At 69.1% G+C, this 54,418-nt stretch carries 49 protein-coding genes; 37 read left to right on the forward strand and 12 right to left on the reverse strand.

Annotated features, from left to right (window positions below; translation table 11 throughout):
- Positions 1–410: 410 nt before the first annotated feature.
- Positions 411–1,037, forward strand: a complete 627-nt coding sequence (locus E4N62_RS12830; protein ID WP_230213996.1) for a hypothetical protein — start codon at positions 411–413, stop codon at positions 1,035–1,037.
- Positions 1,038–1,466: 429 nt separating this feature from the next.
- Here the strand turns inward: E4N62_RS12830 and E4N62_RS12835 are convergent, their stop codons facing one another.
- On the reverse strand, positions 1,467–2,702 hold the full coding sequence (locus E4N62_RS12835) for an IS701 family transposase (RefSeq protein WP_374116982.1): 1,236 nt from the start codon (positions 2,700–2,702) through the stop codon (positions 1,467–1,469).
- Positions 2,703–2,930: 228 nt separating this feature from the next.
- On the opposite strand from E4N62_RS12835, the gene E4N62_RS12840 reads away from it, so the two are divergent.
- A complete protein-coding gene (locus tag E4N62_RS12840; protein WP_230213997.1) occupies positions 2,931–3,569 on the forward strand; it encodes a nucleotidyltransferase domain-containing protein in 639 nt (212 codons plus the stop codon).
- Between the two features lie 149 nt (positions 3,570–3,718).
- Here E4N62_RS12840 and E4N62_RS12845 read toward each other — a convergent pair whose 3' ends face one another.
- The 9 genes from E4N62_RS12845 to E4N62_RS12890 form a co-directional block, all read right to left on the reverse strand.
- Entirely contained in the window at positions 3,719–4,258 is a 540-nt protein-coding gene (locus E4N62_RS12845; protein WP_230213998.1) for an HAD-IIIA family hydrolase, read from the reverse strand.
- Positions 4,259–4,310: 52 nt separating this feature from the next.
- Complete coding sequence (locus E4N62_RS12850; protein WP_230213999.1) at positions 4,311–5,288, reverse strand: NAD(P)-dependent oxidoreductase; 978 nt, start codon at positions 5,286–5,288, stop codon at positions 4,311–4,313.
- Positions 5,285–7,246: a PfkB family carbohydrate kinase gene (locus tag E4N62_RS12855; RefSeq protein WP_374116974.1), complete on the reverse strand. Its 1,962-nt coding sequence runs from the start codon at positions 7,244–7,246 to the stop codon at positions 5,285–5,287. The genes E4N62_RS12850 and E4N62_RS12855 overlap by 4 nt, the downstream gene beginning before the upstream one ends.
- Before the next feature lie 89 nt (positions 7,247–7,335).
- Positions 7,336–8,718, reverse strand: coding sequence for a GDSL-type esterase/lipase family protein (locus E4N62_RS12865; RefSeq protein ID WP_230214000.1), 1,383 nt, complete (start codon positions 8,716–8,718; stop codon positions 7,336–7,338).
- An 87-nt stretch (positions 8,719–8,805) separates the two neighbouring features.
- The gene (locus E4N62_RS12870; protein ID WP_230214115.1) at positions 8,806–10,521 is read right to left on the reverse strand and encodes a carbamoyltransferase C-terminal domain-containing protein; all 1,716 of its coding nucleotides are present in this window, start codon (positions 10,519–10,521) and stop codon (positions 8,806–8,808) included.
- Between the two features lie 69 nt (positions 10,522–10,590).
- On the reverse strand, positions 10,591–11,715 hold the full coding sequence (locus E4N62_RS12875) for a glycosyltransferase family 9 protein (RefSeq protein ID WP_230214001.1): 1,125 nt from the start codon (positions 11,713–11,715) through the stop codon (positions 10,591–10,593).
- 41 nt (positions 11,716–11,756) lie between these two features.
- Positions 11,757–13,040 (reverse strand): hypothetical protein, encoded by a 1,284-nt coding sequence (locus E4N62_RS12880; protein WP_230214002.1) that lies wholly within the window; start codon positions 13,038–13,040, stop codon positions 11,757–11,759.
- Positions 13,037–14,344, reverse strand: coding sequence for a cytochrome P450 (locus E4N62_RS48660; protein WP_230214003.1), 1,308 nt, complete (start codon positions 14,342–14,344; stop codon positions 13,037–13,039). Before E4N62_RS48660 ends, E4N62_RS12880 begins: the two co-directional genes overlap by 4 nt.
- Positions 14,337–15,449: a hypothetical protein gene (locus tag E4N62_RS12890; protein WP_230214004.1), complete on the reverse strand. Its 1,113-nt coding sequence runs from the start codon at positions 15,447–15,449 to the stop codon at positions 14,337–14,339. Before E4N62_RS12890 ends, E4N62_RS48660 begins: the two co-directional genes overlap by 8 nt.
- An 826-nt stretch (positions 15,450–16,275) precedes the next feature.
- On the opposite strand from E4N62_RS12890, the gene E4N62_RS12895 reads away from it, so the two are divergent.
- Positions 16,276–16,434: a hypothetical protein gene (locus E4N62_RS12895; RefSeq protein WP_230214005.1), complete on the forward strand. Its 159-nt coding sequence runs from the start codon at positions 16,276–16,278 to the stop codon at positions 16,432–16,434.
- A 184-nt stretch (positions 16,435–16,618) separates the two neighbouring features.
- Here E4N62_RS12895 and E4N62_RS12900 read toward each other — a convergent pair whose 3' ends face one another.
- On the reverse strand, positions 16,619–17,500 hold the full coding sequence (locus E4N62_RS12900) for an aminoglycoside phosphotransferase family protein (RefSeq protein WP_230214006.1): 882 nt from the start codon (positions 17,498–17,500) through the stop codon (positions 16,619–16,621).
- Positions 17,497–18,897, reverse strand: a complete 1,401-nt coding sequence (locus E4N62_RS12905; protein ID WP_230214007.1) for a helix-turn-helix transcriptional regulator — start codon at positions 18,895–18,897, stop codon at positions 17,497–17,499. The genes E4N62_RS12900 and E4N62_RS12905 overlap by 4 nt, the downstream gene beginning before the upstream one ends.
- 162 nt (positions 18,898–19,059) lie before the next feature.
- Between E4N62_RS12905 and E4N62_RS12910 the strand changes: the two genes are divergently transcribed.
- The 34 genes from E4N62_RS12910 to E4N62_RS13075 all read left to right on the forward strand — a co-directional run bounded on the left by E4N62_RS12910 (position 19,060) and on the right by E4N62_RS13075 (position 54,331).
- The gene (locus tag E4N62_RS12910) at positions 19,060–19,560 is read left to right on the forward strand and encodes an ATP-binding protein (protein WP_230214008.1); all 501 of its coding nucleotides are present in this window, start codon (positions 19,060–19,062) and stop codon (positions 19,558–19,560) included.
- Between the two features lie 632 nt (positions 19,561–20,192).
- Positions 20,193–20,882: a DUF6415 family natural product biosynthesis protein gene (locus tag E4N62_RS12915; protein WP_230214009.1), complete on the forward strand. Its 690-nt coding sequence runs from the start codon at positions 20,193–20,195 to the stop codon at positions 20,880–20,882.
- A 313-nt stretch (positions 20,883–21,195) separates the two neighbouring features.
- Positions 21,196–21,687: a LuxR C-terminal-related transcriptional regulator gene (locus tag E4N62_RS12920; protein WP_230214010.1), complete on the forward strand. Its 492-nt coding sequence runs from the start codon at positions 21,196–21,198 to the stop codon at positions 21,685–21,687.
- Complete coding sequence (locus tag E4N62_RS12925; protein WP_230214011.1) at positions 21,684–22,853, forward strand: protein-L-isoaspartate O-methyltransferase; 1,170 nt, start codon at positions 21,684–21,686, stop codon at positions 22,851–22,853. Before E4N62_RS12920 ends, E4N62_RS12925 begins: the two co-directional genes overlap by 4 nt.
- Positions 22,843–23,685 (forward strand): SAM-dependent methyltransferase, encoded by an 843-nt coding sequence (locus E4N62_RS12930; RefSeq protein ID WP_230214012.1) that lies wholly within the window; start codon positions 22,843–22,845, stop codon positions 23,683–23,685. The genes E4N62_RS12925 and E4N62_RS12930 overlap by 11 nt, the downstream gene beginning before the upstream one ends.
- Positions 23,669–23,953: a hypothetical protein gene (locus tag E4N62_RS12935; protein ID WP_230214013.1), complete on the forward strand. Its 285-nt coding sequence runs from the start codon at positions 23,669–23,671 to the stop codon at positions 23,951–23,953. The genes E4N62_RS12930 and E4N62_RS12935 overlap by 17 nt, the downstream gene beginning before the upstream one ends.
- Positions 23,954–23,988: 35 nt before the next feature.
- Positions 23,989–25,356, forward strand: coding sequence for a phosphotransferase (locus E4N62_RS12940; protein WP_230214014.1), 1,368 nt, complete (start codon positions 23,989–23,991; stop codon positions 25,354–25,356).
- Positions 25,353–26,438, forward strand: a complete 1,086-nt coding sequence (locus E4N62_RS12945) for a class I SAM-dependent methyltransferase (protein WP_230214015.1) — start codon at positions 25,353–25,355, stop codon at positions 26,436–26,438. The genes E4N62_RS12940 and E4N62_RS12945 overlap by 4 nt, the downstream gene beginning before the upstream one ends.
- On the forward strand, positions 26,435–27,100 hold the full coding sequence (locus E4N62_RS12950) for a hypothetical protein (protein ID WP_230214016.1): 666 nt from the start codon (positions 26,435–26,437) through the stop codon (positions 27,098–27,100). Before E4N62_RS12945 ends, E4N62_RS12950 begins: the two co-directional genes overlap by 4 nt.
- A gap of 103 nt (positions 27,101–27,203) precedes the next feature.
- Entirely contained in the window at positions 27,204–28,427 is a 1,224-nt protein-coding gene (fxlM, locus tag E4N62_RS12955) for a methyltransferase, FxLD system (protein ID WP_230214017.1), read from the forward strand.
- A 58-nt stretch (positions 28,428–28,485) separates the two neighbouring features.
- Positions 28,486–28,692, forward strand: coding sequence for an FxLD family lanthipeptide (locus E4N62_RS12960; RefSeq protein WP_230214018.1), 207 nt, complete (start codon positions 28,486–28,488; stop codon positions 28,690–28,692).
- Positions 28,693–28,820: 128 nt separating this feature from the next.
- On the forward strand, positions 28,821–31,088 hold the full coding sequence (locus tag E4N62_RS12965; protein ID WP_230214019.1) for a lantibiotic dehydratase family protein: 2,268 nt from the start codon (positions 28,821–28,823) through the stop codon (positions 31,086–31,088).
- Between the two features lie 8 nt (positions 31,089–31,096).
- Positions 31,097–31,828: a thiopeptide-type bacteriocin biosynthesis protein gene (locus E4N62_RS12970; protein ID WP_230214116.1), complete on the forward strand. Its 732-nt coding sequence runs from the start codon at positions 31,097–31,099 to the stop codon at positions 31,826–31,828.
- A complete protein-coding gene (locus tag E4N62_RS12975) occupies positions 31,825–33,051 on the forward strand; it encodes a lanthionine synthetase C family protein (RefSeq protein WP_230214020.1) in 1,227 nt (408 codons plus the stop codon). Before E4N62_RS12970 ends, E4N62_RS12975 begins: the two co-directional genes overlap by 4 nt.
- Positions 33,033–34,034, forward strand: a complete 1,002-nt coding sequence (locus tag E4N62_RS12980; RefSeq protein WP_230214021.1) for a thiopeptide-type bacteriocin biosynthesis protein — start codon at positions 33,033–33,035, stop codon at positions 34,032–34,034. The genes E4N62_RS12975 and E4N62_RS12980 overlap by 19 nt, the downstream gene beginning before the upstream one ends.
- Positions 34,031–35,206, forward strand: coding sequence for a hypothetical protein (locus E4N62_RS12985; RefSeq protein ID WP_230214022.1), 1,176 nt, complete (start codon positions 34,031–34,033; stop codon positions 35,204–35,206). Before E4N62_RS12980 ends, E4N62_RS12985 begins: the two co-directional genes overlap by 4 nt.
- A gap of 203 nt (positions 35,207–35,409) precedes the next feature.
- Positions 35,410–36,648 (forward strand): methyltransferase, FxLD system, encoded by a 1,239-nt coding sequence (gene fxlM / locus E4N62_RS12990; RefSeq protein ID WP_230214023.1) that lies wholly within the window; start codon positions 35,410–35,412, stop codon positions 36,646–36,648.
- A 453-nt stretch (positions 36,649–37,101) separates the two neighbouring features.
- Entirely contained in the window at positions 37,102–37,296 is a 195-nt protein-coding gene (locus tag E4N62_RS12995; protein WP_230214024.1) for a hypothetical protein, read from the forward strand.
- 300 nt (positions 37,297–37,596) lie between these two features.
- Complete coding sequence (locus E4N62_RS13000) at positions 37,597–39,078, forward strand: ATP-binding protein (protein WP_230214025.1); 1,482 nt, start codon at positions 37,597–37,599, stop codon at positions 39,076–39,078.
- A gap of 89 nt (positions 39,079–39,167) precedes the next feature.
- Positions 39,168–39,644, forward strand: coding sequence for a roadblock/LC7 domain-containing protein (locus E4N62_RS13005; protein ID WP_230214026.1), 477 nt, complete (start codon positions 39,168–39,170; stop codon positions 39,642–39,644).
- Position 39,645: 1 nt separating this feature from the next.
- On the forward strand, positions 39,646–40,011 hold the full coding sequence (locus tag E4N62_RS13010) for a DUF742 domain-containing protein (protein ID WP_230214027.1): 366 nt from the start codon (positions 39,646–39,648) through the stop codon (positions 40,009–40,011).
- Entirely contained in the window at positions 39,992–40,621 is a 630-nt protein-coding gene (locus tag E4N62_RS13015) for an ATP/GTP-binding protein (protein WP_230214028.1), read from the forward strand. The genes E4N62_RS13010 and E4N62_RS13015 overlap by 20 nt, the downstream gene beginning before the upstream one ends.
- A complete protein-coding gene (locus E4N62_RS13020) occupies positions 40,618–41,151 on the forward strand; it encodes a GAF domain-containing protein (RefSeq protein WP_230214029.1) in 534 nt (177 codons plus the stop codon). Before E4N62_RS13015 ends, E4N62_RS13020 begins: the two co-directional genes overlap by 4 nt.
- A gap of 66 nt (positions 41,152–41,217) precedes the next feature.
- Complete coding sequence (locus E4N62_RS13025) at positions 41,218–42,447, forward strand: acyl-CoA dehydrogenase family protein (protein WP_230214030.1); 1,230 nt, start codon at positions 41,218–41,220, stop codon at positions 42,445–42,447.
- Between the two features lie 203 nt (positions 42,448–42,650).
- Positions 42,651–43,085: a hypothetical protein gene (locus tag E4N62_RS13030; protein ID WP_230214031.1), complete on the forward strand. Its 435-nt coding sequence runs from the start codon at positions 42,651–42,653 to the stop codon at positions 43,083–43,085.
- Between the two features lie 61 nt (positions 43,086–43,146).
- Complete coding sequence (locus tag E4N62_RS13035; RefSeq protein ID WP_230214032.1) at positions 43,147–44,082, forward strand: hypothetical protein; 936 nt, start codon at positions 43,147–43,149, stop codon at positions 44,080–44,082.
- A gap of 259 nt (positions 44,083–44,341) precedes the next feature.
- Complete coding sequence (locus tag E4N62_RS13040) at positions 44,342–45,355, forward strand: hypothetical protein (RefSeq protein WP_230214033.1); 1,014 nt, start codon at positions 44,342–44,344, stop codon at positions 45,353–45,355.
- Between the two features lie 70 nt (positions 45,356–45,425).
- The gene (locus E4N62_RS13045) at positions 45,426–46,433 is read left to right on the forward strand and encodes an endonuclease/exonuclease/phosphatase family protein (protein ID WP_230214034.1); all 1,008 of its coding nucleotides are present in this window, start codon (positions 45,426–45,428) and stop codon (positions 46,431–46,433) included.
- Positions 46,434–46,774: 341 nt separating this feature from the next.
- Positions 46,775–49,117: a DEAD/DEAH box helicase gene (locus tag E4N62_RS13050; RefSeq protein ID WP_230214035.1), complete on the forward strand. Its 2,343-nt coding sequence runs from the start codon at positions 46,775–46,777 to the stop codon at positions 49,115–49,117.
- A gap of 159 nt (positions 49,118–49,276) precedes the next feature.
- Positions 49,277–49,960: a hypothetical protein gene (locus tag E4N62_RS13055; RefSeq protein ID WP_230214036.1), complete on the forward strand. Its 684-nt coding sequence runs from the start codon at positions 49,277–49,279 to the stop codon at positions 49,958–49,960.
- Positions 49,961–50,240: 280 nt separating this feature from the next.
- Complete coding sequence (locus E4N62_RS13060) at positions 50,241–52,193, forward strand: ATP-binding cassette domain-containing protein (RefSeq protein ID WP_230214037.1); 1,953 nt, start codon at positions 50,241–50,243, stop codon at positions 52,191–52,193.
- 78 nt (positions 52,194–52,271) lie between these two features.
- Entirely contained in the window at positions 52,272–53,186 is a 915-nt protein-coding gene (locus E4N62_RS13065) for an NUDIX hydrolase (RefSeq protein WP_230214038.1), read from the forward strand.
- Positions 53,187–53,474: 288 nt separating this feature from the next.
- Positions 53,475–54,107: a hypothetical protein gene (locus tag E4N62_RS13070; protein WP_230214039.1), complete on the forward strand. Its 633-nt coding sequence runs from the start codon at positions 53,475–53,477 to the stop codon at positions 54,105–54,107.
- Positions 54,074–54,331: a hypothetical protein gene (locus tag E4N62_RS13075; RefSeq protein WP_230214040.1), complete on the forward strand. Its 258-nt coding sequence runs from the start codon at positions 54,074–54,076 to the stop codon at positions 54,329–54,331. The genes E4N62_RS13070 and E4N62_RS13075 overlap by 34 nt, the downstream gene beginning before the upstream one ends.
- The last annotated feature ends 87 nt before the right edge of the window (positions 54,332–54,418 follow it).

Genomic DNA, 54,418 nt, shown 5'->3' on the forward strand with positions numbered 1-54,418 from the left:
ACGAGTCTATCTAGCCTGCGCAGTAAGGGCGTTGGGCGAGGCCGTCTTGTCGCAGCTTCCACTCGTTGTAGTAGTTCTTCGGAGTCTTCGGCGCGTCCCATCAATCCAGCAAGAGGTGCCACGACCGCAGTTCTGGCCAGGGCGTGCGTTCCCTGCTGTCCGAAACAAGCTGCTCCTCAACACCGTCCAGCACACCAACGTCTTGGTCCCTTCCGGGTCTTGCCTGGCCCTCGCCTCCGGTACCGCAGCTCGCCGCGTTGTAGAGGCCCCTAGGTACGCCCAGTGATCGGGAGTGCGGGCTCCCGGAGACCCCCCATCCACGAAAGGTTGAGCAACGACGTCCGTGCGCGGTCCCGCTGTTCGGCAGCTGCGCCCAGGTCGTTGTCAGTGCCCGGGCGGAGAATCAGCGGATGGCCCTCGAACTGACGGCGGCCGGCGAGTCCGAGATCCTCGCCGCTGCCTTACGCGCGTACCTGTCCGAGAACCGCTTCGCCTTCACCGGTCTGACGGGAAAGGAGGCAACCCTGTGCATCACCCGCGCAGTGGCAGAGTGGGCGAAGGCGTCAGGCTGGCGGAGCAGATGGGAAGCGCCAATGCGCTACATCGACCCGCCTCGCAAGATGAACGGGGGCTGCCGCATCTACTGGTCGCCGCCCTGGTCCGCCTACCTGGATCTCCGCCTGGTTCGCAAGGAGGGCCCTCCGGTCGCCGTGGAGATCGACCGCGAGGACGACAGCACCGCCGTGGACAAGCTCCGCGACGAGGCCCTCCGGGGACGCCCCGCCCTGTGGATCCGCTGGCACGGTGCCCTGCGTGCCGAACTCCCGGCCGGTGTCGCCCGCCTGCACCTACCCACGCGGTCCAGCCGCTCTCCCGCCCGGTACTCGCTGACACCCGTCACCAGCGCGGCGATCGCCCTCGGCGAGGCCGTCACCCCCGAGGCCCGAGCGGACGCCCTGCACCGGGACCAGCAGCGGATAGCGGAGGAGAAGCATGCTGCCGCCCTCCCCGGGGATCTCGGTCCCATTCGGTGCTAGGGGCTTCGGCACAATAGTCCGAAGGAAATGACCACAGTGCGCGTAGAGGAAAGCGCCGACGCCGGGGCTCGACACGGCGACTTAATTGCACAGAACGTCGGTCTGGTGGCGCCACAACGTGCTCTGGCCTTCCGCGTACGCGACAGTTCTCCGAGCAACGCCTCCGGGCGTGGCCAGCGCGGGAAGTCACAGGATAGGGATCGGTTCTTCCAAAGTGACCAAGGAGATCAAGGGTGCAGCCGTATCCGTCCTAGTACTCCAGCAGTACTTCGTGGCTTGACCTGGGGAAACGTCGAGCGGTGGGAGTGTAGCGGGCAGGATGCCGTCACGGACGGCTTCTGCCCGCACGCCCCTCGAAGGAGTGCCCCCGACGTCGGTAGTGGCAGCGGCGCGCCACCGCTTGGCGTCGTCGGCGCCAGTGCGACCAGCTCAACGCGTGGGTGCGGGCACGGGGATCTCGGGGTGCGTGAGCTGCCAGGAGTCGCCGCACTTCTGCCACAGTGAGCGCGATGGCCTCGGCATCCTCACTGATGGATCCCCCTTTTCGACTGCTTGCGCGCTCATCGCGGCGAGGAAGGCGTGGGCGAGCATGGCCAGGGTGATGTGCCGGTACCAGCCGACGTAGCGGCGGACCTCGTACTGGTCCAGGCCGCACTCGTTCTTCGCCGCCTGGAAACACTCCTCGATCGCCCACCGGGTGCCGGCCACGCGCACCAGCTCGTCCGCGCCGACATCCAGCGGCGCGTAGCCGAGGTAGTAGGCGATCTCGTGCGGGCGGCTCAGGCTGCGCCGCGCCAGTGCCCACCGTCGCCGGATCAGCACACCGTCCTGGTGGTCGTACTCGGTAACCGGTCGCAACTGCACGGCCGCCCAGTCGTACTCGCGCTGTCCCTTCGCGCCCGCGCCGCAGGAACGGCGTTCCCACGCCTGGTCGGGGGCCTGCTCGAAGGCCATGTCAATGCGCGGGCCGGCCAGGGAGAACTGGGACTTCGGGACGGCCAGGACGTAGCCGACGCCGGATGTTTCCAGCATCCGGCGGAAGCGGTTGTCCTGTCCGTAGGCGGCGTCCGCCGTCACCCAGGCGACCGGCAGCGGCGAGGCCAGAGCTCTGCGGACGATCGTTGCCGCGAGGGTGTTCTTGGTGGCGAACTCCCGCTCGTCGGGGATCTTGGCGGCGCGGCATCGGTCACGGTCGTCCGTCCAGGACTTGGGCAGGTAGAGCTCCCGGTCCACCAGGGCGCGGCCGGCCGCGCTGGCGTAGGCGGCGAAGACGCCGATCTGGCAGTTCTCGGTGCGGCCAGCGGTGCCGGAGTACTGCCGTTGGACTCCGGCGGAGGTGGTGCCCTTCTTCAGGAAGCCGCTGTCGTCGACGATCAGCACCCCGTCTGGGCGGCCGAGTTGTTCAGCGATGTATGTCTGCAGGTCGTCGCGGAGGTTGTCGGGGTTCCAGCGGGCGCGGGAGAGTAGGTGCTGCAGGCCGTCGGGGGTGGCGTGGCCGGCGTGTTCGGCGAGCTGCCAGCTGTTTTTGCGGGCTACCGGGGCGAGCAGTGCGCGCACGTAGTCCCGCATCCGGCGGCGGGGTTCGACGCGGCCGAAGTGGTGCCCGATGGTGGTGAAGAGGTGGTCCAGGTCGCGGTCCCAGGTCTCGGCTGCCTGTTCTGTGATCACGACCGGAGGCTTCCCAGGCCCGGGGCGACCTTGCCATCGGGGGCACTCCTTCGAGGGGCGTGCGGGCAGAAGCCGTCCGTGACGGCATCCTGCCCGCTACACTCCCACCGCTCGACGTTTCCCCAGGTCAAGCCACGAAGTACTGCTGGAGTACTAGTAGCGGGCCTGGTTCCAGTGCCGACAAAAGGCCGTACCTGGGTGGGGTTGCGGCAGTAGGTTGTGCCGATGACCGAATTCCTGCCGCCCGGCGGCGCCGTGCTCGATGTGGACGAAGTGGAGGCCCGGTGGGCGGATGCCTGGCGTCCGGAACAAGTCGCTGAGCGGTTGGACGGGGTCGGCGCGCCCTGGTGCATCGCGGCAGGGTGGGCGCTGGATCTGTTTCGCGGGGAAAAGTCTCGGCCGCACGGCGATCTGGAGATCGCGGTGCCCGCGGCCAGGTTCCCGGAGATTCGGCACCGCTTCCCCGAGTACGTGTTTGACCCGGTGGGTTCCGGGCGGGTCTGGTCAGGCGCGGGAGCCGAGGCGCTGGCGGCCACCCACCAGACCTGGCTGCGGGATCCAGCGAGCGGCCAGTTCCTGTTCGACGTCTTCCGCGAGCCGCACGAGGGCGAGACGTGGCTCTTCCGGCGGGACGAGAGGCTGCGGCTGCCGTACGACGCGATCATTGAGCGAACGGCGGACGGAGTCCCGTACCTGATGCCGGAGTTGGTGCTGCTGTTCAAAGCCAAGGCGACACGCCCCAAGGATCAGGCGGACTTCGCCGGAGTGCTGCCGCTGCTGGGACGGGCGCGGCGGGATGTCCTCAGTGAGTGGCTGACGCTCGTACATCCCGGGCATCCGTGGCTGGAGGAACTGGCGGGGTGAGTGGCGCGGGCCGCGCCAGTGGATGGCCAAGGACCATCCCGCCTGCGAGGACTGGCTGACAGGGCACGTCCTGAAACGAGGTCGCCCGGGCTCACCACTCGCGCACGTTCTCCGAGCTCGGTGCCGCGGTGGCACGAGGCGCCTTCTCGCTAGCGGCCAGCGAGGAAGCAGCGAACCACTTCGTAAAGAGTGTCGGAGGTCGTCGCTCGATGCACGCCCGGCGTCACATCGGGCAGCGGCTGGGAGCCGACGAGTGCGGTACAGGTTCCGGCCCTGTGGCCGGCGTTAATGTCGCAGGAGGAGTCGCCAACCATCCACGATGCGGAAAGGTCGAGATCGAGGTCGTGGGCGGCTTGGTGGAGCATGCCGGGGGCGGGCTTCCGGCATGAGCAGAGCCTGCGGTATCGGGGCACCGTGCCGTCCGGATGGTGGGGGCAGGCGTAGATGCCGTCGAGCCGGACTCCGTGTCGGGCGAGGAGAGCGCGGAGTCGGTGGTGCATCGCGTCCAACGCTGCCGTGTCTAACAGCCCCCTCGCCAGCCCGCTCTGGTTCGTGACGACAACCAGGGCGAAGCCAGCGTGCTGGAGGGCGCGCAATGGCAAGCCGATATCCGGCTGTAGGACCAGCTCGTCGGGGTGGGAGGGATAGTGGCGGGGCTCGGTGAGGGTGCCGTCGCGGTCGAGGAACACCGCCCGTCGGCGCGGCCGACCAGCGCCTGTTGTCGGGGCGGACGGCGCCGGTTCATTCTGTCTCACTGCCGCGGAAGGTCTCGAACAACTCGGCGGCGCGGGCTTCGATGGATTCGGCTGAGATGGTCGGCCGGTTGGGCAGGGCCTTGTCGAGAGCAGTCATGCCAGCGCAGGTGAAGTACTGGTAAGCGGCCGTGTCCGGGTTCGGTACCAGCTCCACGAGCAGAGGCCGACCGGTGGCCTCACGGTGCAAACGGGCGCACCACTGCACCACGTCCGCGAAGGACGTCGCGTAACCGCCACCGAAGTTGTAGACCCCAGCCGGCACCGGCGGCTGCTCGGCGAGCTGAACGATGGAGGCGGTGACTGTCTCGACGGGGATGTAATCGCGGGCGGCGGTCAGGGAGTCGTCGAAGACGCGGATCTGTCCTGTGCGGGCGGCTTGGCGCAGGAGCTGGGACAGGATCGAGGCCATCAGGCCCTTGTCGGCTTCATCGGGGCCGAAGACGTTGGTATAGCGCAACCCCACCCAATCGAGGCCGGTGACGTGGCGGGCGCGCATCTGCTGGTCGAGGGCGAGCTTGGAGGCGGCGTACGGGTTGAGCGGCCCGGAGCAGCGGGAGAAGTCAGAGTCCGCGTCCTCGGCGATCGGCGTGCGGTGGCGGAGGGTGCCGTAGACGGAGTGCGAGGAGGCGTAGATCAGACGGGTGCCGCCGGTGCGGCAAGCGTCGGCCAGCCGGAGCGGGCCGAGGGTGTTGGTCTCGTCCAGCTCAGGTCCGTGCGGAGCGCGGGTGTCGCTGATGCCGGCCTGGTGCACAACAGTGGCGTAGCGGCCGGCCGTGATCTCGGCGAGGAGAGCCGGGCTGGCGAAGTCGCCGCGCTGCCAGCGGGCCTTGCGGGCAAGGTGGTCGGGGGCTGGGCGCAGGTCGATGGCGGTGACGTGGTGTCCAGCGAGGTGGAAGGCGTCCACTGTGTGCCGGCCGATGAACCCGGCCGCCCCGGTGACCAATACGTTGCCTCCGGGGATCATCGGGCACCTGCCTGTTGGGTGAGCTGGTCGATGCGGTTGGTGGTGGAGTGACCGTCCAGGTAGGGCACCACGACGACCTCACCGTCCCAGCTCTCCACGAGGTCGGCTTCGGTGATCCGCTGGCCCGCATAGTCGCCGCCCTTGACCCAGATGTCGGGGCGGAGCTCGGCCAGCACCTTCTCGGGGGTGTCCTCGCCGAAGATGAGCACGCCGTCCACGCAGTCCAGCGCCTCCAGCAGCGCGGTGCGCTCGCGTTCGCCGACGACCGGCCGGTCGTGCCCCTTGAGTCGGCGGACGGAGTCGTCGCTGTTGATGCACACCACCAGGGCGTCTCCGAGGCGACGAGCCTGGTGCAGGAGGGAGAGGTGTCCGGCGTGCAGCAGGTCGAAGCAGCCGCCTGCTCCCACGACTTTCCCGCCGCGCGCTCGTACCCGCGCGGCTAGCTCCAGTGGCGCCGACGGGTCAGCGGGCTGCGGGACGTACAGGCTGGCGGGGCCGCCTGCTTGGACGTAGCTGGTCGCAGCATCGACGGCCGCGGCCACGGCGTGTGACGGCAGCCGTCCGGCACCGAGCATCACGGCTGCGGTGACGGCCAGCTGGTCACCGGCCCCACAGGTGTCTCCAGCGGCCGGGCGGCCCGGGACGACCAGGGGGTGGGAGTAGGGGTCTGCGATCAGGACGGCGCCGTTGCGCCCCTGGGTGACGGCGATCTGCTTGACCGGCCACTCGGCCAGAAGCCGCACGCCCCGCCCGACATCGTCGCCGAGCTCCTGCGGCCCGCTGTCCCCGGTCAGGGCCTGGGCTTCGTCCGCGTTCGGGACGGCCAGGGCCGTCCCCGGGACCGGCTCGGCCCCCTTGGGGTGCGGGTCCCACACCAGCGGGCAGCGGCGGGCCGCGTCGGTGAGGGCCTGGCGGAGTTCGTCGTGTGCGCCGATGCCACGCCCGTAGTCACATACCAGCACGGCCGCGGCCTCGTCCAGCCGGGCGCGGGCGATGTCCGCAAGCGGGCCGAACCGCAGCGGGGAGGTGGCCGTGTCGAAGCGGAGCAGGGTGCGATCGGCGGCGCGGATACGGGTCTTGACCGGGGTGGTGCCGGCGGTGGCCAGGTCGACGACCTCGACGCCTGCCTGGTCCAGCAGGGTGCGGACCCGGGCCCCAGGGGTGTCTTGTCCGAGGCCGCACACGAGGGTGACGCGCCAGCCCGGCTCCCGGGCGGCCAGGACGGCGGCCAGTCCGGCGCCGCCCGGACGGTCGATGGCCTGCGTGTCGGCGATGACCGGTACGGGGGCCTCCGGTGAAAGGCGGTCGGCCGTGCCTGTGATGTCGCGGTCCAGCAGCACGTCGCCGACCACCACCAGCCGGCGCATGCCGTCCAGCTGTTCATCGTTGGACGCGGCCGGCCCGGTGAGGTGGGCGTCGATGGCCGCGCAAAGGACGTGCACGGCCACCAGGTGGCACTCCTGGACGGTGGCGGTCTGCTCGGCGTCCACGCACACCGCCTGATCGCTGGCCTCGGCAAGCGGGTTCGGTGCGGGGCCGGTCAGCGCCCAGACGGTGAGGCCGAGTTCCCGGCCCGCCTGGGCTGCGGCGAGCACGTTGGGGCTAGTGCCGGAGGTAGAGATCAGGAGTAGGACGTCGCCGGGGCGGCCGTGTGCGCGGACCTGCCGGGCGAAGACCTCCTGGGCGCCGTAGTCGTTGACGATGGCGGTCACCGAAGAGGAATCTGCGTGCAGCGCGATGGCGGACATGGGCACCCGCTCGGCGCGGAAGCGGCCGACGAGTTCGGAGGTGAGGTGCTGGGCCTCGGCCGCCGAGCCGCCGTTGCCCGCGACGAGCAGTCGCCCGCCCGCGGGCAGTCGTCCGGCGAGGAGGCTGCCCCATGCCTGGAGGCGGGCGACATCAAGCAGGGGTAACGCAACGGAGAGCGCCTGTATGTGCGCGCGGCCCAGCTGGGGCACGGTCAACTCCCTCGAAGGACAAAGTAGACAGCGTCGGGGCGGTTGCCGGGGTGCTGGCGCTCGCCGACCAGCGCCGGCACCCCGAGGGCTTAGGACGCGGCGGGCCGGTAGCGGGCAAACAGCGGGCCGTACGCGGTCAGTGCGCGGTCGCGCTCCAAGAGCGGATAGTCCAGGAGCTTGTCGACGATGCGATGTTCGGCGAGGAGGCGCTCGGCGTGCTGGAGCAGCACGGTGTCGCCGAGTTCGGTGAGGTGGACGCCGTCGCTCCACACGCCGCCTGCCTGATCGTCGGCGGGCAGGTGACGGGCGACAGCGGTGAACGGGGTCCACACGTCCAGGAACAGTGCGCCGTGAGCGGCGGCGGCCTTGCGGGCAGCCTCGTTGTAGCGGGCGAGTTCGATGTTCATGGCGGCAACGGTCCCGGGGTCCTCGATCGGGCCGAAGGGGGTCTCGCTGATGACCACGATCTGCCGGGAGTAGCCGGTCAGCTGTTCCAGCATGGCGGTGATGTGCCGGGTGTACTCATCGAGGTCGACCGCCTCGGACAGCCGGTTCTGGAAACGACGCCAGACATCGTTGATGCCGCAGCCGAGGAACACGAGGTCGTAGTCGGTGCCGGTGGTCGCCCTGTCAGCTTCCACGAGGGAGGCGATGTCCCGGCTCGTGGCACCGCCCTCGCCGTGATTGCGGATGTCGAAGCCGATGTGGGCGTGGGCACCGCGCAGGGAGAGCGTGAGGCGGTGCACCCAGCCGCGCTGATGCCAGCCCTCGACGGTGACCTTGGAGCCGACCTCGGGCAGGTTGGCCTGGGTGGTCATCTGCGCGTTGAACGCTTCGAGGTGCTCCATGATGCTCGTCCCGAAGAACCCCACGGTCAGGGTGCGCCGGTCCTCGCTCGCGACGGGGGCGCCGTCGAAGTGGCGGCGCACTGCGGCCGGGACGCCGGCGGCGACCGTGTCGGGGGCGATGCTGTGGGCGACGACCGCGTTGGCCCCGACCAGGACGTTCGCCCCGATGCGGACGCCGCCGGTGACTGTGACCTTGTTCGACAGGGTTGCGCCCGGCTCGATGATGATCGGCGCGGCCTCGAATCCGGACGCCCACGGCACGAGTTGCCCGGTGGGCACGTTCGCGGCGGTGCGTACGCGGTGGTTGTGGTCGTGGAGGTCGACCATGTTTGACAGGGCCGCGCCGTCGCCGAGGCTGATGCCGACCATGGCGGAGATGAAGGTGTGCTCCCCGATGGCGACGTCGTTGCCGATGGTGACGGTGGCGCCGCGGTGGACCTGGATGGTGGACCCGCGCCGGATGCAGACCCGGTCGCCGATTGTCAGGTGGGCGCCGGTGTCGAGCTCGATCACGAGGTCGTCGGGCAGGTCGCAGTCCTCGCCGAGGGTGAGCGCCGTGCCGTGCTGGGCGCGCAGCCGGTCGGCTGCCGGCAGTTCGGAAGGGGCAGGGGTGGTGCTGGTCATCGCGAATCGGTCCTGTTCGCTTGATGCGGATGATGGCCACGGGGCCGGCCCTCAACCTACCGGCCGTGAACGGGTGGTGTCGGACAGTCAGTTCGGCTGCTCCTTGAGTACGAGGAACGGGCCGATGGCGAGTGCGTCCAGGGGGCTGGCGGCGAAGGTGGCGACTGCGTCGCGGGGGGTGCACACGATCGGCTCGGCCTCGTGGTTGAACGAGGTGTTCAGCAGCGTGGGCGGCCGGCCGGTCTGCTCGGCGAACGAGGCGAGGAGGCGCGCGTACGGGTCGGCGTCGTCGCGGGCGACGGTCTGCGGGCGCAGCGTGCCGTCGGAGTGGACGGCGGCCGGGATCACCTGGTGCGCGGCCTCGGTCGCCTGCCGGGCGACGATCATGAACGGGTGGGGGACGCTCGTACCGATCAGAGCGGACGCGGCCTCCTCCAGGAGGGCAGGGGCGAGGGGCCGCCACGGTTCCCGGTGCTTGATGCGGTCGTTGATGTGGTCGCGGGCCCGGGTGTGGTGGGCATCGGCGAGGATACTGCGCCGGCCGAGCGCGCGGGGCCCGGCCTCCATGCGCCCCTGGAACCAGCCGATGGTGCACCCGAGCGCCAGGTGCCCGGCCACCACGGTCGGCAGGTCGTCGCCGTGGTCGCGGAAGGCCAGGCCGTAGTCGTTGAGGGTCGCACGGATAGTAGCTGGGTCGAAGGCGGGGCCGAGGGCGGCGGCGGTCATCGCCTCACCGGGCAGCGCCAGGTCGCCGCGCCGCACCGCGACCTCAAGGGCGGCGCCGAGGGCGCACCCGGCGTCCCCGGCGGCTGGCTGGACGAACAGCTCATCTACGCCGCGCAGGGCGGCAAGGCGGCCGTTGGCGGAGCAGTTCAGGCCGACCCCGCCCGCGACACACAGACGCCGGGACCCGGTGAGCGTGAGGACTTCGCGGGCCAGCTCGGCCAGGCACTGCTCCAGCAGGTGCTGCGCCGAGGCGGCAAGGTCGGCGTGCTCGGGCCCAAAGCCCGTGTCGGGCACGACGCGTCCCCCGCTGTAGGTGCGGGCGCGACGGTGGGGCGGGATGCCGAGGCCGGTGTACGCGGCGGCGTACGCGGCCTTCAGACGCCGGTAGTAGCGCAGGTCGGTGTACTGGTCCTCGACCGGTTCGTCGGGGCGGATCCCGTAGCGGGACAGGTCCAGGTGGTAGCCCCCGGCCTGGGGCGTGAGGAAGTCCAGCTGGTAGCGGTTCGGGTTGCCGTAGCCGGCCAGGCCCATGAGCTTGCCGGAGCTGGTCCAGTCCCCGAGCCCGAGGTGTTCGGCGACCGTCTCGTAGAACCAGCCCAGGGACTGGGAGAAGGGGAACTGGCGCAGGACCTTCAGCCCGCTGGTAGTGCCGTGGGCGAGGGTGGCGGAAATGCCGTCGCCGGAACCGTCGACCACCAGGACGGCGGCCTCGTCGAACCCGGCAGGGTGGAACGCCGAGGCAGCGTGCGCGAGATGGTGCTCGATCACGGTGACCTGCCGGGGCCGGTGATGGCCGAACAGGCTGGGGTCGAGGAGTTCGGCGATCAGCTCCATGTCCGTACACGTGTCGCTCGGCTCGGGCCAGGCGGGGTTGAACGCGATGGCGATCTCGTCGACCTGGTCGAGGGTGATGCCGGCCTCGGACAGGCAGTACGCCGCGGCCACCGCGCAGGAGCGGGAGTCCTTGTGGTGCTTGCGGCGGGAGAACCGCTCTTCCTCGGCGAAGGCCACGATGCGGCCGTCGATGACCAGACAGGCGGAGGCATCGTGGTAGTACGGGCCGCCCAGTCCCAGCACGGTTCCCAACGTGTGCTCCTTCTCGCAGTCGCCCAACACCCCGCGGCGCGGGGCGGGTTCAGACAGTGGTCAGGTCAGGTGGTCGAGGGTGGCCTTGAGGACGGCCGGAACGTCGATGGTGTCCATGCAGCCGCCGACCCCGCCGCAGGCAACCTGGTGGGCGCACGGCGAGCACGCCAGCATCGAGCGCAGCGCGGTCACGTTCGTCACGTGCTTGGGGATGACCTCGGCACCGTTGCTCGGCCCGAGCAGCAGCACGGCCGGCCTCTTGTGTGCGAGCGCGAGATGGAAGCCGAAGGAGTCCCCGGTCACCACCGCGTCGACCAGGCCCGGCAGCGCGGCGGCCTCCTCCAGGCTGAGCGGCGCGTACGCCACCCGGGACTCGTCGGCACCCCGCAGCCGCAGGTGCCGCACCAGGGCCTCGCACGCGTCGCGGTCGCTCGGGCCGCCGAGGACGGCTAGCTGCGCCCCGTGGTCGACGAGGGCGTCGCCGAGCTCGGCCCAGTGCCGCGCCGGCCACAGCTTCGTCGGCAGCGACCCGCCCAGATTCAGGCACACCCTGGGACCGGTCCGCTCCCCGAGAAGCCCGGCCGCGCGCCGCCGGGCGGCCTCCGGCACTTCCAGGACGTACGGCTCGCCCGCATACGTGTAGCCGGAGACGGCGAAGTACAGCTCCGTCCACGTCTGCTGGTTGCCGATCGTGCGGTAGTCGTTCCAGGTGTTCTGCCGGAAGAACTGCATCGCCGCCGCGCCCATCGGATACAGGACGTGGTCGGGGCCGCCGAAGGCGAGCCCCGCCTTGTGCCCGGCGTCGATGCGGTCGACCAGCGCCGCCGCGGACGGAGTCCGCTCGAAGGAGTACACCGCGTCGAAACGGCGCGACGGCAGCTGGGCGGCGGCCTCCCAGTCGTGGACGAGGACTTCGTCCACGTACGGGTTCATCCGCAGGATCGGCGCGCACGCCTCGTCCACCAGCCAGGTGATGTGCGCGCCGGGCTTCTCGGCGCGAATCCGCGCGGGAAGGGGGGAGGCGATCAGCATGTCCCCCAGCAGGCCGAGCATCACGATCAGGACCCGGTGGTCGACGGGGTCGCGATGCGGGCAGCCGTGGCACGGGCGCCAGTGGCGGCAGGGTCTCCCGCCGGCGAAGTGCCGGCAGTCCGAGTGGATCTCGAACGTGTCCACGGTGTGCACGGGGCCAAGGAAGGCGCCCCGGACAGGGAGTTGCTCCGGACTCACACAGCACCCCCGGCTCCGACGGCCGCCAGAGCAACGCGCAGGACCTGCTCGTCGGCCCCGTCGCCCTGGTGCGCCTCCACCAGGGCGCGCGTGCGCGCCGCCACGGCGGCCGGGTCGCGGCCGTCGCGCAGCACGGCGGTGAAGATGTCGGTGAGCTCGTCGATCCCCGCCGCGTCCATCCCGGCCCAGGACACCTCCTGCAGGCCCAGGCGCAGCCCCGCCGGGGCGGTGATGTGCGGCAACGGGATCGCGTTGACGACGATCCCCGCCTCGAACAGCCGACGGGAGGCTTCCTCGGCGGCCAGCAGCGGGGCGATGTCGATCCACAGCTGATGGCAGTCGGTGAACCCGCCCTTCTCCCCGCACACCGTGAACCCGCGCTCGGCCAACCCCGCTCCCATACGGCGGGCATTGGCGACGGTGGCCGCCGCGTACGCGGCGCCGCAGGCGTCCATCTCGGCGGCGGCTACGGCCAGGGCGACGACGTCGGCCGGATGGTGATGGGAGACGAAGTGCGAGGCGTGCTCATCTAGCCGGGCCGCGAGCTGGGCGTCGTTGGTGGCCAGCAGTCCCTTGTGCGGGCCCGGGTAGGTCTTGTGGGTGGAGCCGCCGAGGCTGTCCGCGCCCTCCGCGAGCGGGTTCTGCCACGCGCCGCCCGCGATCAAGCCCAGTGTGTGGGAGGCGTCGTAGTGGATCAACGTGTCGGCGCCGACCACCTCGCGCAGCCCGGACAAGTCCACGGGGAACAGGCACATGAACGCGTCCAGGTACACCAGTTCCGGCCGCGGCTGGCCACCCAGCAGACGGGCGAGGGCGTCCAGGTCGAGGGTGGACGTGGCCGGGTCGACCGGCAGATCTTCCATCTGCAGGCCCAGCCGGGTACCGATGAAGCGGGTCGAGCCGTGCCCGCCGTCCCGCTCCGCCAGATTGAACGCCCTCGCCCCGGGGCGGGCCAGCGCGGAGAGCGCCACCGTCAGCGCCGAAACCCCCGACACCGGCTTGAGGTTCACGTGGCGCGCGCCCAGCTGCGCGCCGATCCGCACGGCCGCGGCACGCTCGATATCGACCAGATCCTGCCGTCCCGGCCACGCCCAGTTCTCGCCTCCGCCGTCGGGGCCGGGAAAGGCGTACCGCACGGCGGCCTCCGTCAGGTGCGGCACCCGGGCGGCCAGCGACAGCCCATTCTCGCTCGGCACCAGATGCAGCCGGTGCCGGGCAGCGTCGTGGTGGGCTGCCGCCTGCCGCAAGGCGGTAAGCACGTCGGGTGGGGTGCGGGTCACGAAGCGATCTCCTGACGGTCGAGGACGAGCGGCACCGCAGTGAGTGGGGCCTTGGCCGGCCGGTAGCGGATCCGGCTGGGCGCCCCACCGGGCAGCCGCGGCACGCCCTGGTGAAGGACCGAGGCCATGACGGTGAGAGCCATCAACTCGGCGAGCGGCCGGCCCAGGCAGGCGTGCGCGCCGCCGCCGAACGCCCACAGCCGCGCCCCGCGGGCCTCGCCGTCCAGGAACCGCAGCGGCCGGAACGTATGCGGCTGCGGGAAGACCTCGGGGTCGAAGTGCCCGGCCGACGTGGAGTACGCCACCCGGGTACCGGCCGGGATCCTGTAGCCGCCCAGGTCCACCGGGCACACTGCCTCCCGCAACGAGAGCAGGTTCGGCGAGTGGAGACGCTGAGCCTCGGCGAGAACTGCCCGCAAAACGGGCACGGCATCCCGCCGCGCCAGCACCTCCGGCGTAACCACGGCCACGTGCGCCTCCGTCTGCGCGAGCACCGCGTGCTCCTGGTTGGCGGCCAACTCGACCAGGCACCAGGTGATCAGGCTCGCCGTCGTCTCCCTCGCCGCGATCAGCAGCGCCAACAGGTGATCCGGCAGCGGGCCCACCGCCTGTGACGCATCCGCGAACGCGGCCACCAGACCTGCCAACGCCGAGTCCGTACCAGGCTCGGCGACAGCCGCAGCCGCTCGGCGGGTGAACAGGGCATGCAACCGCCGACGGGCTGCACGCCCCGCCCAGTAGCGGCCAGTCATGAACCGGTCCCGCCCCGGCGGAGCGCCGGACCCGGCGACGAACGGCTCGAACACGGCCGCGAACACGGCCGCGTCCGCCGTCTCGGGAGCGATGCCAAGCAGTACCCGAGCGCTCAATGAGCCGGTGAGCGCCCGCACCTCCGTGTACAGATCTCCCACGCCGTGCTGCGCCCACCGGGCCGCCACCGGGTCCGTCACCTCCAGCAGGGCTGGCAAGTATCCAGGCAGAGCCCGGCCCGACAGCGCCGGCCGCAGCCTGCGCCGAGCATCTGCGTGCCCCTCACCAGTGAGGTTGAACAAGGCGCGGCCGAACAGGTCATGCACCAGCCGAGTGTTGAGCACCTCCAGACAACCGCGCTCGCCGGCGAACAGCTCAACCAGCCCCGCCCAGGTGCCCACCAGCACCGTCTCCTGCCCGTCGACCGCCATCCGAAAGACCGGCCCGTGCCGACGATGTCCTTCCTCCAGGGCCCCCAGGGGGTCCAGGTCGAAACTCCGCACCGTGTGGTGCGGGGGTAACCCGCAGGCCGCCGACGCGGCCTGCTCAGACACCCGACCGCTCCAGAACGTCCAACTGCCGGGCCGCGCGGGCGGTGACGGCCGCGTGGTCGATCCCGGCCACCTCCAGTGGCGGCGTGCACGCGCAGTCCTCGGGCAAATCGTCGGCCTCGCCCGTTTCTCCGAATCGCATCAGCGCGTCCACCACCCGATCCGCGCAGACAGGGCAGGCATCCGGGAACACCGACTCGAAGTCCGTCCCCCGCAGGTTCACACACGCCACCCGCACCGCGAGCCGCTCATGGACCCGCCGGATCGCCTCCACCACGGTCCACAGGTTCGGCGGCACGTACTGCCCGGCCCGCCACAGCTCCCACGCCACCGTGTTCCGCGACACCCGTGTCGGGCACAGCGTCATCCCCTGGACCCCGAGCCCGGTCAGGTAGTCCACCGACTGCACCACGTCGGTCACCGCCTCGCCGTCGGTCAGGAACGGCGGCTTGACCATCAGGTAGATCTTCGGATCCACTCCCAGGCGGACCATCACCATCAGCGCGCGTTCAAAGGAGACCTGGGAGATCCGGGTGTTCACCAGCGTCTCGCGCACCAGCGCGTCTGCGGACTGCAAACCGATCCCGATCTCCAGCCGCACCTCGCCCAGGGCCTGGACGAACGGGGTCAGCGCTCGCTCGGTGACGAACTGCGGCAGCGACTCCACCACCAGCCGCTTCACCCCGGCCGCCGCGACCAGCCGGGCGATCTCCACCTGGACGTTTCGCGGGATCTCCCGTGGCGCGAAGAAGCTGCCGTCGTTGTAGAGGGAGAGCACCTCGTACGGCGGCTCGCCCTCGGTCCGTTCCAGGGTGTGACGTACCTGATCCAGCAGACTCTCGCGCGAGGTCCCGCCGTGGATGCCGTAGTTGTTCAGATTGGTGAAAGGGCACATCGTGCAGGTCGGCACCGAGCAGCCGCCCGACATGACGATGACCTTCTTTCGGCCGACAACGTCACCGTGCGGCAGCCGGATCATGTCGTAGTCGACGAACCGAGGCTCCGCCGGCTTCTGCGTCCCCGAAGTGCGTAACTGTAAGGACAGATCACCGATCCGGCGACGCAGGTCCTTCACCGTCACCGGCGAGTCGAGCGCGTGCTCAGGCATGAGGAGCCCCCTTGATCCCCGGTCGATCAATCGGGTCTGCCCGCGGACCGGAAGCGCGGCGCAGCCGTCACGAATCCTCAGAAGAGCCGAAGATTCAATGCTTGGGAAGACGGCCTCGAACCGCCAGCCCATTGAGTGCGAACCGGACAGACGACAACACTGCGATACGCAACGCCCGCGCATCCGAATGTGGAGGACTCCGATGGCCTAGGAGCTGTAGCGATGGAGGAACATACGCTCGCCTTGAGGGTGAAGAAGGCACCGGCACACTCGAAGAGTGAGCAGAGCGGATTCCACTGGGTAGCCGACGGTCCGCCGTGGGCGGCGTGGACAGCATGACGGGGCCTCCCAGGGGACGACGAATCAATCCACTTGCCGCCTATGACCGCGACGACCCGGGTGCCCGTTGCCGGACTCCGGCGAGTCTATCTGGCTTGTGCGGCAAGGGCCATGTGACGAAAACCGCCTGGCTCATCGGCGCACCGCTGCTGACCGCCGCCGTGGCCAGCGTCTGGTGGGCAAGCCCTCTCTGGGCCGGGCTCGCCGCAGCTGGCGTCTGCTCCACGGCCGCATCACCACCGCCCGGTCGCTCGCCCTAGCACCGGCTCTGCACCACGGCTTTATCCCGCCCGCCACCACTGAGCCAGCACCACACGCTGTGCCAGCGCGTCCGGTCGCGGTCGTCGCGGCCAGCTCCCTTCCAGTCCCTCGTCCGGCTGCCTGGGCCTTGGCGGCTGATCTGGGGCCACGGCCACCGGACGCCGCCTCGGCTTCGGTAAGACTGAACGCTGAACACCTCAACCCCCGAGCAAGAGTGGGAGCCCGCGTGGCTGAAACCATTACCACGACCGTCCGCAACGCGGCCAAGGCCGTTGTCCTCCATGACGGCCGTGTCCTGCTCCAGCGCGCCCACTGGGTAGTCGCAACGTGCGTTGCGATCTTCGCCGGCCTATTCGTGGACACCAGCAAAATCACGCAGCCGTGACGGTGACATTGACGTTCGCCGCGATCGTGATGACTTTGAACCGACTGCCGTGGCCGTCGCAGATCAAGTGGTGCTTGCTTCCCCTCTTCCGCCGGTCGACCGCGACGGACCGCTCACAAGCGAGTTCACGCAGAGCGAGGGGTGGGCTGGAACGTCCGACCGAATTCCTGGAAGACGTCCTCCGCTACATGATTCCTTTCCAGCGCCAGGGGCGCGGCTCTGCACGGCCGCGCAGGCAGTCAACGCGATACTGAGCCTCGGCTTGCCACTGGGGACGCATCGCGGCGTGCTGGGCCGCGTAGGTGGTCATGCGCAACTCGCGGGCACCGGCGAGGAGGTCGTACCCCTCCCATTGCGTGACGTCCGTGCCGTACGCCGCACAGAACTCGGCGTACTCGGCCGCAGTGACGGCACCGGTCGTGGTCATTTTGACCGCGGTGGACACCAGGTCCCACTCTGGCGGCCCGACAGAGGCCCGCTCGAAGTCCAGCATTACCGGCCCGGCCGTCGTGCGTACGACGTTGCCCACCCACGCATCACCGTGCACGACGCACTCGGGCAGGCCGTGGGGCCGGTGCTCCCAGTGCTCGCGAAGTTCCGCATGCCGATCCCGCAACCATGCGCGATCGTCCTCCGACAGCGACGTGGCCGCCTCGATCCGCTCGGGCACACGGATGAACGGGTCCAGCCGGTCGAGCGGCAGATCCGGGACCGGCAGTGGGTGAAGTTGCTTCAGCAGCGTGACGACATCCATGACGTTGCTGGTCTCATGCGCCGGAAGCTCGACCCAAAACGTCACGGGTCGTCCGGCAGCCTCGACGGGCTGCTCGGCCGGCAGCGCGCGGACGGCCGACACCCCGTTGTCGGCAAGCCACCGAGCCACGAGGACCTCACGCACCGCGGCCTTCCACTGGCCTGCGCGGGCGATACGGACAACCACTTTGCCGGGGAGGCGCCAGATCTCGTTCTCGGCGATGCGAACGGGCTCGGCCCCTGCGGGGTTGAGCCCGGCGAGGGCGCAAGCCTCTTCCAGTACGGCACGGGTGGGTCCAGCCGAGATCGTCATGCATGCAAAGTAGTCGTGATTCGCTGACGGAGGTGTGCCGCCTCCTCCAACGTGCGGTGCTCTGCGGCGAATCGGCGGAGTTCCTTGAGGTCGTCGCCCGCCCTACGCGAGGTGAGGCGGCCGACATCGCTGAGCGCCTTGTGGCCGATAGCGATGGCCTGCATGGGGTCTCCCTTCGCCATAACGAGCGACGCGAGTTTCGTACGGGAGATCCCACGAGAGCGGGCGTAGTCGTCGCTGTGTCCAGCGACCGCCGTTGTGAACCGTTCCGCGGCCCGGCCCGGGTCCTGGTCGGCGTGGATGGCTAGATCCCAAAGCGCATGGGCTGTGTCGCCGTGGTGCTGCGCCTCGTCGTAGTACGCCATCCACGGCGGGTCATCGGCCGGGTTCGAGTAGGCGAATGCGTCGTCGGCCGCGCCGACTGAGGCCAAGGTCCCCTGTACGTCGTGCATCTTCCCGAAAGCGCGGGCGCGGGCGCTGTGCAGCATGGCCTGAATGGTCGGGGTGAGCCGGTCGGAGCGCACCAGCCCTTTCTCGGCGTAGGTCAGCCCCTCGTCCGGATCGTCGAGCCAGATCGCCTGACGAGCCAGGAAGGAGAACGTCTTGGCTCGCAGCCACCAGTCCCCGGCCTCCTCCGCACATTCGGACGCGACCTTGAAGGCAACCCGGGCTTCATCGTGGGCGTAGGCGTCGAAGTGCGTGGCGCCGACGACGATACCCAGCCGCGCGACGCTGCCGAGGAGGTCCTGGCGAAGCCGTGGTGGGCAGTCGACGGACAGCAGCTGTACTGCCCACTCCATCGAGCGGCTGGCGAAGTCGCCGACCAGACCTCCGCCACCTTGGGCGTTGTCCCAGCGGTGAATGCCGTCGGCGATGAGGCGCAACTGCTCAAGCTCGGTGGGGCGAATCCGCTTAGGGAGCTCCGGCGGTGCGGCCGGGGCTACGAGTCTGGCGAGGTCTATCGGAGTGATGGCGGCAAGGCTGGTGGTGGCCAGGAAAGCGCGTCGGTCCACTGGCGGAAGGCTCCCAGGTAGCGGGACTGAGGTGTCTCTGCCCAGGATGCGTCCTTCGTGGACCTGAAGGGTCCCCTCCGCCGGTCCCCGGCGGGCACTATCCGCTTCGCGCCGTTTTTTATCCGCATCGCCAAACACCATGCCCCAAGCGCGGGTGAGCACGCCGCCGGTCTCGAGGACCGCGTCCAGGCGCTCCGCGAGGTCGTACCGGCACCGGTATTGCCCCTTCTCAATCTTGGAGATCACATCGGGGCTGACCTGCACCATTGGCCCTAGCTGAGCGGCACGCAAACCGGGATGTCGCTTGCGCCAGTAGCGCAGTTCTGCACCGAACCACTCCTGCGGTGAGGCGTCTGGGTTGAGCGCTTTCTCTGGCTGCGGCATCGACGGTCCCTGGGTCGTGATGCGGATATCTCAGGTCTCCGCATCCGGATCTGCACGCGGGTCTCATGGCCTGACTGAATGGTGGCTGACCGGTTCCGCACCAGTACACACCGCAGTCAAACCTCATTGCTGAGGATTCCACCAGACCGAAGTGGACCTGTGATGGCCGACCTCTTGGAAGTATCCGCTGCGCCAGCCACCGGCGTGCGCGCTACGACGCGCAGTACCCCGGGACATCTGGCGATAGACCTCGATGTGACCGAGCTGGCCGTGCCCATCGTCAGGACCATCGTGCGCGCCCACCTGAAGCTTTGGGGCCTGGCTGATCTGACCGACGGTACGACCTTCGTGGTTACGGAACTGCTGACCAACGTCCTGCGGCACGTACAACCCACCTCGCGCACCGGGATGAGGAACACGCAGTTGACGCTCACCCGCCTCCCCGGGGCACTGAACGTCTGCGTGCGCGACTTCGATCCCGCGCTGCCCAAGCCGATTCGCGCAAAACATGAGGCTGAGCACGGCCGGGGGTTGCCCCTTGTCATGGCGTTCGCCGACGACTTCGGCTGCTCCCCGTTCAAGGGCGGGAAGGACGTGTGGGCGACCTTCCTTATCAGCAACAACGGCACGAACGGGAAGCCGCAGGCAAGGGAGACGTCATGACGGGCCGGGAGACGACCAGAGAGCTCTCGCGCCGGTTGAGCAGGCCGACACCGCCCTCGTCCACGTCCCCTCGGCGTCAGAAGTGCTGGTGTACCAGATCACGATGCCGTCGACCGCATTACGGCTGCTGTCTACGGCATAGGGGGAGGAGGAAGGACGATCGGCATGACGTCGCAGCCCGCCGGTTCACCCGTCCGTCGAGCCAGCTCTCCTTTGCTCGACGTCTGCTTTGCAGGGGCAAGTTCGGTCTGAATGTTGATTCGACTCGTGGGACGTCCCAGGACGTCCCGACCGAGTCCTGTGCGGCGGTACCGGCGTCTCCGAGCTCCCTGAACGATGTCCGTGTAGCTCGCGGCGCCGTGTCTTCCTTGAACGAACCGCCCTTGTCGGCGAGTGGCGGCTCGAAATGCCTCGGCGGCTCCTCTTTGGGGGCCGCCGAGGTGGCTCCCTGGTCGCCAACTTCCGATCTCACTAATGGAGTTGCCCTTATGCCTCGCACCACGACCTCAGCCCCCACAATCGGCGGTCGGCAGGGGGACGGCGCGTCCTGGCCTGAGGGCTCATTCAGGGAACTGGGCCGTGAACTGCGGACCGTTGTATCGACCCTCGCACCCGGACCGTCGCCTCTCGCGGTGCAGGAGACCCTTCATCGCGAAGTGACCAGACTGGTTTTCGGCGAGACCGCCTCCGTCAGCGAAGACCCGGACGAGCGACACGTCCAACTGCTGTTTATGCGCGGCCACTTGATGCGGCTACTCGGAGCAGTCGTTCCCCTCGATCCCAACGAGCCTCCTCTGGAAGACGATCGACTGGTCGTACGCGTGCGTGCCCTACTCGACGAAGAGATTCCCGGCGACGCCGTGCGTGCGGCGTCCCTGCACCGGCGGATGTCCGAGGTCGGGCGGGAGCTGCTCGCCGTCCTTCCTGCTGTCGACGCCTCTGACGACGTGGTCGACGGCTGGGGCAGGACTGTGTGCGCCGGGTTCGATTCGACGCGTATCCGCGAAGCCATTCGTGCGGCGAAGTCCTGGAAGCACGCGGGGGTGTACCCGCATCCGCGCACCCTCGCGGCGGTCACACGAGCGCTCAGCGGCTACGTCACGGCGCTCGTCCCCTACGTCTCGATCCACTTGGAATCGCTCTCCGCCGGGAGTCGCGGGTGGACCGCATGCGGTGAGGCGATCGAGCGCTCGCAGGAGGCCCGCGACGTCGCTCCGGGCGAGGGGCTCAAGGCGGCGAGGGAGCACGCATTCCGTCTCGCAGTCCACACCGAGGTCCTGCTGCGCTACGCCGAACAGGACTGCGAGCGGGACGGTGAGTGACATGGCCAGGTCTCATCGCGTGGCCCACCCTCAGCGGATTCACCGTGCTCCGGCCTACCCACCGAATTCGGGCTCCCCCCGGAGAGACGAGCCGGCTCCAGGGCGCGTTCGACGTGGCTGGCGACAGGCTCGCGCGCACCGGGGCGCCGTCCTCCTCGCTGCCGCTATCAGTCTGCCCACCATCTGCATCCTCGCCGAACTCGCCCTGCAGCTCTACGACGGGTCGTAGCTCACGCCCCCAACGAGCCGACCAGCGAAGTGGGCCGGCCCCGATATGACGACGACTGTGCCCGAACACCGAAGGAGTAGGACCATGCCGGCCCCGGACGAGACCATCTCGCCGCCGCTTTCCCCTCAAGAGCGGGAGGCTTTGCTGGGCATCTCTCAGGGAAGGACGACCGCAGAGACGGCCTGCGACATGGGAGTGTCCGACAGCACGGTCAAGACGTACATCCTCCGGATCGGCGGAAAGCTCGGAACTTCCGAACGGGCGGGCATGGTTGACCTCGCCTACCGTCACGGGCAATTGGACGTCCCCGGACCCGTGGACTACGTCGTCGAGCTGCCCAAGGAACAGCGCACAGTCCTGGCAGGACTCGCCGGCGGAAAGACCGTCGAGGAGATCGCGGCCGGCGCGAAGCGTCCGCTGGACGGCGTGCGCAAGGACGCTCGACGCCTGCTGCGGGCGCTGGGAGCTTCCTCGGCTGCGCACGCGGTCACGCGAGGGTGGCAGTTGCGTCTCCTGGGCCCCGCGACCGGCCGTGAAGACTCCGGAGACGTCGTCGCCGTGGCAGGACAGGCATGAACGCCCGCGCCGAGGTCGGCAGCCTGCGACCGGAAGGCGGCTGCGTTCACGAGCACGCGGGGGACGTGTTCACCTGCGACCGGCGGCAGGACTTCGTGCCCAACGTGATCCGTACGCATCGAGGTGGTCGCTGGCGCAGGGTGGACCGGAGTAAGAACGCCGGCGAGTGGGCGAAGTTCGTCCATCGCTCCGAGATGCTCGTGTTCGACGTGGACGATGGTGGGGAGGGCGGCCCCGGCATCGTCACGGGAGTGATCCCGTCCAAGGAAGACGTTGCGGCGCGCCTGGCCGCGCTCGCTCCAACGCAGGGGACGGCCGTTGCCGAGATCGGCACAGACTGCGGCTGGACGGCAGCCTCTCTGGAGCACCTTCTCCAGGGCGGCCAGGTGGTGACGGTCGCGGACACAGAACGTCTCGCCGAGATCGTCCGGCAGCGCCTGCGCCCCTACCCACGGGTTCGGGTGGTCAGCGGATCTCAGGCCGGGGTCTTGGGACCAGCGGGTTCGTTCCACGGGCTTCTGTCCCATCGTGCGGTACGCCGTGTGCCGTGGGAGTGGGTCACCCGGGTTCGTCCGGGGGGCCGGCTGTGCTTGCCCGTCCGTACCGCTCTGGGCGGATCCAGCACGCTGCTCGTCCTGACGGTGGCGCGGGACGGGGCGTCGGCCAGTGGCCGTTTCCACGCCGGACCGGCTCCGCAGACGGTGTGGCTGCGTGAGCACCGCCCTGGTGAGGGCATCTCCGTCGAGTCGCAGGGCAGCCCGAGGGCGTCGGAAGCCCTGGACGCGAGGGGGGCGCACGTACGGCCGGCGGCCAGGTTGTTCGCCGGCCTGCTTCGCCCTGACCTTCGGATGCAGGTGGTGCGCGGCGTTGCGCAGCTCGAAGGCGACGTTGCCGACCGCCTGCGTATTCATGACCACCAGGCGTCTCGGGCACTGGTCTTCCTCCACTCCCCCCGCATCTACGAGTGGGGGCCGCGCGATCTCGGCTCTGACCTCTTTGACGCGCTCGGTCAGTGGCACACGGCCGGAGAACCAGAGGTTGAGCAGCTGGGCGTGACGATCACGGAGACCGAACACACTCTGTGGCTCGGTGCACCGGACGGTCCGTCGTGGTGTCTGCCCGAACTCCACACCATCACCAGCGAGGTGGAGCGGCATGCGACCTGACCATCCGATGCTCCTCCACCCCTCCGCAGCGATCGGCGAGTTGCAGTCGCGGCCGTCGAGCGCCCGGATGCAGAACTACCTGCTCGGCGGGCGAGACCACTACATCGTCGACCGTGACGGGGCCCTTCGGGCTGCCGACCGCATGCCGTTCCTGGAGAGCGCCGTCCGCCACGAGCGCATGTACGTGCTCCTGATGGTGCAGGCCCTGGCCATCGCGGGCATCCGGCAGCTGGTCGACTTCGGCTGCGGCCTTCCCCACGGCCCAACGCCGGTGGATGTCCTGACCCGCATTCATCCCGACGCCCGCGCCGTGTGCATCGACAACGACGTGCTGGTGCACGCCCACGCCGAAGGAATGATGACGGCCAAGGCACCCGCTGTCGTGGCGAGCCTGTGCGCCGACGTACGCGCCCCCGAGTCGATCCTCGTTTCCAGAGAAATCCTGGAGACGATCAACTGGCGAGAACCGGTCATCCTTCTCCTCGGCAGCGTGCTCCACCACATCGAGGACACCGCGGCGCAGCCCCTGACCGTCCTCGTCGACCAGTACAAACACGTCGCCGCCACCGGCAGCGCTCTCGTCATCACGCACGCCACCGCCGACGTCTCAGGCAAACCCGTACGCCGATTCGCCAAGACCTTGACGGCGGCCGGCTGCCCCGTCCACCTGCGGACGAAGGAACAGATCGCCCGGCTGTTCGACGGCTGGCAACTGACCGCCCCGGGCCTGACCGCGCCACAGACACTGGCACTCGAATACCCGGTCCTGCCCCAGGCAGCCTCGTACGCCGGCACGGCCCGAAAGGAGGCCGCGCATGGCCGAGCTGTTTGATCAGCAGACCGACGTGATCAAGCCGGTGACCAGCCAACTCCCCATGGTGCCCCGGCTAGAATCCGTGGCGTCCGGAAACGGGCACCCGGGCGTCGCGGTCACTGACGCTGGACGTCACGTCTGCACCCCGGAGATCCGCATGCCCAATACCCGTCCCTTCTCGCGCGTTCCCATAAACCCCTTTGTGGGACGGTTGGCCGATGCCACGCCATGGTGCCCGGACGCGAGTCGGTGTCAGCCGCACCCCCATCTGGCAGGCCAGCGGTGAACAGGCCGACAGCCTCGCATCGAGGCGGGGACGACATGGCACAGCGCCACCGGGAGCCGGTCGACGTCCATCTCATCCTGCGGCGTGGCGGCGACGTGCTGCTGAGCCGGAGGGCGGGCGACACCTATGCCTCGGGCTTGCTGCACCTGCCGTCCGGGCACCTCGACGGCGACTTCGAGGACGTGGTCACCGGGCTGGTCCGGGAAGCCGAGGAGGAGCTGGGCATCATCATCCGGCCGGTCGATGTCCGCGTCGCGTTGGTGATGCAGCACCGCAGCCCCGCGGGCCACAACCGCACCGGCTGGTTCTTCGAGGTCACCCGGTGGATAGGGGTCCCGCGTATCGCCGAACCGGACCGCTGCTCACAGCTGGACTGGTTTGCCCTCCATGACCTGCCAGACGACATGGTGGCGTACTGCAGGGCCGGCCTAAAGGCGTACCGGGACGGGCACTCCTTCGCGTTGCACCTCCAGGAATCCGACGACCCGATCGCCTACGACGCGACCGGGCCAAGCCGTCTGCGCTCCTTGCCCGCGCGGGCGCCGGACCCGTACGCCGTCCTGGGCGAGCAGCTCGGCTCATTCGCTGAACAGACGATCGGCCCACTGAGGGAGGTTACGGACGCCTCCTGGGCGCGGGAAGCTTCCCGCGTGTGGCGGCTGACCGGACGCGACAGCGGGAGCTGGTTCCTGAAGATTCACCAGGGGCCCAAGTTCCACCAGCGTGAGGTGGGCGCCCTGAGAGAGTGGGCCCCGGCCCTCGGAGCCGGCCGCGCCCCGCAGCTCGTCGCCGCCGACCCCGAACAACTCGCCGTGATCGTCAGCGCGCTTCCCGGCCGCGTACTCCACGGCGCCGACCTGAGCATGGCCGCCTGGCAGTCGGTCTACCGCCAGCTCGGGCAGCTCCTGCGGGCCCTCCACCTCGGCGAGCCCCCGATGATGGCGCAGGCCCTGGGCGGGCTGGCCAAGCTGGATCGCCATCTGGCGGCAGCCGACGGGCTCCTCAAGCCCGGGGAGGAGACGCTGGTGCGGTCCCTCGCCCTTCACCTGCCCCGTGTCCCGCCCGTCCCCCATGGCCGTCGCCACGGTGATGTACAGCGGCGCAACCTGCTGCTCGACGACCACGGGACCCTGGCCCTCATCGACTGGGAACGCGCGGAAATCGGGCCCCTCGTCAGCGACTTCGTACGCATCGCCGACACCTGGATTGACGCGCCCGCGCTCGAAGCCGCCCTGTTCGACGGCTACGGCCGCACGCTGTCCCCGGAGGAGGCCCAAGCGCTCAAGGGTCTGTCGGCCCTCGACGCGCTCAGCGGCATCCAGTACGGCGCCGCGCACGGCGACCCCGAACTCGTCGAGCGTGGGCATCGCACCCTGCACCGGCTCTGGAAGGAGGCAGCATGACGACATCCGACCCGACAACATCGGACCGGGTGAATGAGGATGCCTGGCGTGAGTACGGGCGCAGGCAGCTCGACCGCGGCTACCAGCCCCCGGAGGTCACCGAGATCGACTGGGGGTTCTGGGGCACCGGCCCCGGCACGAGCATCCTCGGCGACGTCGCCGGCTACCGCGTGCTGGACCTCGGCTCCGGGGCCGGAGTCCACGCCGCGCATCTCGCCCGCGACCACGCGGCCTTCGTCGACGCCATCGACATCTCCCCCACCCAGCAGCAGCGCGCCCGCGACCGGTTCGGCGCCCTGGCAGGCGGGCGGTTCCTGACCGGTGACGCCGTTGCCCACCTGCGCGAGAGTGAACCCTACGACCTGGTCTACTCCGTGCACGGTCTGTCCTACATCGACCCGCACCGGCTGCTTCCCGCGCTGCGCGACGGGATCCGGCCGTGCGGACGACTGGTCTTCTCCACCTTGCACACCAACCTGAACGGGCTGGGCCCTTTCCCCACTGTCGCCGCTCGCCAGGAGGAGGTACGGCTGGCGAAAACCGCCCCGATCCCGGTGCAGATGTGGATCCTCGCCCCCGAGGTCTGGAAGGGGCTACTGGCCGAGCACGGCTTCGCCGTCGAGTCCATCGACCTCCTGCACGCCCCAGGTGCCGACAACCCGGTCGTCTGCCAGCTCATCCAAGCCCGCCGCCTTCCACACGCCGACGAACCCAGGGTGGTAGCGCAGGAGCGAAGCCTTCGGGCACCCCTCGCCCAGGCAGTCCTGGGCGTCGGCATCATCGTCACCAACCCGGACGGCCACGCGCTAATCGGGCAACACCGCCTGGGCACCCACGAGTTACCTGACGGCAAGGTGGATGCAGCGCCATGGCAGTGGTCGTGCGGACACTGGATCGACACCAAGGGGCGCGCCAACGACTTCGGCCGTCGGCGCATCGACACCCTGCGCGTCACGGAGAACATCGCCGCCACCGCTCGCGCACACACCACCCACTACGGGCCTGACGCCGAGGCCGCCTCGGACCACCTGCTGGTCACCGCGGACTTCGCCCTGCACGAGCTGGAGGTGACAGCGGCATGAGGGCGTTCATGAGTGCTGGCCGGCGGTGGCGTGCCGAAGGCGCTCCCGCCGAGGACAGCGTCCGCCCCCATGTGCTGTGGCTGCCGCCGGCCGAGGTAATCGACTACTTCCGGCAGGTACGAGAAGTCCTCGCTCCGTACGAGGACATCGTGGCCCCGGTCGTCGACGACGACCTGCACTGGACCATCCAGGGCGCCCGGTCGTACGACTACGCCGACGAGCGCGTCGGTCCCCGGCAGCTCAAGGACACCGCCGAAGCCCTTCGGATTGATCTGGTGGAACAGGAGCCGTTCACGATCGACATCGGCCCGGTCGCGCTCAGCCGCAGCGCGGTCCTCGCCCGTGTCTGGCCCCATGACGCCCCGTTGGACCCGCTGCACCTGAATCTGCGAGTCCGGGCCGGCCTGGCGAACGCCGGCCTGGTCCTGCCCGAGGCCACCGAGACGTTCTTCCCTCACATGTCGGCCGCCTACGGGAAGGTCGACACCCATTACCTCAACCAAATGGACCGGGCAGACGCCCTCGCCTCAGCCCTGCTACGCCGCGCTCGTCATCACGTGACGGTGCGCGTCAAGTCCGTGTGGCTGGTAATGGAAACCCAGCATCCCGACCGCCACGCCTACACCTTCGAACGGATCCAGGAGCTGCCCCTGGGGCGCTGAACAACAGTCGGCTTCCGCCAGCCGGCATCCATCGCCGAACCACCATGCAGTTGGCGCCAACGCCGGAGGCGAAGGCGCACGAGGCCCCGTAAGGAACCCCTCTATGACCGATGTGACCGTGGCCCCCGACGAGGCCACCCGGCTCCGCAACAAGGTCGTCGACCAGCTCAAGGAGGACGGCACGATCGTGTCGCCCGCGGTCGAGGCCGCCATGCGCAAGGTACCCCGGCACCTTGCCGTACCGGAGGCACCGCTCAGCGACGCATACAGCACGTACAACGCCGTGATCACGCATGAGGACGAGCACGGCAATCACACCAGCTCAGTGTCCGCTCCGCAGATCCAGGCGATGCAGCTGGAGCAGGCCGGCATCCGCCCGGGTGACAACGTGTTGGAGATCGGCACCAACGGGCCTAACGCTGCCTACCTCGCGGAGCTGGTGGGACCCGCCGGTCAGGTCACCACCGTCGATATCGACCCCTCGCCCGCCGACCGAGCCAAGCGGTTCCTCACCGAGACCGGCTATGCGGACGTCAACGTCGTCGTCGCCGACGCCGAGAACGGCCTTCCCGAGCACGCCCCCTACGACGCGATCGTGGTGACGGTCGGCTCCTGGGACATCCCGCCCGCCTGGATCGACCAGCTCAAGGACGACGGCCGGCTCGTCGTGCCGCTGCGCATCAACGGCCTGACCCGCACGTACGGGTTCATCCGGCAGGCTGACCACCTCGTCGCCACCAGCGCCCACGTGTGCGGTTTCGTAGCGGTGCAAGGTGTTGGCTCCCACGCCCAGCAGGTCATGCAGCTCCCCGGAGCGGAGGGCATCACTCTGCGCTTCGACGAGGGCTTGCCCGCCAACCCCTCTCTGCTGGACGGCGTCCTGAACAGCGCCCGCGCCGAGACGTGGACCGGGGTGACCGTCGCCAGCCAGGAGCCCATCGGCACCCTCCAGATGTACCTGTCCACGCAGGTCCCGACGTACTGCTTCATGTCCACCAAGCCCGAGTTGACCACCGGCAAGATCGGCCCCACGGGCAACAGCTGGTCCATGGTCGCCATCGACGGGCCGCACTTCGCCTACACCGTCGTGCGCCGCGACACCGAGAAGAAGACCGCAGAGTACGGCGTCCACGCCTTCGGGCCCGACGCGGCCGAGTTCGCTGAGCGAATCGCCGACATCCTCCGCACCTGGAGCGAAAAGGTCCGCGGCGCTGACGGCCCACGCATCGCCGTCTACCCGGCGGGCACGCCCGATGACCGGATCACCGGCGACCGGATCATCGACAAGAGGCACAGCCGGATTTCGATCTCCTGGCCGACCGTCTGAACCGCGGCGCTGGGCCAGGGCGTTCTGCACCATCCCATCGGACAAAGAGAGTGATCGCATGACCACTGCCGTACTCGACCACCCCACCGCCCCTGCCGTGCTGCCGGTCGACAGCCTCGCCGACGACGACTTCGAGCTGGACATCAAGGTCGTCATCTCCGAGAGCCCCCTCACCGTCTTCATGTGCCCCACCAGCGACGGCTGCGGCAACACCTGCGTGAACGGGGCCAGCGCCTGCCAGTCCTCCATCGAGGACGCCGCCTGACACGCGGCGTCCGCCGGGGCGACAGCCGATCATCGCTGCCGCCCCGGCACCCCCGTCCGCGCACCCCACAACAGGAAGGGACACCGGTGGCCCACGGAATACCCCTCACGTATCAGAGGCAGCCCGGAATGCTGCTGCGCGCCTCCACCGCTTCCCGGCCGATCCCCGTGCCGGACTTTGACCTGCACGGCGACGACGCCACGATCCGCGGTCGGCAGTGGCTGGAGGAGGTATGGCGCGCTCCAGTGCCGACGGCGCTGTCCGCAGCCAGCCCCGTCCTGTGTCAGCGCGTCGCCGAGATCCTGAACGACACCGTCACCGACGACCGCCGTATCAGGCGGGCCGTCCGGTCTGTTGCCGCGTACCTCCTGCGGTGGAACCACCGGCCCACCCCGTTCGGGGTATTCGCCGGCGTCGCCCCCGCTGAGCCCGCTCAAGCCGCCCACATTCTGTGGGGTGAGGGGTACCGGACTGTTCTGCGGCCTGATTCCGACTGGCTGACGGACGTCATTACCCGCCTGGAGAGCCACCCCGCTCTGCTGGCCCGGCTGACGGTCGTGGCCAACAACACCGGCCGCTCCCGCGGCAACCGGCACGTGGTGGACGGGATGCCGACTGACGCTCACACCTCCGGCTACGCCCCCATCGAGCTGTCGGTCCGCCTCACCCGGCCCGTGGCCGCCGTGCTGGAGGCTGCCCGCACCCCGATCCCGTACGAGCTGCTCGTGCACCGTCTGTCCGGGCAGTTCCCCACCGCACGCCCCGAGCAGCTCGCCGGCCTGATCTTCGACCTATTGAGCAAGCACATCCTGATCAGCAGCCTGTGGCCCCCGATGACGTCCGTCGACACGCTCGCCCACATATGCGATGAGCTGGAGAAAGCAGACGCCACCGGCATACCCGACATCACAGAGCTGGCCTCCCAGCTCGCTTCCATCCGGGGCGGCTTGAATCACCCGGACACCGTCACCCCTTGGACGCTCGGCGACCCGCTGACGCAGAGCATGCAGCACGTGAGTACCACCGGACGCGTCCCGCTGCTGGTCGACGCCGCACTGGACTGCACCGCCCACATCCCCGAAGCCCTCCTGGCCGAAGCCGCCGAGGCAGCCGGGGTCATGCACCAGCTGTCGCCTCATCCGTACGGTTATCCGCAATGGCGCGACTACCACCAGCGGTTCCTCGACCGGTACGGCAACGAGGCCCTCGTGCCCGTACTGGATTTGGTCGCGGACAGCGGCCTCGGCCTGCCCGCGGGCTTCCTGGGCTCCGAGCGCGCCCGCCCGCCATATGAGGTGACCGACCGGGACGAGAAGATCCTGCGCCTGCTCCAAGAGGCAATGCTCGGTGGGAGGCGTGAGCTGGTCCTCACCCGGGCGACGATTGCCGACCTGACCACCGGCCACACCGAACCGCTGCTGCCCGTGCCCCGGGCCGAGATCGCCGTGGAGATCCACGCCCCCACTCTGGAGGCCGTGCAGGGCGGCGACTACCGGCTGCTGGTCACCGGCGCCCCCCGCCCCGGCAGCAGCATGCTCGGCCGGTTCGCGCACTTGCTCCCGCCGTCCGCTCAGACCGCGCTCACCGACTCGTACGCGACCGCCGACCCCGGCGCCATCGCGGCGCAGCTGTCGTTCACCCCTCGCCGGCGCCGCAACGAGAACATCGCCCGCACCGTGCAGGTCCTGCCCTTCACCATCCCTCTCGGCCAGCACCACGAGTCCGGCCCCGGCGTGATCCCGCTCGACGACCTGGCGGTGACTGCGGATACCCGCCGGTTCTATCTGGTGCGCAGGTCAACGGGGCAGCACGTCGAGCCTCGCGTCACCCATGCGCTGGAAGCGTCCGTCCACACACCGCCGCTCGCCCGGTTCCTGGCGGAGATCACCACCGCCCGCAGCGCCGCCTACCGGGCGTTCACCTTCGGCGTCGCCGCCACCCTGCCCTACCTGCCACGCGTGCGGTACAAGCGGACGATCCTCGCGCCTGCCCGTTGGTTGCTGTCCGCCGAGGAACTGCCCGGCCGGTCCGCCCCCATGGCCGACTGGGACAAGGCACTGGCCCGATGGCGTGAACGGCTCTGCGTCCCCGATCGCCTTGCTCTGGTCGAAGACGGCCAGCAGCTGCCCCTCGACCTCGACCAGCGCATCCACCGGGCGCTGCTGCGCGCCGGCGTAGACCGCAACCGCGTTGTCGAACTGCGCGAAAGCACCACTGCGCGGGACTGGGCATGGATCGGCCGCCCCCACGAGCTCCTGATCCCTCTGGCGAACTCCACCCCGCCGACCCGCCCCGCCTGCCGGAGGCCGCTGCCGCCGCCACCGGGACGCCCAGCCAGCCCACCGTCCTGTATGCCCGTCTTTTCGCGCACCCCCAGCGCTACGACGAGATCCTGACCGGCCACCTGCCCACGCTGCTCGACCAGTTTGACACCATGCCGCTCTGGTGGTTCAGGCGCCATCGCGACACAAACCGCCCGGCCTCCGACCAGCATCTGGATCTGTACCTTCGCCTCCCCGATCCAGCCGCCTTCGGCGCAGCCGCCCAACAGGTCACCGGCTGGGCAGACGCCCTCGGCAGCCAACGTCTGGCGGGCCGACTGGAGTTGACCACCTACACGCCAAAGTCAGGCCCGTATGGGCATGGCTCCGCTCTGGACGCCGCGCACCTGGTGTTCGCCGCGGACTCGGCCGCCGGCGTGGCGCAGATCCTTGCCGCCGCGGATGACGCCGGCACCGAACAGGCCCTGACCGCTGCGAGCATGTTCGACCTGACGGTGCAGTTCACCGGCGACGCAGATCAGGCGTCGGACTGGCTGACCCGCGCTCTGCCTCAAGAACGCGGCCCTCTCGCCCGGGAGCGCGTCACGCTGGCCCTGGCTCTGGCCGATCCCGAGCACACTGCCCTCCGAGCCCTGCCGGGCGGCCCCGCGGTCATCGCCGCCTGGGGGCAGCGCACTGTCGCCCTGACCGCCTACCGGCAGCAGCTGTCAACCGAGCGCAACGCCGACAGCGTGCTGCGGTCGCTGCTGCACGAGCACTGCGTGCGGGCGCTGCCCGTCGACCCCGATCATGAACGCGCCACCGGCCGGCTCGCCCGAGCCTGTGCCCTGCGACACCGGGAGCGGCAGCCGTGACCACCGCAACAACCAGCCCAGCCGTGCTGGCGGACGCCTTCGCCCGCCACCTGGCCACCCCCGTCCCGCCGCCCGAAGACCAGCCCTGGGCGGCGCAGGACCTGGCCGCCGGCGTCGCAGGATCCGCGCTCCTGCACATCGAGCGCGCCCGTACTGGGGACGGCACCTGGCACCAGGCGCACCCCTGGATCAAGACCGCCGTCGCCACCCCCGTCAGCGCCGCCGACACCAGCGGCCTGTACCTGGGGGCGCCTGCGGCGGCGTTCATGCTCGACTGCGCCGTCACCGACGAGGCACCCAGGTATCAGGACGCGCTGGCAGCCCTGGACCACCACGTGGCTCAACTCGCCCACCGCAGATGCGACGCAGCGCAAACTCGCATCCACCACGGCCGTCCAGCCGACTTCCACGAGTACGACATCTTCTACGGGCTCACCGGCATCGGCGCCTACCTGCTGCGCCGGTCCCCGTCCGGCACCGCGATGGCACGCGTCCTTACCTACCTCGTACAACTGACCCGCCCCATCCGGCACGGTGACCAGGAAATGCTGCCCGGCTGGTGGGTCGATCACCAGCCCAACCTCACCCCGTCCACCGTCCCCGCCGGCCACGCCAACTTCGGAGCCGCCCACGGCATCACCGGCCCGCTGCTGCTCCTTGCCCGCGCCCTGCGCCAAGGCGCGAGGGTCGACGGCCAGGAAGACGCCATCGACACCATCCTTCACTGGCTCGATACATGGCGGCAGGACGGCCCCGCCGGATTCTGGTGGCCCGAGCACCTCCGCCTAGGTGAACTCCACGCCGGCCGACCCGCCCAACGCGGCCCGGCACGGCCCAGCTGGTGCTACGGCACCCCCGGCATCGCCCGCGCCGGACAGATCGCCGCCCTCGCCCGCCGCGACCCGGCTCGCCAACGACTGTACGAGGACGCCCTAGTCCGCTGCCTGACCGACCCCGATCAACTGTCCAAGATCACCGACGCCGGCCTGTGCCACGGCTGGGCGGGCATCTACCAGACCGCCTTCCGCGCCGCCCACGACGCCGCTACCCCGGCTCTGCGCGCCACCCTGCCCGACCTGGCCGCCACCCTGACCCGGCACTCCCATCCAGGCCGCGACCCCGGCCTCCTGCAAGGCGACGCGGGCACCGCCCTCGCCCTGGCCACCGCAGCCCACGACGCTGCGCCGACCTCGGGATGGGACGCATGCCTACTGATCGACTGATCCAGCCCGCCTGCCTGGAAGCGACCCTGCACGCCGTGCTGGACGTCCTGGCCGGCACCGACACGTACACCGCCGCAGCCCGCGCCGGACTCGAGCCTGCCGACCTGGACGCCGCCATCGCCGTCTACCAGCAGGCCGGGCAACAGGCCCTCGCCCAGCAGTCAGGACCCCCGGCATGGCGTCAGCTGTACATCCAGTTCACCGACTGGGACAAGGCCGAGCAGACCGCCGCCGACCACCTCGTCCCCGTCCTGGATCTGGCCCAGCAGGACGCTCTGATCACCGGGTGGTGGTTCATCCGTAAGCACCCGTGCTGGCGGATGCGGCTGCTCCCGGCCGTCGGGACACAGCTCCCCCCGGCACTGGCCGACATGCTCGACGAACTCACGGCTGCTGGGCGAGTCCACCGCTGGTGGCCCGGCATCTACGAGCCCGAAACCGCAGCGTTCGGCGGCGACACCAGCATGACCATCGCCCACACCCTGTTCCACGCCGACAGCCACGCCATCCTCACCACAGCCCATGGCGAGCTGGGCCGCCGGGAGTTGTCACTGCTGCTGTGCGCCACCCTGATGCGCGCCGCCGGACTGGAGTGGTACGAGCAAGGAGACGTCTGGCATCGCGTCACCCGGGAACGGCCCCTCCCCTCAGACGTACCGGCCGCCAAAGTCCACGCCATGGCCGACAGCCTCCGACAGCTGCTCATCGCTGACACCAGCCCCTCTGGTCCCATGCTCCAGTCGGACCGCACCCTCAAGTCCGCCGCCGACTGGGTGAGCGCGTTTCGGCAGGCCGGAGGAGACCTCGGCACAGCCGCCCGGGACGGAGCCCTCGACCGGGGCCTGCGCGAGGTTATCTCCTACCACGTGATCTTCCACTGGAACCGGATGGGCCTGCCCGCCCGCATCCAGAGCGTTCTCGCTCATGCGGCACGTACCGCAATCCTGCATCCCGCTGACCCCACGGAAAGGCCGATGCCGTGACCGCGCCACCACAGCACCCACAGGCAAGGCTCCGTCGGCTCTCCAGGCGGTTTCCCCTGGTCAGCCGGTCCCACCTCGTCTACCCCAGCTTCGCCGCACGGATCGACGAAGTCCGCACCTGCGCGGAGAAGTCGGCGCAGGACGGACCCCTCGTCGACCGGATCAACCTCGCGTGCGCCACCTGGAACCTGTCGGCACTGATCGCCTCCGACTGCGGGCTGACCGACCTGGCGACAGACCTCTGCCTGCGTCAGCTCCGCCTCTTCCAGGCCGCATGGCCCGTCACCGGGGACATTGCCATCGCCAGCCTCCAGCCCATCGTCAACCTCGTACGGCTGACCGCCCGAACGGGCGATCCACAGGCCGCCTATCAGCAGCTCATGAGCGTGCACCGCGCCGCGCATGACGGCGGCAGCGTGACCGTCCACGGGCAGACCATCGACCTGGCGGGCTTCACCACCGAAGCCACCTTGGAGCACATCCGGCCCTGGCTCCACGACCTCCTGCTCGACGACGGAACCCGGCTCCTGGTCGCCGCCGGCCACTGGCGTCAAGCGGCAGAGCACGCGACCGCCTACGACAAGGAACCCGAGCGGCTGTACGGCAGCAGGCAAGCACACGTCGTGGCGAGCCTGCATACGGACGCCCAGGACATGGCCAACTCCCTGATCGACAAGGCCACCATCACCGAACCGTGGGAGGAAGCCGTCGCGCAGATCCTCCGCCACTACGCCGACCACCGTGCGGGCCGCGCCACAGCAAGAGGGTTCGCCGCTACGGCACTCGCCGTGCGGGATGCTCTGGAACCGGCCCCGCCGCACCTACGCATGTTCCGGGTGCGGCTGGCCCTGGCAGCGATCGACCTGATACCGGAAGGCTGCGAAGTCCTCGCACGCCCCCTGTACGACGCGATCGTCAGCGACACCACACAGGCACGCGACGCCTACGCAGCACGCGAAATCCTCCGCCACCCCGCCCCACCGGCCGAACAGCGGTCACGCCACGAACTGGAGGCGATCGTCCACGACAGCGGCCTCGGCCGGGGCACGCTGCCGGAACCGGTGCTGTCCACGATGATGCGGGCTGTCAGCACGGCTGGGGCGAACCTCGCCCAGTGCCTCACTCAGGAAGGAGGTATATCGCCGCATGCGAGACGGCCAGGCGTCAGCTGATGCAACTACCGCCGATGCTCTGGAGGCGTGGACGACGTTCCGCTCTCATCCGCCACGCAATCGCCGCCTTGGACCACACCTGAGCGCTTCCGACCAGCAGGAGGCCGGAGCATCGCCTGCGCCGCGAAGTCGCCTCTGTGGAGGCGCAAGCCACCGACGCGCCTCCCCGTCATTCCACCCCGCCAGCCCCTAACCTCCCGCGAATGGAAACCACCATGACGCCCGTCACCGATCCCGCCGTATGGCGCGACGAGCTCGTGAGCCGCCTCGTCGACAGCGGCCACTTGCGCACCCCGGAAGTCATCGCCGCCTTCCGGGGCACCGAGCGCCACCGGTTCCTCCCCGGCGTCGACCTTCAGAGCGCCTGCGTCGACGACGCTGTGGCGATCAAGCACGACGCGACGGGCGCGATGATTTCCTGCATCTCCGCCCCCTCCATCGTCGCCACCCAGCTCGAACAACTGGGCGTTCAGCCCGGCCACAAGATCCTCGAAGCCGGGGCCGGCACCGGTTACAACGCCCGTCTGCTGTCAGAACTCGTGGCTCTCGAAGGCCATGTGTGGACCGTGGATGTCGACCAGGACCTCGTTGACGGAGCGCGGAAGAACCTCGCTCAGGCCGGGGCCGCAAACGTGACCGTAGCACTGGGCGACGGCGCGACCGGTCTGCCCGAGCATGCGCCCTTTGACCGCATCCAGTTCACGGTCGGCGCTGCGGACATCCCCGTGCGGATTCTCGACCAGCTCGCCCCCGGTGGGCGCCTCGTCATCCCGATGCGAATTGGCGGCAGCATCTCCCGCAGCTTTGCGTTTGAACGCGACGGCCAGACCTGGCGGACGGTCTCAACCGAGATGATGACGTTCGTCCCCTTGCGCAAGGGTGTTTGCGACGACATCCGAACCATGGTCGACATGGCGGGTGACGGCGACGTGCGCTTGGAGACCTACAGAGAGCAGAATGTCGACCGCGAGGCGATCCGCACCGTCCTGGACCAGCCCCCGGCCGAGATCTACACCAACGTGAAGTTCCGCAAGGGCGACTCCTACCAGTGGCTCTATCTGTATCTGGCATACGTACTGCCGAACGGCTTGTCCCGGATGCCTGGGACCCGATCCGGCCTCATCCCGAACTTCGGCTGGGGCTCGATGACCGCACTCGACAATGACTCCTTGGCCTATCTCACGAAGCAGGAAGGCGAGGACGAGCACGGTACGTTCTGGCAGATCGGCGTCATGGGCCACGGCCCGCGCGCCGCCGAACTTGCCGACCAGGTCGCCACCGAAATCAGCGAGTGGAACCAAAGTTGGGGCAACAACTCACCCGAGCCCAGCTTCCGCATGGCCGTCGGTGACGCCCGCAACCAACTGACAGCCTCCGAGCCACGCTTCGTCATGGACAAGCCCTGCAGCCGCCTCGCAGTCGACTGGCCCCGCAGGAGTTGAGCCAGCGATGCCATCACAGCAATGAAGAGGAATTTCAGCCCGGTTGACCAGCATCACCAAACAGGCAGAACAGTGCATTTCCCGTTCTAGGTGCCAACCCCCTTGCGCAGCACGTATTTTTCACAGGCTTCTGGCCTGAGAGCATCGATCATTTCCCTGGTTTACCTGTAAAATCAACGAAGGCTGGAAACGGTCACCCGGGCGTCGCGGACATGACGCGAGACGACAAGTCTGCGCCCCCGGAGGACATCGTGCCCGCCTCGTTTCCCGCCTTAGCCGGCATGGCGGCCTATCTCGGCCGCGCCTGGACCAATGCGGTCACCAGCTGCGCAGGCGCGCTATCCGTCAGGCGCGCTGACGCCTCACGTCCCGCAGCCACGAAAACCATTGCCGCCGACCCGATTGGGAAAACGGGGTCCCTCGGACGCAATCGCCCGGCAGAAACCGAATTCCGTGAGCATCACTGTCTCCCTGGTTGTTGTGCTGGCCGTCATGGTGTGGCTACTGATCCGCAAAGGCGGCCTCAAGGCCGGTCACGCAATAGCGGCCGTACTCCTCGGCTTCTATCTCCACGACAGCTCACTCGCTCCGTCCATCAGCCGCGGCGTGCAGAGTGTTGTCGAGATGATCAGCGGGCTCCGTATATAGACCGGCCGCCGGGGCACCCCCGTGGGCCCGGGCCGTACGCCGCCTCCCCCGTCCGTTGCGGTCTGGCGCGCGTGCCCCGGCGGCCACTCCCACATGCCCGCCATTCCCTCCTCCCTGTCAGGACCACGTTCCGCGAGGTCACCCATGTCTGATCTGTCATGCCCGCGACCAGTCGGTCACCAACGTGGACAGCGCCGGCGTGCGCGCGGCGCTGAGCCGCTGCGCACCGAGAAGGGGCTGCGCCTGCGGCTGAGGCTTCTGGCGCTCGTACCCGCCCTCTTGGTCACGGCGATCTTGTGTATGGCGGCTGCCGTCGGCACGACGGCGCGCGTCCATGTGGATGGCTGGATCATCGGAGCGGTGGTGGCAGCCGCTGGCCTGGCCGTGCTGGTCTGCGCGGACTGGCTGGCCGTTCGCACGGCGGCTGAGCTGCACCGGCAGCGCAGCGAGTACAGCGATTCCGTGTATGGCTGGCTTCGGCACTTCCAGTCCGGTGTGGAGGAAGGCCGCAAGAGCATCAGCGCCGCTGTTGAGCAGCTCAACCGGGGTGAGCGGCCCACTCCCCCCGCCTCCCGCACGGCACAGGCGAGCTCTGACAGCAATCCGTGGAACGAAGCGGAGGCCGCCCTGTTCCAGCTGCACGCGGAGGCATGGCGGGCGGTGGTGAACGGGCGGCAGGCGGAACTGACCCAAGCGCTTGTCTATATCGCCGGGGGCATGACCCTGCTGCTCGTACGCGCTCTGGGCATCGTGACCGAGCTGACCAATCAGGTCCAGGACCCGGACGTGCTGTACCGCGTGTACGACGTCAACAATCTGCTCAAGCGCATGCGGCGGTCGGCCGGACGCCTCGCGGTTCTGGGTGGTGTGAAGGCCCGCACCCTGAACCAGCCCATCGGGCTGGTTCAGCTGCTGCGTGGCGCCTCAGGCGAAATCGAGAAGTATGCCCGGGTACGCATGCACACGTCCACCCTGGATGTGCAGATACCCGGCTTCGCCGGACCCGATCTGATCCACCTGCTGGCCGAGTTGGAGGAGAACGCTACCCTCTGCTCTCCGCCGGACAGCAAGGTCGTTGTTCGCACGTCGAGGGTCACCGCGGGTCTGGCTGTGGAGATCGAGGACCGGGGCATCGGCATGGCCCAGGGTGAACTCGACCGCTACAACCGGATGCTGGCCGATCCGCAGGACAGGGACCTGGCCGAGCAGCTGGCTCAGCGCCAGACTGGCCTGCTCGTGGTGGCCAAACTCGCCCGCCGGTACGGCATCCACGTGCAGCTCCGGAAGAACCTCATGCACGGCACGACAGCGCTCGTTGTGGTGCCGGACAAGCTCCTGCTCTGGGCAAGCGAGTCGGCGTCCGTGTCCCAGGCTCAGGCTGCCGCGTACGTTGCCGCGGTACCGGGTCCATCGGCGCTGTCCGCAGGGCGCCCCGGCCCCGGCTTGCGGCTGTCCGAGGCCCAGCCCCCGGCCCCGGCGGGGACGGCGTCGTTGCCCTCCCGTGACGCGCGGCGTGCCCCAGTTCAGCAACCCGCCGCTTCGGCTGCGGCCAGGGCAACGCCTTCCCGGGAAGCAGCACCAGACTCTCGCCCCCGGTTGCCGCAGCGGACACCACAGGCAACGGCCCATGAGCGTGCGGCCCCTGCAGAGCCCGAGGCCGCTCCCGTCTTGCTCGCGCCGCCGGATCCGGCCTTCGTCAGCAAGTTCGCCCAGGGCGTGCATCGCGCGGAGCAAGCCGCGGCAGGCCGCGAGGCACTACCGCCCGAGGGGAGCGCGAGCTGACCCCTCGCAGCGCGCCCCACCCATCCTTCGTGCCTGGCTTCGCGCCTGAGCACCAGTCCGTACGACGTACGGAGATACGGAGAATTGTGATGACCACCGACTCCACGGCAGCCCAGCCGGACCTGGTTGTGGACGAGCTCCTCAACGACTTGGCCAAGGTGCCTGACGTGACCGGCGTCCTCCTCGGCTCGCAGGACGGCCTGCGGCTGGCTCATGCGGGACCGGGCATGGACGGCCAGATGGTGGACCGCCTGGCCGCGGTGATCAACGGCCTGTACTCGATCGCTCACGGAGTCGACGACGGCGCGGGCCGTGTCGAACAGGTCCTGATCAGGAAGAGTAACTTCCTGCTGTTCATCATGAGCGCCGGGAGCCCGCCGGCCGCGGTGGCCCGGAACGCAGGCCGTGACCCGGACAAGGTCGAAAGCGTCCTGGGGGTGCTGACCAGCACCCGGGCGGATGAGGGAACCGTCGGTTTCGCGATGGTCAATCTGATCAAGCGGATGGGCGAGCTGCTGGCCACGCCAGCGCGCGTGGGCGGTGCTCCTTCCGGTGACGGCCAGTGAGATGGCGTCCGCAAGCAGCCCGGCCTGGACCGTCGAGGACACCGAGGCCCCCAGCCTCTACGTCCTGACCGGCGGCCAGACCAGGCCCACACACGACCTGCAGATCGAGACGCTGCTGTGGGCGGAGGGAGAACCGCCCTGCGGACAGCCGCCGGAAGCCGACCAGGCCATGGCGTTGTGCCGGGAGCAGCCCCTGGCCGTCGCTGAGATCAGCGCCCTGATCGGGTTGCCCTTCCAGATCACCAGGATCCTCATGTCCCGGCTGATCGACATCGGTGCACTCAGCGCCGTGACCGCCCCGCACTCCGCCGACCTTCCCGACGTTGCTCTCCTGAAGGCCCTTCGCAATGGACTCCTCAAGCTCTGACCCCGGGCCGCCGCGCCGGTTCGGCCGCGCGAAGCCCACCCCCGTCAAGATCGTCGTCGCCGGCGGGTTCGGTGTCGGCAAAACCACGTTTGTGAGCGCCGTCTCCGAAATCACCCCGCTGCGCACCGAGGCCGTGATCACCAGGGTCTCCGAGGGCGTGGACGACCTCAGCCTGCTGGTCGACAAGACGGCGACCACCGTCGGCATGGACTTCGGCCGGATCACCTTCCCGCAGCTGAACGCGGTCGTGATGCTGTTCGGCACCCCGGGGCAGACCCGGTTCTGGTTCATGTGGGACGAGCTCACGCGAGGAGCCCTCGCCGCGGTGGTCCTCGTCGACACCCGCCGCCTCGACGAAAGCTTTCCCGCAGTCGACTATTTCGAGCGGCTCGGTCTGCCCTTCCTGGTCGCCGTGAACGTGTTCGACGACGCCAGCCACTACGACCCCGACGAAGTCGCGTCAGCCCTGGCGCTGCCGTCCACGGTTCCGGTCGTGCTGTGCGACGCCCGCATGAGCACGGACGCGACCGGCGTACTCGCCCGTCTCATCGACCACGTGCTCACCCACTCCTATACCCCTGCCACCGTTCTCCAGGGAGCACAGCTGTGAACCCCCACGCTCCGTCCGATCTCCTGTCCACCAGTCACGGCACCGACTGGCAGAGCCACCTGCCCGAGCTCTTCGACCCCATGGCTCCGCCCGTGGACGCGTTCGACGCCTTCGCCCGGCAGGTCGCCGACACGGCCGGCACTCCCTACGCCATGCTCAACTGGGTCGGCCGCGAACAGTACTTCCTCGGTCTCGCCAATCCCGCCGACGGCGAACTGCCCGTGCTGGGCCGCACCCTGCCGATGACCCACGGCTTCTGCCCGCACGTCGTCCAGCGCCGGGGCTCTCTGGTACTGACCGACGTCCTCGATTTCGATGCCTTCGCCGGCAACCCGGTCGTCGACGAACTCGGGGTCCGCATGTACGCAGGAGCCCCCCTCATCGACGAACGTACGAACCACGTCTGGGGCACCGTCTGCGTGATCGACACCGAGCCACGCGACCGCTCGGAAGGCCGCCCGCTGTGGACGCTCATCGACCACTTTCGCGACCTCTTCATGACCGAGCTCTACCGCCGTACCAGTTCGTAGCAGTACCCGCGCGCCCAGCAGCACCATTCGCGACCACCACCCCAAGGGGAGACCACGATGCCCACAATGTCGTCCACGACTGCGGATCTCACGCCCGACTACGAAGCCCTGGTCCAGCACTTCGACGAGTTCGCCACCGCGGAAGTCGCCCCCCGAGTCCAGCGCATAGAGTCCTCCCCTCACGCCGTGGAACGCGACCTGGCCCTGCTCATGGCCGAACAGGGATGGTTCGGCGCCACAATTTCCCGCCATTACGGCGGTATGCATGCGGGGCATCTCGCCAAAACCCTCATGATCCAGAGGATGGCGCGGGCCTCGGGCGCGGCCGGCGCCATCCTGCAGGCGAGCCAGCTGCCCGTATCGATGCTCATCCACTTCGGCAGCGACGAGCAGAAGGCCCTGTTGCTGCCCCAGGTCTCCTCCGGGGACACGCTGCTGTCGATCGCAGTGACCGAAGAGGAGACCGGAAGCCATGTGCTCGGCATGGAGACCACCGCCCGCCGCGACGGCGGCGACTGGATCATCGACGGCAGCAAGGTCCACATCGGCAACAGCCACATCGCGCACGTCCACTGCGTCGTGGCCCGAACCGACTCCGCCGACACGGCAGGCTCCCGCGCCCTGACCGCGTTCCTCGTCGAACACGACCGCGACGGACTGACCGTCGAACCGCACCGGCCCGCCCTCGGACTGCACGGCTTCAGCTTCGGCAAGCTCACGTTCGACGGCGTACGCATACCCGAGGCCAACGTGATCGGCGAAGTAGGCGACGGCAAAGACATAGCCTACAGCAGCAGCATCCTCTACGGCCGGCCCAACCTCGCCGCGGTATCCCTCGGCATCCACGAAGCGATCATGGAATGCTCCGCCAGCTTCCTTGAGGGCCGCCGCCGCTACACCGGCACCCTCTCCGACCTTCCGGTCCTGCGCGACCGGGTCGGCGACATGAAATCCCGGTTGATGGCGAGCCGCGAACTCGCCCACCGCGCCGTACGCATGCTCGACTCCGGCCACCCCTGCGACGACCTGCTCATCAACTCCAAGTACCTCAACCACAAATGGGCCGTTCAATCGGGCCAGGACGCCATGGAACTGCACGGCGCCCACGCCCTGCGCACGGACTACCCCATCCAACGGCTGTGGCGGGACGTCCAGCACACCTACTCGCCCGCCGGAACCGGTGAGGTACAGCGCCAGCGCCTGGCCGAAACCGAACTCGGCGCCCCTCCCGTCCAGTGGTCCGAACGGCTCGCCGCCAAGACCTCGCTCTTCCTCCCCACCAGCACAGCCGCCTAACTCCCAGGCGCCCGCGCCCTCCAGCACGACAACCAGCTGCGGGGAACCCCCGCCAGCAATGTCTGTCTCCGGGACCGGCCGTCCGCCTCCGGGCTCCACCCTCCGCGTGGGGCCTGCCGACAGCGCGGCTGGCCGTGGAAGAGATCACGCGCCGCGGCCTTCCGTTCCCCACCCCTGTACTCAACCGGCAACGGAGCACCTCCATGGCGAGCACAACTCCCGCCGTACGTACGGCCGACACGGATGTGTCCGCGCTGTTGGTCGAGGCGCGGCGGGAGCTTGACAGCATCGCGAACCGAGGCAGCGTCTCCGCTCCACGGGCCGTCGCTGACACGCTCACCGCCCTGGAGGAGCTCGCCCCCGCCCTTGTCCCGCACGCCCGTGCCCTCACCACCCGGCTCGGCAAGAAGGATGCTTGCGAACTCCACGAGCTCATCGAACGGATCGAGGGCCGCGTCCGCTCCCGGCCGCGGGCTGACTTGGCCTACGAACATCTGCTGGTACTGGTCAGTCAATTGCAGGAGCTGCTGCGCAGGCTGGAGCGAGCGCACGGCATCTCGTGCAGACCCACGCGGGCAGCCGCCAAGCGCCACGAAACCCAAGACACACCCGTCGCCCCGGGGACTACGGCCCTGTAAGCGACGCCAATCGGCCCTTGTCCTTGGGCCGCACAACATCAACCACAATTCCTGGAAGCTCATGACCCTGCCTCGGCACATCAAGATCGTCAGCTGTAACTTCGAACTCAACGGCGACGGCGACCACGCGAAGTGGCTGGCCATGCACGAGCGACTGGCCGCACTTCGCCCGACGCTTTTGTGCCGGCAGGAAAACGTTGGCCATGCCCGCACCGGTCGCGGCTCCACCCTCTTCGGCGAGTCGAAGCGCATCCTGAAGCTCGCCGGCGAACTCGGCCCAGGTCTGGGTTCCACCGCGCTGTACTACGACCCCCAGGTGTTCGAGCAGATCACTCTCTGGGACACCGAGTGGCCAGGCTGGCTCCTGCACCCCACCGCCATGACCCTGCGCCTGCGCGGCACCGAGGACGTCGACCTGGTGGCCGCCTGCACCCACCTGTCCTACAACTCTCCACCGCTTCGGGCAGTCCAGGCGGATGACGTAACCCGGTTCGCCGACCGTGTCGAGACGTACGAGACCAGCACCGGCACCATCAAACGGAAGCTGCCCGTCCTCGCGGTCGGCCAGGACTGCAACAGCTACGTCGACCCCGACCGCCTCGTCCCCGGCGAAGCCCCCATCCCCGAACTGGCAGACATCAAGGACCCGCAGCACCGGGCGCACCGCAGTTACGAGATCGCCCCCGGACGGCGGGTGATGGACTCCCTGCCCAACCGGACCCTGCTGGAGGCCGAGCTGGAGGATGTCGCCCGCCACGCCGCACTCATGCCCGGAGGGAGCCTGGCAGCGGTCGCCCCGACCGTCGACGCGTCGCCGACTCACGGCCCGGCCCACCGAGTCGACCTCATCTTCACCAGCCGAATCCTCCTGCCCGCCGTAGTCAGCGTCGAGGTCATCGATATGAAGGGCCTGTCCGACCACCACACGGTGCTCGCGACGTACGACCGCGACCAGCTCGTCGAGATCTACCGCCAGCACTTCCCGGCTGCCGCCTGACTCCACTCGTCCGGTCCCGGTGCCCGCCACCGGCCGCTTCCCGTTTCCCTGTCCGTACCGCCGAAAGCCAGTTGATGAAGAGCCGAGTGCCCCTCTCTCCCCCGCCGCAGTGGCAGCCCAAAGCCCGCCCCGGACATGGATTCCTAGGACACATCCACCTCGGCGCCACGCCGAGCAGCACCCTCGTGGTCGCCCTCGCCGCCGTCCCCATCGATCCACAGCCCGGACGGATACCGATCACGGCCAGGGGCACAGGGGCGTGACGGCCATCGACGTCCTCAATGAGACCCGGGGCCATGCCGGGCTCGCCGAGGAGATCGAGCAGATCCTGCGGGACACCGCGTCTTTGATCCAGGAGGTCACGGACCTGTCCTGTCCGAGCCTGGTGTTCCGGCTGCTCACTCCCCGAGCCTGGCGGGCTGAGATCCGGGCATGGGCCGAGCGGTCGCTGGAGGAAGACCTTGCACAGGCCCGCCTCACCGGGCCGCAGGCCGACCAGGTCCGCGGTCGTCTCGCGGCATGGGCCTCCACCGCCCTGCGCCTGGGCTGGCCGATGAACCCCGGCCTGACGATCACCGACCACTACGGCGAACCCCGCACGCTGATCACTCCGCAGGCCCTGCACCACACGGGGGTCCGCTACGACCGCACCGCGCTGATCCGCTTCGTCGTCCACGCCGGTGTCCACCACGCGCAGATCGCAGCAAGCGCAGGCGCGCTCCCCCCACCCCCGATCCGTGCTGGTGCCCGGGTCCACGATGACTCGGCCACGAGGACGCTGATGGAGGGGCATGCCGCCTGGGCCGAGCAGAAGGTGGCAGGCGCCTTCTTCGGATTCTGCCGTGAGCACCGGTCCCGAGAAGTGCCGCGCTCATGGCGATACCGGCAGCACGCCCGCCTGCTCCCCTGGTTGCAACACCCTGCGGATCTCCCCTCGTTGATGTGCGCGCGAGCAGCGGATCCGACTGCGTCGGCCCGCGGCGACGGCGTGAGCTTTATCCAGGCAGCCCTCGAAGTCGCTGGCAGCGTCGTCCCGTTCAACCGGATCTGGACCAACCCCTCGCTCGCCCCCACGTGCCGGGAAATCACCAATCCCGAGGCGTGGTTCAGCCGCGTCAGCATCGAAGGACCGACGCTTCTGCAACCGCCGCCCCACGGAGGAGTCTCCGCTCCTGCGCCCCTGGCCGGCACCGGTTGTCCCACGCCTTCGCCTCACGAGAGCACCACCGACTCACCGCGCCTCCTTCTCCGCCCGCCCGGCGGGGGTCCGTGAGTCCGGCCCGCAGGTAAGCCGTGCCGGCCATTGCCAACCCACTATTCGACAACGCAGCAAGGGAGAACGGGTGAAGACAAAGGACAGCGGCGTAGTCCGTCTCGTGCTCATGAACTTGGAGCACGACGGCGGCCCCGAGGAAAGGCGGGGCGTCCTTCCCGCGCGGTGGCGCCAGGCGTACGAGGACGTTCTGGCCCCGCTGGAGCCCGACTGGCTGGGGATGACGGAACTCACCTACTCCCAGACCAGGCCCACCGCCACCGCCGCAGAGAAAGCCGCCGCCGACCGGCGATGGCAGGCCGCCCAGGACACACTCGGCATGCGGGGCTTCCGGGCGGAGCTGGGCCAGGGCCGCAACCCCACCGGCCTATTCGTACGCGAGTCCGCCTTCACCATCGGCCCCCAGCACCACCACCCAAAGGTGTTCCGGACTCCGCCCGCCAACGTCGTGTTGCGGCTTCCCGAGGTGCCCGAGGTGCCGATCATCACAGCTGCCTTCCACAGTTCGTACTGCAACCCGCGCGTTCGGGAAGCCGAGGCGTACGAGCTGTCGTCACTGGTGGACAAGGTCAAAGCCCACCACGTCACCGACCCCGACCGTCCCCGGGCCGCCTGCTGGCTGTTCGGTGACTGCAACGAATACCCCGTGCCGATCGGCGAGCAAGTGCCCGAGATCGACTGGACCTCACCCGAGATCACTGACGTGGTACACCGCCGGCACCGCGCCATCAAACAGCCCGACGGGACATGGAAGAGCTGCACCTCCCTGGACGAGCTGATGCTGGATATCGGCATGCACGACCCCGCCCGGTTCGCCGCGCGTCACCTCGGCCAGCCCGGCGCCCTGGCCGCGACCGCCGGGCACACCCGCCCTGAACAGGGCGGTGAAAGCCGTATCGATCGGGGCGCCATGGACGCCTGGACGGTGCAGTCCGTAGTGAGGGTCGAGGTGCTGGACATGCAGCGCCGCGGACTCAGCGACCACAACGCCCTCGTCGTGGACTTGTCCCGCCGCAGGCTCATCCAGGCTCTGCACCGCCGCCACGCACCGCTGGCCGCCTGGTCGCTGGCGGCCTAACTACCTGCCGCCCAAACCGACAGCCCGCCACCAGCCTGGACAAGGGCCACGGCTGCTCCCTGGTGTCGTACGGAAAGGAATACCCGATGGGTGCCTATTCCACCGAAAGCCCTTCAGAGCAAGAGCCGTTCACCCTCGCCGCGAGGCCGACACGGTCGCATCACCCACGAGAACGGGCCCTTGCGGATCGAGTCACTCCACGGGCGCGGCAGCAGGGCCGTGTGCCAATGGCGGCGGCTGGTCGCCCTCCTGACGCAGCCGGACGGCGCGACCGACATGCCCCACCCGCTGAACGAGAGCCTTCCGATTCCTCTCCAACGACACCGAGGAACTGTCCGACCGTGAGTCAGCCCCAGACCCCTCCACCACTGTTTCCGCACCAGCAGGAGGCAGTGGACGTCCTGACCAAGAACCTGATCGACTCCGGCCGGGTCACCGCGGTGATGGCGTGCGGGACGGGCAAGACACGGGTGGGCGCAGAAGTCGCGGGCCACATCGCCGAGACCGGTTCCCGGCACCGCCTGGTGGTCGTCCCCACCCTGGAACTGGTCCGGCAGACGATGACGGAATGGGCACACCAGCTCGGCCGGCACCGGCTGGGCCGCATCGTCGCGGTTTGCTCGGACCGCGAGATCCTCTCCGCGCAGCGCACCGGACTGCAGGACGAACTCGGCGGCACCGACGCCCGGGTCGCCAACGACGCCGCCCAGCTGGCCGACCTCGCCAAAGGCCCCGGGCCACTCACGATCGCCTGCACCTACGCCAGCCTTCACATCCTGGCCCAGGCCCAGGCCCATCACGGCATGACTCCACCGGACATCGCCGTGATCGACGAGGCCCACCGCACCGCGGGCGCCGCAACCAAAGCCTGGGCGGCCATCCACCACGACGACATCATCACGGCGCGACGCCGCCTGTATCTCACCGCCACTCCCCGGATCCTCGAAAGCGAGGGCGACGACGTCATCAGCATGACGGACGAACGCCTGTACGGCCCGGTCGCCTACCGGCTGCCCTTCGCGACCGCCATCGACCTCGGCCTGCTGGCCCGCTACCGCCTCGTGGTCCCCGTCGTTACCAGCCGTGAGGCCCACCAGCTCCTCGGCCGGGACGACGCCTTTCTGCGCGTCGGCAGAACCGCCGTGGCAGCCCCTATGCTCGCCAAGCAGCTCGCGGTGTTGCGCGCCGCTCACGAGCACGGCATCCGGCGCATGATCACCTATCACGGGAGCGTCGCCGAGGCGAAATGGTTCGCCACCCTCCTGCCCCACGCACACGCCCTCCTGCACCCCGACCAGCGTCCTTCCGCACTGGCGGCCGAGCACGTCCACGGCAACCAGACCGTCGCCCAGCGGCGAAAGGCACTGGACCGGCTCGCCGGGCAGGAAGACGGCCTGGTCGTGGTCTCCAACGCCCGCGTCCTGTCGGAAGGAGTCGATGTCCCCGCCGTGGACGCGGTCTGCTTCCTCAGCCCGCGCAGCACGATCGACACCATCCAGGGCACCGGCCGGGCCATGCGGCTCAGTGACCGCAGCCAGCCCAAGACAGCGACCATCATGGTGCCGGTCTTCCTCCAAGAGGATCAGGATCCCGAAACCGCCCTGAGCTCCACCCCCTTCGGCCCGGTCTGGCAGACGGTCCGGGCCCTCGCCTCACACGACGAGACGCTGCACCGGCAACTCGAAACCGCCCGCCGTTCTCTCGCCACCCCCACCACTACCGGAAGGATCTACCTCGGCGCCGGTACCGAGGGCGAACTGCCCGACTGGCTCTCCTTCACCGGCATTCCCATCCCTCCCGACTTCGCCGACGCCATCACCGTACGGACAGTTCGCGCGGCCACTTCCGTCTGGCCCGAATACCTCCAGGCCGCCGAAATCTACCGAGCCGAGCGTGGGGACCTGCTTGTCCACGAGCACTACCGCACCCCCTCCGGACTGGGCCTGGGCCGCTGGATCGCGTACCTGCGCAAACTGCGCCAGCTGGGCAAGCTCTCGCCTTCCCAGATCGAGGAATGGGATGCCCTCGGGATGACATGGTCAGTTCCCGATCAGAAACTCCAGGAACTGATCCACGAGCTAAGGGAATTCAAGAAGGAATACGGCCACCTGGACGTCCCGAAGACTTACATTGCCAAAAGAGGCGACCGCGAGTACACGCTCGGCCAGAGATACGCCAGCCTGCGTACCTCTTACAGATGCGGTCAAGTGCCGGATGCCAAAGTCGCGGCCCTCAACGCGGAGGGATTCATCTGGGACCGAGCCGAGTACCTGTGGAATCAATTCGTCTCGGACTGCCGCGAGTTCATGGTCTGGAACGGCCACCTCGACATACCCCAGCGGTACATCCTGCGCGGCAGGGCAATCGGACAGCAGGTCGCCGGATTCCGAACCCACCCTGACCGCCTGACTCCCGAGCAGCGCAGAACACTCGACCGCATCGGTTTCGTCTGGGACTCGCTGCAACACCGTTGGGACCTGCACATCAAGGCCGTCGCCGAGTTCAAAGCCGAGCATGGGCATCTGAACATCCCGAGCAGCTACGTCATCGAGAAACCGGTCCTCCTTCGCCCACGCAGCTGGATGAACACGTGCGTCCAGAAGTATCGGAAGGGAAAGCTCAAGCCGGAACGGCACCAGCAACTCGTCGCCCTCGGAATGCAGTTCCCCGACACAGAATCATGAGGGGCCGAGTCCGGTGCCAGAACCCCGGCGGCCACTACAGCGCACCAGCCCCCTGAACGGCTTGACGACAGCCCCTCAGCCTCGCCCGAAGAGCCAAACAACCGCCGAACGTCACCCCGGCGTAATCCGCCCCGGCCGTACCCATCAAGGAGCCTGATCATGAAGCCGTTCATCCCGACCTTCCGGAACCAACCCTGGGAGTCCGGCGTCTCCGTCCTGCACCTGTACGTCGTGCCCGACCCGGCCGTGGACACTGAACTGTTCGACCTCATCGCCGCATGCCGCACCACCATGCAGCACTATCCGATCTGGTGCCTGCCCGACGACCTCGTCCACATCACCATCGAGATGGACGCCGCGGCCCCCAGCCAGGAAATCTCCGCAGCTCGGCGAGCGCTCCTCATCTCTGAGCTGAAGGCCGGGCTGCGCAGCTTCGAACCGTTCACCGTGCTGTGCGGCTCCCCCATCGCAGGCCGCTCGGGAGCCGTTCTCGACACCCACCCCGACCAGGGCCTGACCGCCCTGCAGAACCTGGCACGGGCCGCCCTGTGGCAGGTCCACGACTCCCCGGCAATCGCACACGACGGCGGTCGCGGACACGCGTCGCTCGGCTACGCCCACGGCACCGCCGACTCCGATCCGCTCCAGAGCGCACTCCGCCAGATCCACCCCAGCCACGCCCCACTGACCGTGTCCCAACTCCACCTGCTCGACGTGCGCTGGACCGCCCACCCGACACCAGACGGCGGCGCCCGGTGGGAGATGACCTGGGAGCCCGTCGCCGTGCTGCCCTTGGGACCAGAACCGCATGACGTGGACCAGAAACAGGCACTGCCCGTCTGAGCATTCGCTTCACGTGCCGCCATTCCACCCGCCTCATCTGCCACGCCCGTATCAGCGTCGGCGTTTCGGCCACCGCCCCAATCTGGTGAGCCGCCTGTACCAACGACCACTGGCTTACAACCACGCGATCAGGCGGCTGGGGATACGACTCAAACACGTGCGTTCGAAACCGGACATCACGTCGTTGTTCCGGTCAACATCAGCCATCCGCCCAAGTCAGCGCTGGAGGTGCCCAGTTGCCTGTCGTCCAGGCTGCCCCGACCGATCCCCCAACGGCCCTATGGCCCTTGATGTCTGTCGCCCCATTTGCCAACAGTCCGAGGAGAGGTGTCCGGTGAGCGCAGAGCCGGCATCCCAGACTGCCGCGGTAACGCCACGACGGTTGCTTCCTCCCCCGCCCGCCGAGCTGCGCTACGGCGGCCAGTACAGCAAGAACCCGCTGGCAGCAGTGTCGTTCTGGGCGATGTGCCGGCGGCTTCCGTCGGTGCTGAAGCAGACGGCACGGATGGCGTGGGCCATCGACCGGCGCGCGGTGCTGCTGCTGGCCGGCTGCCAGCTGACCATCGGAGTCAGCGCCGGGTACCAGCTGGCGTCGACCGCTGATGCGATGCAGTCCGTACTGGCCGAGGGACAGGTCGCCGACCGGCTGCGCGAGGCGTTCCCCGCGCTGGTGGTCATCGCGCTCGCGGCAGCATCAGGGCGGGTGGCGACCGCGCTCTCCTCGTACGCGGACGGGCGGATCACACCCCCGCTGACCACGGAGGCGGACAGCTCTCTCGTGGAGGCGGTGTGCCGGATGGAGGCCGCCGCCCGTGCCGAGGACGGCTGTTCGGACCGGGAGGAGGCCGCCGAGATGGGGGTGGTCCGCAGCCGGCTCGTGGTACAGGACGCCACCCGGCTCACGGCCGCCGCCATCCGGATGGTCGCCGCAAGCGGGGTGCTGACGGTGCTGCACCCGGTGATGCTGCCGCTGCTGCTCCTCGCGGTCGTTCCCGCCGGGGTCGGCGCGGTGCTGCACGCGAAGGTCACCTACGAGACCCACTACGCCAACGTGGCCGACCGCAACGTCCGGCAGAACATGCGCGGCTGGGCGACATCCCTGAAGTACACCGACGAGATCCGCGCCAACGGCATGACCGGCTACCTGGTGTTCTGGTACCGGACCATCTCCGAACGGATCGACGCCCGCACCCTGGCCGCCGCCCCCAGAATGCTGCGGATCACCCTGGTCAGCTCGGCGACCGGCGGCCTCTTCCTGCTGCTCACCTGGGCCGCGCTGGCCTGGCTGGCGGCCACCGGACGGGTCGAGGCGGCGATCGCCGCGACCGCGGTCGTCGGTGTCCAGACCGCCCTGGCCGCCCTGAGCCAGCTCGTGATCTACGGCGCCGCGATGTTCCACAGCTCCCTCTACCTCGCCGACATGGACACCTTCCTCACCTACGCCGCCCAGCGCGCCCCCGACCGCGGAACGACGGGGCTCACCAGCGCGCTGGAGACCGTCACCGTCGAGGAGGCGGTCTACCGCTACCCGGGCAAGGAGAAACCGGCGGTCGCCGGGGTGTCGCTGACCGTGCGACGGGGCGAGATCCTCGCCGTGGTCGGCGAGAACGGCTCCGGGAAATCGACCCTCACCCGGCTACTCACCGCGATCTTCCTTACCGACAAGGGCACCGTCCGCTGGAACGGCCACGACGTCGCCGGCCTCGACCCACACCAGCTGTGGGACGTCTCCGGGCTCGTCCCGCAGAACTTCGCGCAATGGCCGCTGTCCGTCCGGGACAACGTCACCCTCGGCCAGCCCCGCGACACCGGGGACGACCTCGTGTGGCAGGCCCTCGACGCAGTCGGCCTGCGCGAGGCCATCGCAGAACTCCCCAACGGCCTGGACACACTGCTGGCCCGCGAGCTCTGGGGCGGAACGGAACTCTCCGGCGGGCAGTGGCAGCGCCTAGCCTGCGCCCGAGCCCTGTACCGGGGAGCGGGCCTGTTGATCCTGGACGAGCCGACCAGCCAGATGGACGCCCGCGGCGAACACATCATCCTCGAACGGATCAAGGCGATCGGCAGCGGCTGCATCACCATCGTCGTCACCCACCAACTGGAAAACACACGGATCGCCGACCGGATCATCGTCATGGAACAAGGCCGGATCACCGAACAGGGCACCTACGACGAACTCGCCGCCGGCGGCGGAACCTTCACCGAGCTCCTCGCCCTCTCCCACGACCGCTGACCACCCCCGCGAACCCCGCCCCGCCCCCGCCCGGGACACGGGCCACCCTCACCCCCGTTCGTACAGATGGAGAACTCCATGCCCCCACCGGCTGTGCCCACGACCGCCATGGCGCTCCTGGTCCGCCACGACGGCCGCTACCTGCTCCACCTGCGTGACGCCAACAAGAACATCTCCAGCGCCGGACAGTGGTCCCTGCCCGGCGGGCACCTCCAACCCGGCGAGAACCTGCACGAGGCGATCACCCGCGAGCTGCGGGAGAAGGCCGGCCTGCACGTCCCCGGCCTCGCCCCGCTCGCCGTCATCGAGAACACCAACGCCGACGACCGGCCCAGCAGCCGGATCCAGGTGTACATCGGGACATGGAGCGGCGACCCCGCGTTCCTGCCCCTCACCGAAGGGATCACGCTGCGCTGGACCGACCCCGACCAGATTCCGTATCTGACCGTGGACCCCAAGACCACGGCCGTCATCCACCACCACCAGGACCATCCAGCCACGCACCCCCAGGACGAGGAGCAGATGCCGGTGCTCCGCGTCCGGAGCACCAGTACGAAGACGGTCCCGAACATCCTCGGCATCCACCTCTATCTCGAACTCGAGGGGAAGATCCTGCTCGGCCTGCGCCACCCCGCCTCCGCGTACGCCCCGAACGAGCATCACTTCCTGGCAGGCCACTGCGAGCGGGAATCCGCAGTGGCCTGCCTGATCAGAGAGGCCCAGGAAGAAGCCGGTCTCGTGATCAAGGCCGCGGGCGTCGAACTCATCCACGTTGTCCACCTCCTGGACCACCCTTCTGCCGACCCGAGGGCGCAGTTCGTCTTCCGCGCCCGGCACTGGACGGGCGAACCCCAGGTGATGGAGCCGGACAAGTGCGTCAGCTGGGGCTGGTGGCGCCTCGACGCCTTGCCGGAGACGACCGTCCACTACACCCGGGCCGCGATCGACGGCATCCGACAGGGACGCCTCTACACCGATCTCGGCTGGACCTGACCTCTGCCTCCCACCCCACCGTCTTCCCCGGGAGATCCCTACCCGTTGTGTACGACGCCGAGTCGGCAGCCGCGCCCGGGCGATGATCGACCGCCTCCTGAGAGCCGGTGATCTGTCGCCCGGCTCGGTGGCCGACACGTTACGGGCGCTGCCCCGACAGGCCCTGACCTGCGGGCATGCACGCGCACCAGCACGCCGGAGGAGACGCCGCCACGGTGGGGACTGCTGGGCTGGTCCCGCGTACCGGCCCGACAGTTACCGCCCCTGACACCCAGGAAAGTTGTGCAGATGATCCACACCAGTTTCTCCGTGGCGACCGGAGAACTTCCCGGCGGAGACCGCCCCAGCGAAGACCGGATCTTCCAGACCCCGGGCGCGGTCGTCGTCCTCGACGGCGTGAGCACCGTCTCCGACGACGAGCCTCGCGGCGGCTGGTACGCCGAGACTCTCGGCGGACATCTCATCGCGGGTCTCGCCGACGATCCGGGCGCGGACCTGCGGTACGTGCTCGAACGGGCCATCTCTGCCGTCGTCAGCGGACACGGCCTGATTCCGGGCTTTTCCCCTGCTGCCACCGTCGCCATGGTGCGTCAGCGCGGCGAGCAGGTCGACGCGCTCGTCCTGGCAGACAGCCCCGTGATCGTGTTCACCGTCCACAACGGTATCGACGCGGTACGCGACAACCGCCTCGCCAAGCTGGTCGCCGGCCGGCCGGAGTGCGAGGAGTACAAATCCCGGCTGCGGGCCGGCCGGGGCTTCACGGCACCAGAGCACCGCGCTCTGCTCCAAAAGCTCAGGGACCACCAGCTGCGTCACCTCAATGTGCCCGGTGGCTACTGGGTTGCCGAGGCCGACCCGGAGGCCGCTCACCAGGCGCTCGTCTGCTCGTGCCCACCGCCGACGTCGCCGAGATCCTGGTGATGACAGACGGAGTGAGCGCCGCCGTCGAAGATTACGGCCTGTACCCCACATGGGATCACCTCGCCCGTGCCAGCCGAACCGACGGCCCTGACAAGGCCGTCCGGGCGATCCACGCCCTAGAGACGCGGGAGGATCCCGCCGGCCGCCGTTTTCCCCGCTACAAAGTCGCAGATGACAAGGCGCTCGCCCACCTCCGTCCCGCCGGTCACGCCATCGGCCCCTGACGTTGCAGCTGACCTAGTGCCGACGGGTTACCGCTTCAGCCCGCCGCCGCCGAAGTGGGTGACGTCGATGTCCTCGTCGGTGGTTTC

Source organism: Streptomyces sp. MNU76 (assembly GCF_020982545.1).
GTDB lineage: Bacteria > Actinomycetota > Actinomycetes > Streptomycetales > Streptomycetaceae > Streptomyces.

What these genes read in the sequence shown, in the direction of transcription:
- E4N62_RS12940 (WP_230214014.1), top strand. Translation starts at nt 23,989, where the DNA reads ATGGCACAGCGCCACCGGGAGCCGGTCGACGTCCATCTCATCCTGCGG.
- E4N62_RS13060 (WP_230214037.1), top strand. Translation starts at nt 50,241, where the DNA reads ATGGCCCTTGATGTCTGTCGCCCCATTTGCCAACAGTCCGAGGAGAGG.
- E4N62_RS13005 (WP_230214026.1), top strand. Translation starts at nt 39,168, where the DNA reads ATGACCACCGACTCCACGGCAGCCCAGCCGGACCTGGTTGTGGACGAG.
- fxlM (WP_230214023.1), top strand. Translation starts at nt 35,410, where the DNA reads ATGGAAACCACCATGACGCCCGTCACCGATCCCGCCGTATGGCGCGAC.
- E4N62_RS12925 (WP_230214011.1), top strand. Translation starts at nt 21,684, where the DNA reads ATGAACGCCCGCGCCGAGGTCGGCAGCCTGCGACCGGAAGGCGGCTGC.
- E4N62_RS13025 (WP_230214030.1), top strand. Translation starts at nt 41,218, where the DNA reads ATGTCGTCCACGACTGCGGATCTCACGCCCGACTACGAAGCCCTGGTC.
- E4N62_RS12905 (WP_230214007.1), bottom strand. Translation starts at nt 18,897, where the DNA reads ATGCCGCAGCCAGAGAAAGCGCTCAACCCAGACGCCTCACCGCAGGAG.
- E4N62_RS12930 (WP_230214012.1), top strand. Translation starts at nt 22,843, where the DNA reads ATGCGACCTGACCATCCGATGCTCCTCCACCCCTCCGCAGCGATCGGC.
- E4N62_RS12850 (WP_230213999.1), bottom strand. Translation starts at nt 5,288, where the DNA reads ATGATCCCCGGAGGCAACGTATTGGTCACCGGGGCGGCCGGGTTCATC.
- E4N62_RS12830 (WP_230213996.1), top strand. Translation starts at nt 411, where the DNA reads ATGGCCCTCGAACTGACGGCGGCCGGCGAGTCCGAGATCCTCGCCGCT.
- E4N62_RS12945 (WP_230214015.1), top strand. Translation starts at nt 25,353, where the DNA reads ATGACGACATCCGACCCGACAACATCGGACCGGGTGAATGAGGATGCC.
- E4N62_RS13030 (WP_230214031.1), top strand. Translation starts at nt 42,651, where the DNA reads ATGGCGAGCACAACTCCCGCCGTACGTACGGCCGACACGGATGTGTCC.
- E4N62_RS12935 (WP_230214013.1), top strand. Translation starts at nt 23,669, where the DNA reads ATGGCCGAGCTGTTTGATCAGCAGACCGACGTGATCAAGCCGGTGACC.
- E4N62_RS12980 (WP_230214021.1), top strand. Translation starts at nt 33,033, where the DNA reads ATGCCTACTGATCGACTGATCCAGCCCGCCTGCCTGGAAGCGACCCTG.
- E4N62_RS12890 (WP_230214004.1), bottom strand. Translation starts at nt 15,449, where the DNA reads ATGCCTGAGCACGCGCTCGACTCGCCGGTGACGGTGAAGGACCTGCGT.
- E4N62_RS12920 (WP_230214010.1), top strand. Translation starts at nt 21,196, where the DNA reads ATGCCGGCCCCGGACGAGACCATCTCGCCGCCGCTTTCCCCTCAAGAG.
- E4N62_RS12965 (WP_230214019.1), top strand. Translation starts at nt 28,821, where the DNA reads ATGCTGCTGCGCGCCTCCACCGCTTCCCGGCCGATCCCCGTGCCGGAC.
- E4N62_RS13015 (WP_230214028.1), top strand. Translation starts at nt 39,992, where the DNA reads ATGGACTCCTCAAGCTCTGACCCCGGGCCGCCGCGCCGGTTCGGCCGC.
- E4N62_RS13065 (WP_230214038.1), top strand. Translation starts at nt 52,272, where the DNA reads ATGCCCCCACCGGCTGTGCCCACGACCGCCATGGCGCTCCTGGTCCGC.
- E4N62_RS13000 (WP_230214025.1), top strand. Translation starts at nt 37,597, where the DNA reads ATGGCGGCTGCCGTCGGCACGACGGCGCGCGTCCATGTGGATGGCTGG.
- E4N62_RS13070 (WP_230214039.1), top strand. Translation starts at nt 53,475, where the DNA reads ATGATCCACACCAGTTTCTCCGTGGCGACCGGAGAACTTCCCGGCGGA.
- E4N62_RS12910 (WP_230214008.1), top strand. Translation starts at nt 19,060, where the DNA reads ATGGCCGACCTCTTGGAAGTATCCGCTGCGCCAGCCACCGGCGTGCGC.
- fxlM (WP_230214017.1), top strand. Translation starts at nt 27,204, where the DNA reads ATGACCGATGTGACCGTGGCCCCCGACGAGGCCACCCGGCTCCGCAAC.
- E4N62_RS12950 (WP_230214016.1), top strand. Translation starts at nt 26,435, where the DNA reads ATGAGGGCGTTCATGAGTGCTGGCCGGCGGTGGCGTGCCGAAGGCGCT.
- E4N62_RS13055 (WP_230214036.1), top strand. Translation starts at nt 49,277, where the DNA reads ATGAAGCCGTTCATCCCGACCTTCCGGAACCAACCCTGGGAGTCCGGC.
- E4N62_RS13035 (WP_230214032.1), top strand. Translation starts at nt 43,147, where the DNA reads ATGACCCTGCCTCGGCACATCAAGATCGTCAGCTGTAACTTCGAACTC.
- E4N62_RS13010 (WP_230214027.1), top strand. Translation starts at nt 39,646, where the DNA reads ATGGCGTCCGCAAGCAGCCCGGCCTGGACCGTCGAGGACACCGAGGCC.
- E4N62_RS12960 (WP_230214018.1), top strand. Translation starts at nt 28,486, where the DNA reads ATGACCACTGCCGTACTCGACCACCCCACCGCCCCTGCCGTGCTGCCG.
- E4N62_RS12840 (WP_230213997.1), top strand. Translation starts at nt 2,931, where the DNA reads ATGACCGAATTCCTGCCGCCCGGCGGCGCCGTGCTCGATGTGGACGAA.
- E4N62_RS12900 (WP_230214006.1), bottom strand. Translation starts at nt 17,500, where the DNA reads ATGACGATCTCGGCTGGACCCACCCGTGCCGTACTGGAAGAGGCTTGC.
- E4N62_RS12865 (WP_230214000.1), bottom strand. Translation starts at nt 8,718, where the DNA reads ATGACCAGCACCACCCCTGCCCCTTCCGAACTGCCGGCAGCCGACCGG.